The organism is Kitasatospora paranensis (assembly GCF_039544005.1).
In the GTDB taxonomy this organism is placed as follows: domain Bacteria; phylum Actinomycetota; class Actinomycetes; order Streptomycetales; family Streptomycetaceae; genus Kitasatospora; species Kitasatospora paranensis.
Genome location: NZ_BAABKV010000001.1, coordinates 5,919,685 through 5,977,355, shown reverse-complemented (window position 1 = coordinate 5,977,355; position 57,671 = coordinate 5,919,685). Strand labels below are relative to the sequence as shown.

The 57,671-nt window shown below is 73.1% G+C and carries 46 protein-coding genes and 5 pseudogenes (1 of these 51 running past the window's edge); 25 read left to right on the top strand and 26 right to left on the bottom strand.

Annotation, left to right across the window (positions count from 1 at the left end):
* Nucleotides 1-42: 42 nt before the first annotated feature.
* Complete coding sequence (gene sufB, locus ABEB13_RS28405; protein WP_100888153.1) at nt 43-1,455, bottom strand: Fe-S cluster assembly protein SufB; 1,413 nt, start codon at nt 1,453-1,455, stop codon at nt 43-45.
* Nucleotides 1,448-2,305 carry a helix-turn-helix transcriptional regulator gene (locus ABEB13_RS28400; protein ID WP_345707714.1) on the bottom strand — a complete coding sequence of 286 codons (858 nt, stop codon included), beginning with the start codon at nt 2,303-2,305 and terminating at the stop codon, nt 1,448-1,450. The genes sufB and ABEB13_RS28400 overlap by 8 nt, the downstream gene beginning before the upstream one ends.
* Before the next feature lie 165 nt (nt 2,306-2,470).
* Here ABEB13_RS28400 and ABEB13_RS28395 point away from each other — a divergent pair, with 165 nt between their 5' ends.
* Together ABEB13_RS28395 and ABEB13_RS28390 are read left to right on the top strand one after the other, a co-directional pair.
* Complete coding sequence (locus ABEB13_RS28395; RefSeq protein WP_345707713.1) at nt 2,471-3,391, top strand: ABC transporter ATP-binding protein; 921 nt, start codon at nt 2,471-2,473, stop codon at nt 3,389-3,391.
* Between the two features lie 40 nt (nt 3,392-3,431).
* Nucleotides 3,432-4,150 (top strand): annotated as a pseudogene (locus ABEB13_RS28390) (ABC transporter permease).
* A gap of 81 nt (nt 4,151-4,231) precedes the next feature.
* Here ABEB13_RS28390 and ABEB13_RS28385 read toward each other — a convergent pair.
* The gene (locus ABEB13_RS28385) at nt 4,232-5,275 is read right to left on the bottom strand and encodes a glycoside hydrolase family 26 protein (protein ID WP_345707712.1); all 1,044 of its coding nucleotides are present in this window, start codon (nt 5,273-5,275) and stop codon (nt 4,232-4,234) included.
* A gap of 264 nt (nt 5,276-5,539) precedes the next feature.
* Here ABEB13_RS28385 and ABEB13_RS28380 point away from each other — a divergent pair, with 264 nt between their 5' ends.
* The 4 genes from ABEB13_RS28380 (at nt 5,540) to ABEB13_RS28365 (ending at nt 10,954) form a co-directional block, all read left to right on the top strand.
* A complete protein-coding gene (locus tag ABEB13_RS28380; protein ID WP_345707711.1) occupies nt 5,540-6,139 on the top strand; it encodes a hypothetical protein in 600 nt (199 codons plus the stop codon).
* A gap of 72 nt (nt 6,140-6,211) precedes the next feature.
* Complete coding sequence (locus ABEB13_RS28375; protein WP_345707710.1) at nt 6,212-8,368, top strand: bifunctional polysaccharide deacetylase/glycosyltransferase family 2 protein; 2,157 nt, start codon at nt 6,212-6,214, stop codon at nt 8,366-8,368.
* 2 nt (nt 8,369-8,370) lie between these two features.
* Entirely contained in the window at nt 8,371-9,927 is a 1,557-nt protein-coding gene (locus ABEB13_RS28370; protein ID WP_345707709.1) for an acyltransferase family protein, read from the top strand.
* 64 nt (nt 9,928-9,991) lie between these two features.
* Nucleotides 9,992-10,954: a COX15/CtaA family protein gene (locus tag ABEB13_RS28365; protein WP_345707708.1), complete on the top strand. Its 963-nt coding sequence runs from the start codon at nt 9,992-9,994 to the stop codon at nt 10,952-10,954.
* A gap of 78 nt (nt 10,955-11,032) precedes the next feature.
* Here ABEB13_RS28365 and ABEB13_RS28360 read toward each other — a convergent pair whose 3' ends face one another.
* Entirely contained in the window at nt 11,033-11,365 is a 333-nt protein-coding gene (locus tag ABEB13_RS28360) for a hypothetical protein (protein ID WP_100892554.1), read from the bottom strand.
* 75 nt (nt 11,366-11,440) lie between these two features.
* Between ABEB13_RS28360 and ABEB13_RS28355 the strand changes: the two genes are divergently transcribed.
* Both ABEB13_RS28355 and ABEB13_RS28350 read left to right on the top strand, forming a co-directional pair.
* Nucleotides 11,441-12,148: a DUF2461 domain-containing protein gene (locus ABEB13_RS28355; RefSeq protein ID WP_345707707.1), complete on the top strand. Its 708-nt coding sequence runs from the start codon at nt 11,441-11,443 to the stop codon at nt 12,146-12,148.
* Nucleotides 12,149-12,159: 11 nt separating this feature from the next.
* A complete protein-coding gene (locus ABEB13_RS28350) occupies nt 12,160-13,749 on the top strand; it encodes a phytoene desaturase family protein (protein WP_345707706.1) in 1,590 nt (529 codons plus the stop codon).
* Nucleotides 13,750-13,816: 67 nt separating this feature from the next.
* Here ABEB13_RS28350 and ABEB13_RS28345 read toward each other — a convergent pair whose 3' ends face one another.
* The 3 genes from ABEB13_RS28345 to ABEB13_RS28335 all read right to left on the bottom strand — a co-directional run bounded on the left by ABEB13_RS28345 (nt 13,817) and on the right by ABEB13_RS28335 (nt 16,398).
* Nucleotides 13,817-14,116, bottom strand: a complete 300-nt coding sequence (locus ABEB13_RS28345; RefSeq protein WP_345707705.1) for an MFS transporter — start codon at nt 14,114-14,116, stop codon at nt 13,817-13,819.
* Nucleotides 14,050-15,192, bottom strand: coding sequence for an MFS transporter (locus tag ABEB13_RS28340; RefSeq protein WP_345707704.1), 1,143 nt, complete (start codon nt 15,190-15,192; stop codon nt 14,050-14,052). Before ABEB13_RS28340 ends, ABEB13_RS28345 begins: the two co-directional genes overlap by 67 nt.
* A gap of 264 nt (nt 15,193-15,456) precedes the next feature.
* Complete coding sequence (locus tag ABEB13_RS28335; RefSeq protein ID WP_345709856.1) at nt 15,457-16,398, bottom strand: heme o synthase; 942 nt, start codon at nt 16,396-16,398, stop codon at nt 15,457-15,459.
* Between the two features lie 462 nt (nt 16,399-16,860).
* Here ABEB13_RS28335 and tkt point away from each other — a divergent pair, with 462 nt between their 5' ends.
* The 6 genes from tkt to ABEB13_RS28305 all read left to right on the top strand — a co-directional run bounded on the left by tkt (nt 16,861) and on the right by ABEB13_RS28305 (nt 24,695).
* A complete protein-coding gene (gene tkt / locus ABEB13_RS28330; RefSeq protein WP_345707703.1) occupies nt 16,861-18,960 on the top strand; it encodes a transketolase in 2,100 nt (699 codons plus the stop codon).
* A 94-nt stretch (nt 18,961-19,054) separates the two neighbouring features.
* Nucleotides 19,055-20,167: a transaldolase gene (gene tal, locus ABEB13_RS28325; RefSeq protein WP_345707702.1), complete on the top strand. Its 1,113-nt coding sequence runs from the start codon at nt 19,055-19,057 to the stop codon at nt 20,165-20,167.
* A gap of 105 nt (nt 20,168-20,272) precedes the next feature.
* Nucleotides 20,273-21,796: a glucose-6-phosphate dehydrogenase gene (zwf, locus tag ABEB13_RS28320; RefSeq protein ID WP_100892556.1), complete on the top strand. Its 1,524-nt coding sequence runs from the start codon at nt 20,273-20,275 to the stop codon at nt 21,794-21,796.
* Nucleotides 21,793-22,884, top strand: coding sequence for a glucose-6-phosphate dehydrogenase assembly protein OpcA (opcA, locus tag ABEB13_RS28315; RefSeq protein WP_345707701.1), 1,092 nt, complete (start codon nt 21,793-21,795; stop codon nt 22,882-22,884). The genes zwf and opcA overlap by 4 nt, the downstream gene beginning before the upstream one ends.
* Complete coding sequence (gene pgl, locus ABEB13_RS28310; RefSeq protein ID WP_345707700.1) at nt 22,881-23,666, top strand: 6-phosphogluconolactonase; 786 nt, start codon at nt 22,881-22,883, stop codon at nt 23,664-23,666. The genes opcA and pgl overlap by 4 nt, the downstream gene beginning before the upstream one ends.
* A gap of 123 nt (nt 23,667-23,789) precedes the next feature.
* Nucleotides 23,790-24,695, top strand: coding sequence for a sigma-70 family RNA polymerase sigma factor (locus tag ABEB13_RS28305; RefSeq protein WP_345707699.1), 906 nt, complete (start codon nt 23,790-23,792; stop codon nt 24,693-24,695).
* Nucleotides 24,696-24,776: 81 nt separating this feature from the next.
* Here ABEB13_RS28305 and ABEB13_RS28300 read toward each other — a convergent pair whose 3' ends face one another.
* The 11 genes and pseudogenes from ABEB13_RS28300 to uvrA all read right to left on the bottom strand — a co-directional run.
* Nucleotides 24,777-25,064, bottom strand: coding sequence for an RNA polymerase-binding protein RbpA (locus tag ABEB13_RS28300; RefSeq protein ID WP_345707698.1), 288 nt, complete (start codon nt 25,062-25,064; stop codon nt 24,777-24,779).
* A gap of 173 nt (nt 25,065-25,237) precedes the next feature.
* A complete protein-coding gene (secG, locus tag ABEB13_RS28295; RefSeq protein ID WP_345707697.1) occupies nt 25,238-25,471 on the bottom strand; it encodes a preprotein translocase subunit SecG in 234 nt (77 codons plus the stop codon).
* 88 nt (nt 25,472-25,559) lie between these two features.
* A complete protein-coding gene (gene tpiA, locus ABEB13_RS28290) occupies nt 25,560-26,345 on the bottom strand; it encodes a triose-phosphate isomerase (protein WP_345707696.1) in 786 nt (261 codons plus the stop codon).
* 5 nt (nt 26,346-26,350) lie between these two features.
* Nucleotides 26,351-27,556: a phosphoglycerate kinase gene (locus tag ABEB13_RS28285; protein ID WP_345707695.1), complete on the bottom strand. Its 1,206-nt coding sequence runs from the start codon at nt 27,554-27,556 to the stop codon at nt 26,351-26,353.
* Between the two features lie 159 nt (nt 27,557-27,715).
* Nucleotides 27,716-28,720 carry a type I glyceraldehyde-3-phosphate dehydrogenase gene (gene gap, locus ABEB13_RS28280; RefSeq protein ID WP_100888169.1) on the bottom strand — a complete coding sequence of 335 codons (1,005 nt, stop codon included), beginning with the start codon at nt 28,718-28,720 and terminating at the stop codon, nt 27,716-27,718.
* A gap of 189 nt (nt 28,721-28,909) precedes the next feature.
* Nucleotides 28,910-29,890, bottom strand: coding sequence for a DNA-binding protein WhiA (gene whiA, locus ABEB13_RS28275; RefSeq protein WP_100888170.1), 981 nt, complete (start codon nt 29,888-29,890; stop codon nt 28,910-28,912).
* Nucleotides 29,881-30,914 (bottom strand): annotated as a pseudogene (locus tag ABEB13_RS28270) (gluconeogenesis factor YvcK family protein). The gene whiA and the pseudogene ABEB13_RS28270 overlap by 10 nt, the downstream one beginning before the upstream one ends.
* A gap of 118 nt (nt 30,915-31,032) precedes the next feature.
* Nucleotides 31,033-31,941: an RNase adapter RapZ gene (gene rapZ, locus ABEB13_RS28265; protein ID WP_345707694.1), complete on the bottom strand. Its 909-nt coding sequence runs from the start codon at nt 31,939-31,941 to the stop codon at nt 31,033-31,035.
* Nucleotides 31,942-32,059: 118 nt separating this feature from the next.
* Nucleotides 32,060-34,174 (bottom strand): excinuclease ABC subunit UvrC, encoded by a 2,115-nt coding sequence (gene uvrC / locus ABEB13_RS28260; protein WP_345707693.1) that lies wholly within the window; start codon nt 34,172-34,174, stop codon nt 32,060-32,062.
* A gap of 65 nt (nt 34,175-34,239) precedes the next feature.
* Nucleotides 34,240-34,752 (bottom strand): Rieske (2Fe-2S) protein, encoded by a 513-nt coding sequence (locus ABEB13_RS28255; protein WP_345709855.1) that lies wholly within the window; start codon nt 34,750-34,752, stop codon nt 34,240-34,242.
* A gap of 146 nt (nt 34,753-34,898) precedes the next feature.
* A pseudogene (gene uvrA, locus ABEB13_RS28250) lies at nt 34,899-37,830 on the bottom strand (excinuclease ABC subunit UvrA); the annotation flags it as partial.
* A 361-nt stretch (nt 37,831-38,191) separates the two neighbouring features.
* On the opposite strand from uvrA, the gene ABEB13_RS28245 reads away from it, so the two are divergent.
* Nucleotides 38,192-38,971, top strand: a complete 780-nt coding sequence (locus tag ABEB13_RS28245; RefSeq protein ID WP_345707692.1) for a maleylpyruvate isomerase family mycothiol-dependent enzyme — start codon at nt 38,192-38,194, stop codon at nt 38,969-38,971.
* Nucleotides 38,972-39,037: 66 nt separating this feature from the next.
* Complete coding sequence (locus ABEB13_RS28240; protein ID WP_100888176.1) at nt 39,038-39,691, top strand: MBL fold metallo-hydrolase; 654 nt, start codon at nt 39,038-39,040, stop codon at nt 39,689-39,691.
* 86 nt (nt 39,692-39,777) lie between these two features.
* On the opposite strand, the gene ABEB13_RS28235 is transcribed toward ABEB13_RS28240, so the two are convergent.
* From ABEB13_RS28235 to zapE, 5 genes are all read right to left on the bottom strand, one after another.
* Entirely contained in the window at nt 39,778-39,981 is a 204-nt protein-coding gene (locus tag ABEB13_RS28235; RefSeq protein WP_100888177.1) for a cold-shock protein, read from the bottom strand.
* Between the two features lie 265 nt (nt 39,982-40,246).
* The gene (locus ABEB13_RS28230) at nt 40,247-41,227 is read right to left on the bottom strand and encodes a TerC family protein (RefSeq protein WP_345707691.1); all 981 of its coding nucleotides are present in this window, start codon (nt 41,225-41,227) and stop codon (nt 40,247-40,249) included.
* A gap of 220 nt (nt 41,228-41,447) precedes the next feature.
* A complete protein-coding gene (locus ABEB13_RS28225; protein WP_345707690.1) occupies nt 41,448-42,035 on the bottom strand; it encodes a TerD family protein in 588 nt (195 codons plus the stop codon).
* Between the two features lie 203 nt (nt 42,036-42,238).
* Entirely contained in the window at nt 42,239-44,332 is a 2,094-nt protein-coding gene (gene uvrB, locus ABEB13_RS28220) for an excinuclease ABC subunit UvrB (RefSeq protein WP_345707689.1), read from the bottom strand.
* 89 nt (nt 44,333-44,421) lie between these two features.
* A complete protein-coding gene (gene zapE / locus ABEB13_RS28215; RefSeq protein ID WP_380230753.1) occupies nt 44,422-45,519 on the bottom strand; it encodes a cell division protein ZapE in 1,098 nt (365 codons plus the stop codon).
* On the opposite strand from zapE, the gene ABEB13_RS28210 reads away from it, so the two are divergent.
* The 6 genes and pseudogenes from ABEB13_RS28210 to ABEB13_RS28185 all read left to right on the top strand — a co-directional run bounded on the left by ABEB13_RS28210 (nt 45,518) and on the right by ABEB13_RS28185 (nt 51,027).
* Nucleotides 45,518-46,276 (top strand): dihydrofolate reductase family protein, encoded by a 759-nt coding sequence (locus ABEB13_RS28210; RefSeq protein WP_345707687.1) that lies wholly within the window; start codon nt 45,518-45,520, stop codon nt 46,274-46,276. The genes zapE and ABEB13_RS28210 overlap by 2 nt on opposite strands.
* Before the next feature lie 106 nt (nt 46,277-46,382).
* Entirely contained in the window at nt 46,383-46,841 is a 459-nt protein-coding gene (locus ABEB13_RS28205) for an indole-3-glycerol phosphate synthase (protein ID WP_345707686.1), read from the top strand.
* A 90-nt stretch (nt 46,842-46,931) separates the two neighbouring features.
* Entirely contained in the window at nt 46,932-48,338 is a 1,407-nt protein-coding gene (murC, locus tag ABEB13_RS28200) for a UDP-N-acetylmuramate--L-alanine ligase (protein ID WP_345707685.1), read from the top strand.
* Nucleotides 48,339-48,393: 55 nt separating this feature from the next.
* A pseudogene (gene msrB, locus ABEB13_RS28195) lies at nt 48,394-48,788 on the top strand (peptide-methionine (R)-S-oxide reductase MsrB).
* Nucleotides 48,789-48,898: 110 nt separating this feature from the next.
* A complete protein-coding gene (locus ABEB13_RS28190; RefSeq protein WP_345707684.1) occupies nt 48,899-50,542 on the top strand; it encodes a restriction endonuclease in 1,644 nt (547 codons plus the stop codon).
* Nucleotides 50,539-51,027 carry a TerD family protein gene (locus ABEB13_RS28185; RefSeq protein WP_345709854.1) on the top strand — a complete coding sequence of 163 codons (489 nt, stop codon included), beginning with the start codon at nt 50,539-50,541 and terminating at the stop codon, nt 51,025-51,027. The genes ABEB13_RS28190 and ABEB13_RS28185 overlap by 4 nt, the downstream gene beginning before the upstream one ends.
* A 48-nt stretch (nt 51,028-51,075) precedes the next feature.
* On the opposite strand, the gene ABEB13_RS28180 is transcribed toward ABEB13_RS28185, so the two are convergent.
* The gene (locus ABEB13_RS28180; RefSeq protein WP_345707683.1) at nt 51,076-51,993 is read right to left on the bottom strand and encodes a GNAT family N-acetyltransferase; all 918 of its coding nucleotides are present in this window, start codon (nt 51,991-51,993) and stop codon (nt 51,076-51,078) included.
* A gap of 177 nt (nt 51,994-52,170) precedes the next feature.
* Between ABEB13_RS28180 and ABEB13_RS28175 the strand changes: the two are divergent.
* The 3 genes and pseudogenes from ABEB13_RS28175 (at nt 52,171) to ABEB13_RS28165 (ending at nt 55,536) form a co-directional block, all read left to right on the top strand.
* A pseudogene (locus ABEB13_RS28175) lies at nt 52,171-53,503 on the top strand (MbnB/TglH/ChrH family RiPP precursor modification enzyme).
* A 39-nt stretch (nt 53,504-53,542) separates the two neighbouring features.
* A complete protein-coding gene (locus ABEB13_RS28170) occupies nt 53,543-54,670 on the top strand; it encodes a TIGR04222 domain-containing membrane protein (protein ID WP_345707682.1) in 1,128 nt (375 codons plus the stop codon).
* An 89-nt stretch (nt 54,671-54,759) separates the two neighbouring features.
* Nucleotides 54,760-55,536 carry a TIGR04222 domain-containing membrane protein gene (locus tag ABEB13_RS28165; RefSeq protein ID WP_345707681.1) on the top strand — a complete coding sequence of 259 codons (777 nt, stop codon included), beginning with the start codon at nt 54,760-54,762 and terminating at the stop codon, nt 55,534-55,536.
* Nucleotides 55,537-55,608: 72 nt separating this feature from the next.
* Here the strand turns inward: ABEB13_RS28165 and hemQ are convergent, their stop codons facing one another.
* On the bottom strand, nt 55,609-56,322 hold the full coding sequence (hemQ, locus tag ABEB13_RS28160) for a hydrogen peroxide-dependent heme synthase (RefSeq protein WP_345707680.1): 714 nt from the start codon (nt 56,320-56,322) through the stop codon (nt 55,609-55,611).
* A protein-coding gene (gene hemG / locus ABEB13_RS28155) for a protoporphyrinogen oxidase (protein WP_345707679.1) crosses the window boundary here: on the bottom strand, nt 56,319-57,671 show its 3' portion. It continues 54 nt past the right edge of the window; the window shows 1,353 of its 1,407 coding nt (coding positions 55-1,407); the start codon falls outside the window, past its right edge; the stop codon is at nt 56,319-56,321. Before hemG ends, hemQ begins: the two co-directional genes overlap by 4 nt.

The following is a 57,671-nucleotide window of genomic DNA, read 5'->3' as shown; positions in this document are numbered from 1 at the left end:
TCTCTTCCTCAGGGTCTGGACGGTGGGTGCGGTGGCCGGGTGTCAGCCGACCGCGCCCTCCATCTGCAGCTCGATCAGCCGGTTCAGCTCCAGCGCGTACTCCATCGGCAGCTCGCGCGCGATCGGCTCGACGAAGCCGCGGACGATCATCGCCATGGCCTCCTGCTCGGTCATGCCGCGGCTCATCAGGTAGAAGAGCTGGTCCTCGCTGACCTTGGAGACGGTCGCCTCGTGGCCCATCGAGACGTCGTCCTCGCGGACGTCGACGTACGGGTAGGTGTCCGAGCGGGAGACGGTGTCCACCAGCAGCGCGTCGCAGAGCACGTTCGACTTGGCGCCGTGCGAGCCCTCGCCGATCTCGATCAGGCCGCGGTAGGAGGTGCGGCCGCCGCCGCGCGCCACCGACTTGGAGACGATGGACGAGGAGGTGTTCGGCGCCATGTGGACCATCTTCGCGCCGGCGTCCTGGTGCTGGCCCTCGCCGGCGAAGGCGATGGACAGGGTCTCGCCCTTGGCGTGCTCGCCCATCAGGTAGACGGCCGGGTACTTCATGGTGACCTTGGAGCCGATGTTGCCGTCGACCCACTCCATGGTCGCGCCCTCGTACGCCACGGCGCGCTTGGTCACCAGGTTGTAGACGTTGTTCGACCAGTTCTGGATGGTCGTGTAGCGGCAGCGGCCGCCCTTCTTGACGATGATCTCCACCACGGCGCTGTGCAGCGAGTCCGAGGAGTAGATCGGGGCGGTGCAGCCCTCGACGTAGTGGACGTAGGCGTCCTCGTCGACGATGATCAGCGTCCGCTCGAACTGGCCCATGTTCTCGGTGTTGATCCGGAAGTAGGCCTGCAGCGGGATGTCGACCCGCACGCCCTTCGGCACGTAGATGAACGAGCCGCCGGACCACACCGCGGTGTTCAGCGAGGCGAACTTGTTGTCACCGACCGGGATGACGGTGCCGAAGTACTCCTGGAAGAGCTCCGGGTGCTCCTTGAGCGCGGTGTCGGTGTCCAGGAAGATGACGCCCTGCTCCTCCAGGTCCTCGCGGATCTGGTGGTAGACGACCTCCGACTCGTACTGGGCGGCGACACCGGCGACCAGGCGCTGCTTCTCCGCCTCCGGGATGCCCAGCTTGTCGTACGTCGCCTTGATGTCGGCGGGCAGGTCCTCCCAGGACTCGGCCTGCTTCTCGGTGGAGCGGACGAAGTACTTGATGTTGTCGAAGTCGATGCCGGTGAGGTCCGAGCCCCAGGTCGGCATGGGCTTCTTGCCGAACAGCTTCAGGCCCTTGAGACGCAGGTTGAGCATCCACTCGGGTTCGCTCTTCTTCGCCGAGATGTCGCGCACGACCGCCTCGCTGAGGCCGCGCTTGGCAGCGCTGCCGGCCTCGTCGGAGTCGGCCCAGCCGTACTCGTAGGTGCCCAGGCCCTCGAGCTCCGGGTGTGCGATGTCAGTCATGCGAATTTCCTCCGCGCGGACGAGCCGTTTCGGTTGGGGACGTACCGGCAGTCGGCACGGCACCGGGCGTCCGCTGTGCTGCGGACGACGGTGCGGCACCGGATGCCGGCACATACGTGGTGCAGACCCCGTCGCCGTGGGCGATGGTGGCCAGCCTTTGCACATGGGTGCCGAGAAGCTGCGAGAAGACCTCGGTCTCCGCCTCGCAGAGCTGCGGGAACTGCTCGGCGATGTGCGCGACCGGGCAGTGGTGCTGGCAGAGCTGCGCTCCGGCCGGGGCCTTCGAACCGCCGGCGGACGGAACCCGCCGCACCGTCGCAGCGTACCCGTCGGCGCTGAGCGCCTCGGCGAGCGCCTCCGTCCGACCGTCGGCCTCGGCGAGCTCCAGGGTGTCGAGGTAGCGCTGCCCCTGCTTGGCGAAGCGGGCCCGGGCGAAGGCGGCGACCGCCTCCTCGCCCGCGGCGCCGCCGCCGACCGCCTCGGAGATCCAGCGCAGCGCGTCGGCGGCCAGCTGGTCGTACGCCTGGTAGAAGGCGTCGCGGCCGGACTCGGTGAGGGCGAAGACCTTGGCCGGGCGGCCGCGGCCGCGGCTGCCGTAGACCCGCTGCTCGCGCGACTCGACCAGGCCCGCGAGGGCCAGCGAGTCGAGGTGGCGGCGGACGGCGGCGGCGGTGAGGCCGAGCCGGCCGGACAGGTCGGCGGCTGAGGACGGCCCGTGGTCCAGGATCGACCGGGCGACCCGGTCCCTGGTGGCCCGGTGGCCGTCCAGCAGGACCTCGGCCGCCGTCGCGGGCACGGCACAGCCGGGGGCCGACTCGGCCACCCTGTCCTGTACGGAGTGCTCGCGCATGTTTTTCACAACACCATTGTTGCGTAATTCGTTCCGGAGGAACAAGCCGTGACCCAGGCCTCATCGATGACGTCAGTCACGCAGGTAAGCCTTACCTGACCTGCGGAAAGCGGGCAGCGGAGCCCGTGCGCGGCCCCCGGGCCGCCGCCTCTTACACTCGCCGGTATGCAGACTCCACCCGCCGTCGAGGTGACCGGGCTGGTCAAACGGTACGGCGACAAGACGGCCGTGGACGGCCTCGACCTGGCCATCAGCCCCGGCACCGTCACCGCCGTGCTCGGCCCCAACGGCGCCGGCAAGACCACCACCATCGAGACCTGCGAGGGCTACCGCCGCCCCGACGCCGGCACCGTCCGGGTGCTGGGCCTCGACCCGGTGGCCGACGCCGCCCGGCTGCGGCCGCGGATCGGCGTGATGCTCCAGTCGGGCGGCGTGTACCCGGGCTCCCGCGCCGTCGAGATCCTCCGCCACACCGCGAAGCTCTACGCCGACCCGCTGGACGTGCCCGCCCTCGTCGAGCGGCTCGGCCTGGACTCCTGCGGCCGCACCCCCTACCGCCGGCTCTCCGGCGGCCAGCAGCAGCGCCTCGCGCTGGCGATGGCCGTGGTCGGCCGCCCCGAGCTGGTCTTCCTCGACGAGCCCACCGCCGGCCTCGACCCGCAGGCCCGCCGCGCCACCTGGGAACTCGTCCGGGAGCTGCGGCAGGGCGGCGTGACCGTGGTCGTCACCACCCACCACATGGACGAGGCCGAACAGCTCGCCGACGAGGTCGCCATCGTCGACCGCGGCCGCGTCGTCGCCACCGGCACCCCCGCCGACCTCTGCCGCGCCGACGGCAGCCTGCGCTTCGACGGACCGCCCGGCCTCGACCTCGCCGCCCTGGCCGCCGTGCTGCCGGACGGCGCCACCGTCGCCGAGGCCGCCCCCGGCGCCTACCGGGTGGACGCCGCCGTCGACCCCCGGCTGCTCGCCTCCGTCACCGCCTGGTGCGCCGACGCCGGCGTGCTGCCCGAGAAGCTCGGGGTGCAGCGGCGCAGCCTGGAGGACGTCTTCCTGGAACTCACCGGACGGGAACTGCGCTCGTGACCGACTACACCCCCGGCCGGGCGCCGCCCCGGTCGGCCGGATGCTGCTGGCGCAGACCGCGCTGGAGACCCGGATGCTGCTGCGCAACGGCGAGCAGCTACTGCTCACCGTGATCATCCCCAGCGTGCTGCTGGTGCTGTTCAGCACGGTCGACGTGGTCGCCGTGGACGGCCCGGGCAAGCGGGTCGACTTCCTCGCCCCGGCCTGCTGGCGCTGGCGGTGATGTCGACCGCGTTCACCGGCCAGGCCATCGCCACCGGCTTCGAGCGCCGCTACGGCGTGCTCAAGCGGCTGGGCGCCACACCGCTGCCCCGCTGGGCGCTGCTGACCGCCAAGACCGGCTGCGTGCTGGTCACCGAGGCGCTGCAGGTGGCGCTGCTGTCGGTGATCGCCCTGGCGCTCGGCTGGTCGCCGCAGGGCAACCCGGCGGCCGTGGTGGGGCTGCTGGTGCTCGGCACCGCCGCGTTCTCCGGGCTGGGGCTGCTGATGGCCGGCACGCTGAAGGCGGAGGCCACGCTGGCCGCCGCCAACCTGGTGTTCATCCTGCTGCTGCTGGCCGGCGGGGTGGTCGTGCCGCTCGCGAAGTTCCCGTCGGCCGTCCGATCGGTGCTGGAGCTGCTGCCGATCAGCGCGCTCTCGGACGGGCTGCGCTCGGTGCTCCAGCACGGCGCCGGGGTGCCGTGGTCGGACCTTGGGGTGCTCGCCGTGTGGGCGGTGCTGGGCCTGGCGGCCGCCGCCCGCTGGTTCCGCTGGGAGTGACGGTGCGACACGTGCGCCCCGGGCCCTGCGGGTCCGGGGCGCGCGTGTCCGGCCGCCCTGCGGCGGGCCGGTGAGGCCGGGTCAGCCGGCCGGGGTGACCGGGTGTCCGAAGCCCTTGGCGCCGACGGCCTTGACGACGGCGGCGGCCGCGGCGGCGGAGCTGTCCACCCGCCAGTCCGTCAGCTGCGTGCTGCCGGGCCACTTCTTGCGCAGGTCGTACCAGACCAGGCCGATCAGTCCGTTGGTGCCGGCCGCGTTGGAGAACAGGTCGTTGATCTGGGCGACCTTCTGCGGGCTCTCCGCGACGCCGGTCTCGGCGATCAGCAGCGGCTTGGCGGTGAAGCCGCGCAGCGTCTTCAGGGTCGGCGCGAAGAGCGTCCGGAAGGCGGTGCCGTCCTGCGGGCCGTAGTAGCCGATCAGCCCGAGCCAGTCGACGTAGTCGTCGCCCGGGTAGTAGGGCTTGACCGGGGCGCCGGTGCCGCTGTCGGCGACGTGCGGGGTCCACATCCAGATCACGTTGGTGGCCTGCTGGTCGCGGAAGGCGTCGTGCAGGCGCTGCCAGGCCTTCACGTACTCGTCCGGGGTGGCCTTGCCGGGCCCCCAGGGCGCCCAGGCACCGTTCATCTCGGGGGCGAAGGCGATCACCACCGGGCCCTGGAAGCCGCGGACCTGCTGGGCGAACCGGGTCAGGTAGGCGTCCTCGCCGCCGGAGGCGATCCGCGACAGCGGCGTCTGGTCGGGCACCAGCGACAGCAGCGGCAGCACGCCCGACTTCCACAGGGCGGTGTTGCCCGCGGTGTCGAAGTCCTCGCCCCACTCCTGGTAGTACTCCCGCACGTCCGGGCGGTGGCCGGCCTTGGCCGCGAAGGCGTCGACCGGGCCGAGGTCGGCCGGGCCGCCCTCGGAGGCGACGCCGAGCATCCGGCCGGTGGGCGTGCGCAGCGCCGAGGCGTCGTACGGCGGCAGGACCGGCGCCGACGAGGAGGCCGCAGGGCCGGGGGCGCCCGCACCGTCGCCGGCGGACCCGCCGTCGGCGGTGGAGCAGGCGGTGGCGAGCAGCGGGACGGCGATGGCCAGCGCGGCCAGCCGACGGGCGGCGGGGCGGGCGAGGGGTCGTCTGATCACGGTGGAGCCGTTCTGGGAGTCTCTCAGCCGGCGGGGGCGAGGGGGCTGCGGGCATCCTATGGGGTGAACGTCGGCCGTCCGCCAGGCATGGATCGTAGGCAGGGAATCTCGATACGGTCACAAGGGAGCCCCATAACCGCCCAAACCGAACATTGACGCGGAATCAGGCACGTCGGGTGAACTAGCGTCCGTGTAACGCACCCCGCGCGGGTGCGGCTCACTTCGGGAAAGGCGCATGCGGTGGCCCCAGCGATACCGGCATCCGTGCCCACTCCGGTCGGGCCGGCCGGGCAGGTCACCGCCCCGCTCGAACAGGTCGTCGCCCCGATCGAGGGCGCCCCGGTCTTCGTCGACCAGTCGGGCACCCGCGGCCGCCGGCTGCGCGGCCTCGGCTGGCTGGTGGGCCTCGCCTCCACGATGCTGGCCGCGGCCATGACCGGCAGCCTCGTCGGACTCCAGTCGCACGCCCCGGCCATCAGCGTCCCGCCGCAGCCGTCCTCCACCATCCCGGTGCCGAGCGCCCACGCGAGCGTGCTCGGCACGGCCCCCTCGCTCTCCCCGTCGCCCAGCCCCGGCGGGTCCGCGAGCGGCTCCGCCCGCCCGTCCGGCAGCGCGCGCCCCAGCGGCTCGGCCCGGACGAGCACCAGCGCCCGCCCGGGCACCAGCCACAGCCCGACCGGCCACGTCAGCCCGCCCCCCACCCACAAGGCGACGACGGGCATCAAGACCACGCCGGCGACCGGTTCCTCCGTCCGGGCCACCCGCGCCGGCTACGACGACGAGAACGGCGGCGACAACCGCGAAGGCCAGGACGACCGGGCCGAGGGCAGCCGGGCGCCGGCGGCCGCCGTCCCCGCGAGCTGAGCCGCCGGCCGGCACCGGCCCGCCCACCGCCCCACCTCCCGCGCCCACCCGCCAGGCCCCCAGGAACAGCCCATGTCCCGCCACCAGCGCCCCCGAGAGTCGATCCGCCGACCCCGCAGGCTCGCCGCGCCACCGCTGCGCTTCTTCCTGCCGGTCACCCTGCTGGTCTGCCTGCTCGCCCTCATGGTGCTGCGCGGCATGGCCACCAACGAGGTCTTCCACGACGAGCGCACCGCCGTCTCGGTGGACAAGGGGACGGTGCCGCCGAACCTGCTAACCGGCGGGCCGATCATCGATGCGCGCGGGGCGAAGAACGACCACCCGGTCAGCTACTCCGTGCCCGACCACACGGTGGTGCTGAGCTTCGACGACGGCCCGGATCCGAAGTGGACCCCGCAGATCCTGGACCTGCTGAAGGCCCGCCACATCCACGCCAGCTTCTTCATCACCGGGTCGATGGCGGCCCGGAACCCCGCCCTGATCCGCCGGATCGTCGCCGACGGCCACGAGATCGGGCTGCACACCTTCACCCACCCCGACCTGGCCCTGCAGACCCAGACCCGGCTGGCCTGGGAGCTGGGGCAGACCCAGCTGGCGCTGGCCGGCGTCGCCGGCGTGCACAGCTCGCTGTTCCGGCCGCCGTACTCCTCGACCGCCGACGCCCTGGACGACTGGAACTGGCCGGTCACCAAGCAGATCGGCAAGCTCGGCTACCTCACCGCGTTCATCGACTCCGACACCGACGACTGGAAGCGGCCGGGCGTCGACGAGATCGTCAAGACCGCGATGCCGAAGGTGCCCGGCAAGGGCGAACTGGTGCTGCTGCACGACGCCGGTGGCGACCGTTCGCAGACCGTGGCGGCGCTCGGGAGGATCATCGACGAGCTCCAGGCGCAGAACTACCGCTTCACCAGCATCTCCGAGGCGCTGGGGGCGAGCAACGCGATGACCCCGGTGCACGGGTACCAGCTGTGGGCCGGCAAGGCGTTCATCTTCGGCACCCAGATCGCGGTCAACCTGCTGCCCTGGCTGGTCGACCTGCTGGCGTTCGTCGGTGTGCTGGTCTTCGCCCGCTTCGCGCTGATGCTGGTGCTGGCGTCCCGGCACGTCTGGCGGACGCGCCGCCCGGACTTCACCTGGGGGCCGGAGGTGACCCGGCCGGTCACGGTGCTGGTGCCGGCCTACAACGAGCAGGAGTGCATCGCCAACACCCTGAACTCGCTGGCCGCCAGTGAGCATCCGATCGAGGTCATCGTCATCGACGACGGGTCGAGCGACGACACGTCGAAGATCGTCGAGGAGATGGACCTGCCGTTCGTCCGGCTGATCCGGCAACCCAACGGCGGCAAGCCCTCGGCCCTCAACAACGGCATCCGCAACGCCTCGTACGACATCGTCGTGATGATGGACGGCGACACCGTCTTCGAGCCGTCCACGGTGCGCGAGCTCATCCAGCCCTTCGCCGACCCGGCGGTCGGCGCGGTGGCCGGCAACGCCAAGGTCGGCAACCGGGACACCCTGATCGGGGCCTGGCAGCACATCGAGTACGTGATGGGCTTCAACCTCGACCGCCGGATGTACGACACCCTCAACATCATGCCGACCATCCCCGGCGCGATCGGCGCCTTCCGGCGCGAGGCGCTGCTGCAGGTCGGCGGGATGAGCGAGGACACCCTCGCCGAGGACACCGACATCACCATGGCCATGCTCTGCGAGGGCTGGCGCGTGGTGTACGCGGAGAAGGCGCGCGCCTGGACGGAGGCGCCGGCCAGCATGCAGCAGCTGTGGTCGCAGCGCTACCGCTGGAGCTACGGCACCATGCAGGCGATGTGGAAGCACCGCCGCGCGGTGATCGCCCGCGGCCCGGCCGGCCGCTTCGGTCGGGTCGGCCTGCCGCTGGTCGTGCTGTTCGGCGTGGTGGCGCCGCTGCTCGCCCCACTGATCGACCTGTTCCTGCTGTACGGCATCTTCTTCGTCGACGCCCCGAAGACGATCACCGCCTGGGCGGCGGTGCTGCTCGTCCAGGGCGGCCTGGCCTGGTTCGCCTTCCGGCTGGACAAGGAGAAGCCGTGGCACCTCGTCACGCTCCCCATCCAGCAGGTCGTGTACCGGCAGTTGATGTACCTCGTCCTGCTCCAGTCGTCGATCACCGCCCTGACGGGCGGCCGGCTGCGCTGGCAGAAGCTCCGGCGCACCGGTGAGGTCGCCGTGCCGATCGTGGAGGCCTGACCGTGTCCGCTCCAGCCGACCGGGGCGACCGCCGCCCGATCCCCGACCGCCGGGGGCCGGGCCCGGACGAGACGCTCAAACTGCGGGTGCCCGCCGACCTGAAGGAGCTCGCCGACGCGGCGGACCGCGCCGCCGCGGACCGGGCGGCCGGTGCCCGGCGTGCGCCCGCGTCCGCCGCCGCGGCACCCGCACCCGCACCCGCACCCACCGCGGCACCTGCCACGGGCCGGGCGCCGGCGGCCGGCCGGACCCCGGCCGCGGGCCGGACGTCGACGCCGCGCCACGACGAGACGCTCAAGCTGCGGATGCCGTCCGACCTCGCCGAGCTCGCGAAGGCCTTCGACGCCCAGTACGCCTCGGGGTCGGTCGGCCCGGAGGCGGTCGTCGACGCGCCGGTGGTGGAGGAGCCCAAGCCCGTCCGCAAGGGCGGCCGCGACCGCTACCTGGACATGCTGCGCGCCCTCGCGCTCGGCCGCGTGGTGCTCTACCACAACTTCGGCTGGACCTGGCTGCCGCTGGTGTTCCCGTCGATGGGCGTGATGTTCGCGCTGGCCGGCTCGCTGATGGTCCGCTCGCTCAGCCGGCCGGCGATGAGCGTGATCCGCGGCCGGCTGCGGCGCCTGCTGCCGCCGATGTGGCTGTTCGGCGTGATCCTGATGTCCTTCGAGCTGCTGGACGGCTGGGGCCCGAACTCCGAGGGGCACCCGGGCTGGTGGTGGGGCAAGCTGGCGCTCTGGATCCTGCCGCTGTCCACCCCGCCCTTCGGCTCGAACCTGCACGGCTTCCACGGCCTGCTGGACACCAGCTGGGCCGAGCAGCTCGGCGTCCCGCTCTGGTACCTGCGCGCCTACCTCTGGTACGTGCTGCTGTCCCCGCTGATGCTGAAGGGCCTGCGCAAGCTGCCCTGGGTGACGCTGTTCACCCCGCTGGCGCTCTCGTTCGTCTTCAACTGCGGCCTCTTCGACCAGGAGGGGCGCATCTGGGAGACCGCGACGGACTTCACCACCTTCGGCTCCTGCTGGATCCTGGGCATGGCGCACTCGGAGGGCGTGCTGCGCCGGCTGCCGCAGTACCTGGCGCCCTCGCTGGCCCCGCTGATCATGGTGGGCGGCCTGTGGTACCTGATGAGCCGTCCGAACGACGATCCGACGGTCGCGAGCGACCTGGAGAGCATCCCGTTCGCGAACGCGGTCTGGTCGTTCGGCTTCGTCCTGCTGCTGCTCCACCTCAGCCCGTCCTGGGAGACCTGGCCGCGGCCGCTGGAACGCTGGAACGGCTTGATCAGCCTGCTCAACGCCCGGGCGGTCAGCGTCTACCTCTGGCACAACACCGCGCTGGTGCTGTCGATCCCGATCATCGACCAGCTGTGGAACGTGGACTTCCTCTTCAACCACGCCCAGTGGCTGCTGCGCAGCCACTGGTTCCCGCTGATGGTCGCGCTGCCGCTGATCGGCCTGCTGGTGCTGTCGTTCGGGTGGATGGAGGACGTCGCGGCCAAGCGCTCGCCTCGGCTGTTCCCCTATCCGCGCCGGGCGCGCGGCAGACGCCGGGCCGCCTGAGCGGCGCGGGGGCGTGCCCGGACCCTCCGCGAAGATCCGGATCCGGGCAACCTAGGATGAAGCGGTGCGTACCCCCTTCGCCTTGCTCGCCGACCGCTGGCACCCGACGGCCGCGACCGTCCGCCGGGCCGCGCTGGCCGCGCTCGTGATGAGCGTGGTCATCGTGGTCACCGGCGGCGCCGTCCGGCTCACCGCCTCCGGCCTCGGCTGCACCACCTGGCCGCGCTGCACCGGCGAGAGCCTGACCCCGACCCCGCAGATGGGCGTCCACGGTGTCATCGAGTTCACCAACCGGATGCTGACCTACGTGCTCTGCGCGGCGATCGGCTGGGCGATCCTGGCCGCGCGCTGCGCGCGGCCGTGGCGCCGCAGCCTGACCCGGCTCGGCTGGGCGCAGTTCTGGCTGGTGATGAGCAACGCCGTGATCGGCGGCATCACCGTGCTGACCGGCCTCAATCCGTACGTGGTGGCCGTGCACATGGTCGCCGCGATGGCCCTGGTCTGGGTCGCGGTGCTGAGCTGGGAGCGGTCCGCGGAGGGCGACGGGGCCCCCGAGCTCGCGGTGCCCGGGCCCCTGCACCGGCTCTCCTACCTGCTGGTGACGGTGATCGGCCTGCTGGTGCTGGCCGGCACCCTGGTCACCGGCGCCGGACACCACCCGGGCGCGCCCGGCGCCGACGGCAAACCGGTGTGGCGGATCCCGCTGGACTACGACCGGCTGGCGCAGGCCCACGCCGACCTGGCGTTCCTGTCGGTCGGCCTGGCGGTGGCGGCGGTCTTCGTGCTCGCCGCGGTCAAGGCCCCGCCGGCCGCCCGGGCCCGGGTCCGGGACCTGCTGGTGGTCCTGCTGCTGCAGGGCGTGCTGGGTTTCGTCCAGTACTTCACCGACGCCCCGGAGCTCATGGTCGGCCTGCACATGCTGGGCGCCACGCTCACCTGGGCGGCCGCGCTGCGGGTGCCGCTGGCGCTGCGGACCAGGGCGGACGCCCCGGCCGACCTGCCCTCCCCCGCGCTCGCCAACGCCTGAGGGCCGGCACCCGAGGCCCCGCGCTCGCCAACGCCTGAGGGCCGGCCCTCGCGGACCGGCCCTGCGGGTGCGGCGGCGTCAGATCTGGATGCCGGCCATCCGCTTCCACTCATACGGGCCCGTCCTGACCTTGAGGCCGAGCTCGCCCTCGAAGGAGTCGTGCAGCTTCAGGCCGGCCAGTTCGGCGGCCCGCTGCCCGACGGCGTACGTCGGGGCGACCTGGTCGCCCCAGGCGCCGTCCGCGCCGACCAGCACGATCCGGGTGGCGGTGCGGCCGACGTACTCGACGACGCCCTCCGCACTGCCGCCGTGCTGCGCGGCGAAGGCGTTGATGTGCTTGGCGATGCGCTTGGCCCGGCGCTCGACGCGGGCGTCCGGCGTGGCGGGGGTGGCGGTGTCTGCGCTGCTCATGCCCCGCATGCTACCGACCGGTACACGCGGTGGCGACGGGAGCGCCGTGTGCGGCGGGCCACATACCCTGGAGCGGTGACTTTCGAAGGCTGGTCCGCCGAGGCGCTCGAGTTCTACGAGCAGCTGGAGGCCGACAACTCCAAGACGTTCTGGGCGGCGCACAAGGAGCGGTACGAGGAGGTGGTGCGCCACCCGATGGCCGATCTGCTCGACGCCCTGGAGGACGAGTTCGGCCCGGGCAAGATCTTCCGCCCCTTCCGCGACGTCCGGTTCAGCGCCGACAAGACCCCGTACAAGACGCACATCGGCGCCTACCTGGAGGCCGGCGGCTACATCCAGCTCTCCGCCGACGGCCTGGCCTGCGGCAACGGCATGTACCAGCTCGCGTCCGACCAGCTGGCGCGCTACCGGGCGGCGGTCGCCGAGGACGTCACCGGCGCCGAACTGGAGCGGGTGATCGCCGCCGTCGAGAAGGCCGGCCCGTCCGTGGTCGGCCGCGACCCGCTGAAGTCCGCCCCGCGCGGCTACCCCCGGGACCACCCGAGGATCGGCCTGCTCCGCAACAAGGGCCTGATCGCCTGGCAGGAGTGGGAGCCCGCGGCCTGGCTGGGCACCCGGACGGCCCGGCAGCGGATCACCGCCTTCCTGCGCGACTCCCGGCCGCTCAAGGACTGGCTGGACGGACACGTCGGCCCGAGCGACCTCCTCGGCGCTGACCCCCGTCGGCGTCCGAGCGCCGTACCGGCCGTCGGCACCCTGGCCGGGCGGTACCGGCTCTGGTAGGACTGCCTGTCATGGGACCTGCCAGGCAGCAGCACGAGGACGCCCCGGACCGCGCCCGCTACGACGTGGTCGTGGTCGGCGGCGGACACAACGGCCTGGTCGCGGCCGCCTACCTGGCCGCGGCCGGGCGCAGCGTCCTGGTGCTGGAGCGGCTGGACCGCACCGGCGGCGCGGCGGTCTCCGCCGAGGCCTTCCCCGGCACGGGCGCGCGGCTCTCCCGGTACTCGTACCTGGTCAGCCTGCTGCCGCAGAAGATCGTCGCCGAGCTCGGGCTCCGGTTCGCCGTCCGGAGCCGCCGCATCTCCTCCTGGACGCCGGCCGAACGCGACGGCCGGGCGACCGGGCTGCTGGTGGACCGGGCGGACGCGGGCCGCACCGCCGCCTCCTTCCGGGCGCTCACCGGCTCCGACCGGGACCACGCCGCCTGGCAGGACTTCTACGCGATGACCGGGCGGGTCGCGACCCGGGTCTTCCCGTCGCTGACCGAACCGCTGCCGAGCCGGGCCGAGCTGCGCCGGCGGGTGGACGACCCGGCCGCCTGGGACGCCCTGTTCGAACGCCCGCTCGGCGAGACGGTGGAGCGCACCTTCACCGACGACCTCGTCCGCGGGGTGGTCCTCACCGACGCGCTGATCGGCACCTTCAGCCACGCCCACGACCCGTCGCTGCGGCAGAACCGCTGCTTCCTCTACCACGTGGTCGGCGGCGGCACCGGGGACTGGAACGTCCCCGTGGGCGGCATGGGCGCGCTGACCGACGCACTGGCCGACGCGGCCCGGGCGGGCGGCGCGACGATCCGCACCGGCTGCGAGGTCACCGCGATCGATCCCGGCGGCCCGCTCGCCGAGGTGGCGTACCGCACCGCGGACGGCTCCGAGCACCGGGTCGGTGCCGGGACGGTGCTGTGCAACGCCGCACCGCGGACGCTGGACCGGCTGCTCGGCCGAGCCGGGACCGGGCCGGCCCCGGTCGGCTCGCAGCTCAAGGTCAACATGCTGCTGCGGCGGCTGCCCCGACTGCGGGACACCGCGGTGGACCCCCGGGAGGCCTTCGCCGGGACGCTCCACCTCGCGGAGGGCTACCGGGAGCTGGAGACCGCCTACCGGCAGGCCGCCGCCGGACGGCTGCCGGAGCCGGCACCCTCGGAGATCTACTGCCACTCCCTGGCCGACCCGTCGATCCTGGGGCCGGAGCTGGCCGCGCGGGGCGCGCACACCCTGACCCTCTTCGGGCTGCACCAGCCCGCCGACCTGTTCGCCGCCGGCCTCGACCGCCGGGCCGCGCTGGACGCCGTACTGGCCCCGCTGCAGGACTGCCTGGCCGAGCCGCTCGCGGACTGCCTGGCCGTGGACGGCGAGGGCCGGCCCTGCGTCGAGGTGAAGACCCCGCTGGACCTGGAGCGGGACCTCGGGCTGCCGGGCGGCAACATCTTCCACCGCGACCTGGCGTTCCCGTACGCCGACGAGGAGGGCACGGCCGGCCGCTGGGGTGTCGCCACCGGCCATCCGCGGGTGCTGCTCTGCGGCGCCGGTGCGGTGCGCGGCGGCGGGGTGAGCGGCATCCCGGGCCACAACGCGGCGATGGCCGTCCTCGGGCGGTAGACGAGCCCCCGGCCCGGCGACGCGCCCGGGCGGCCGGGCCTGGGGCGGGGCCCGCCCCCGGCCGCGGTCAGCGCACCGGCACCGCCTGCGGGCCGGCCTGCGACGCCCGGCCGGCGGGTGCCCCGTTCGCGGCACCCAGCGCGGTGCCCCGGGTCTCCTCGGCCCAGAGCACGCAGACCAGCAGTCCGACGGCGGTGACGCCGGCCGCGACGAGCATGGTCGGGCCGGTGCCGAGCCCGGTCAGCGAGAGCGGCAGCAGGTAGGTGCCCACGGCCGCGCCGACCCGGCTGACCGAGGTGGCTACGCCCACGGCGGTGGCCCGGACCTCGGTCGGGAAAAGCTCGTTCGGATACGTCCAGTCCAGCACGTTGGGGCCGCCGCACAGGAAGGCGTACGCGGACAGCGCGGCCACCGCCACGAGCGCGGGCGCCGACGGCCAGAGGCCGAGCAGCACCAGGGGGCGATCATCAGCGCGAAGGACCAGACGATGGTGGGACGGCGTCCGACGGTGTCGATCAGCCGCAGCGCCGGGTAGCAGCCGATCAGGAAGACCAGGCTGACCAGCCCCGTGCCGAGGGTGTCCAGGACGGTGCCGCCGGGCATGCCGAACGACCCGAGGATCTGCGGGCCGAAGGTCAGCATCGCGAACAGCGGGCCCACCTGGCAGAAGAAGAACAGGCCGCAGAAGAGCGTGCGGCGGCGGTACGGCGGCGTCCACAGCAGCCGGAGACCGCCGGGCCCGCCGGCCCCGGCCGGGTCGGGCATCAGCTCGCGGCCGTCCACCCGCACCCCGAGGTGCTTCTCCACCACGGCGACGGCCTCGCCGACCCGGCCGTGCGCGGCGAGCCAGCGCGGCGACTCCGGCGAGCCCCGCCGGATCACCAGGAAGACGGCGCACAGCAGGGTCGAGCTCGCCAGCATCCAGCGCCAGCTGCCCGGCCCGACGAACTGCAGGAAGGCGAAGCCCACCAGGTAGGCCAGCACCGAGCCGGCGTACCAGGCGACGATCTGCTTGCCCAGCAGGCGGCCGCGGTCGCGGGCCGGCAGCCACTCGGCCAGCAGCGAGGTCGCGATCGGGTAGTCGGCGGCGACGGCCAGGCCGAGCACGAAGCGCAGCAGGGCGATCGCCCACACGCCGTCGACCCAGAAGGACAGCACCGAGCAGACCATCATCACGAGGAGGTCGGCGGTGTACATCACCTCCCGGCCGATCCGGTCGGTCAGCACGCCGAAGAGCGCGCCGCCGACGAACATGCCGAGCAGTGCGGCGGCGCCGATCAGGCTGACGTCGGCGGTGTCGAGGCCCAGGTCGGGGCGCATCCCGATCAGGGCGACGCCGACGATGCTGAGGATGTAGCCGTCCAGCAGCGGCCCGCCCGAGCAGGCCAGGGCGAGCCTTCGGTGGAAGGCGGTGTACGGGGCGTTGTCGATGGTGCGGGACATGGTGTCGGGTCCTCCGGAGCGCGCGGCGGGTACTCCCGTACGGCCGTGCGCCGGGGTTGACGGCGGGGTCCGGGCCGCTCCGCGGGGGCGGGCGGCCCGGCCGCCCGGCGGCACCGGGCGACCGTCCGCGGCTGCCCCGCCCCGCGCGGAACCTGCGGGGGCAAAGGTCCCCGCGTCGCGGGACCAACGTCCCGTTCCGGACATGCCGGACACGACGAGGCCCCGGGGCGGATGCCCCGGGGCCTCGGATGTCGAAGGGTCGTCCTACTTCACGAACGGGTCCACCGCGATGACCACGAACAGCAGCGTCAGATAGGTGATCGACCAGTGGAAGAGCCGCATCTCCTTCAGCTTGGCACCGACCAGCCCGGCCTTGGCGCGGGCGTGCAGGCCGTGCGCCTCCTTCAGCCAGAACCCGCCGAGCAGCACGGCGGAGACCGGGTACAGCCAGCTGGTGTGCGCCAGCGGCCACAGGGCCAGCGAGACGGCGACCATCACCCAGGAGTAGGCGACGATCTGCCGGGCGACGGCGAGGTTGCCCCGGATGACCGGCAGCATCGGCACGCCCGCCTTGGCGTAGTCGTCGCGGACCTTCATCGACAGCGGCCAGTAGTGCGGCGGCGTCCAGAAGAAGATCACCAGGAAGAGCACCAGCGCCGACCAGGACAGCGAGTTCGTCACCGCGGCCCAGCCGACGAAGACCGGCATGCAGCCCGCGATGCCGCCCCAGACGATGTTCTGGGCGGTGCGGCGCTTGAGGCCCAGGGTGTAGACGAACACGTAGAACAGGAGGGCGGTCAGCGCGAGCCCCGCGGCGAGCGCGTTGACCAGCAGGCCGAGCCAGAGGGTCGAGCCGATCGCCAGCGCGATGCCGAAGACCAGCGCCTCGCGCGGCGAGACCATGCCGGTGACGAGCGGGCGGCGCTCGGTGCGCGACATCACCGCGTCGATGTCGCGGTCGATGTACATGTTGAGCGCGTTGGCGCCGCCGGCCGACAGGTAGCCGCCGATGACCACCCACAGCACCAGGAGCGGGTCCGGGACCCCGCGCTGCGCCAGGAACATCACCGGGACGGTGGTGATCAGCAGCAGCTCGATGATCCGCGGCTTGGTCAGTGCGACGAATGCCCCGACACGGGCCCCGAACGGCCGGTGCGCAGGCGTCGCCCCGACCGCCCCTGCGGGGCGGGATTCGACGGCGGTCACGAACACCCCAACTCACGATGAACTTCCACAGGCGTCCCCTGGGCCCATGGGCTCCGGTGCGTCCGCTCTGCGCGTACCACGCCACCTTAGACGCTCCATATGTCCCGCCCGGCCTCGGGGTGCCACGGCGAGCCGGAGCCGCACACCGGCGGGTGAATCGCCGCAGATCGGGCCGGATCGGGCCGGTGCTCCCCCGTCTTGCCCTTCGGACGGGCGAACGCCTGCCGAACGCGTGAGGGTAGGACAGGGGACCGGGCCCCTCCTTCGGGAATGCCGATACCGCCACCCCGGTTGTCCCGGCACGCAGGGTGAGGGTCCCGGCGAGCGGTAGGCTCGCACAGAGAAGCGGGATCAACCCTCCGTGACCGGCACCAACGAGACGTCAGGCCCACAGCGACGTGGCCGACCCGGTCCCCTTCACGGGGTCACTCTTCACCACCATGGAAGGAGCCCTGAGACAGGGTGAGCACCACGCCGACGAACGCATTCGAATGGACCGAACTGGACCAGCGGACCGTCGACACGGCCCGGGTCCTGGCGATGGACGCAGTGCAGAAGGTGGGCAACGGCCACCCCGGCACCGCGATGTCGCTGGCCCCCGCTGCGTACGTGATCTTCCAGCGCTTCCTGCGCCACGACCCCACCGACCCGGCCTGGGTCGGCCGTGACCGCTTCGTGCTGTCCCCCGGACACACCTCGCTGACGCTCTACACCCAGCTGTACCTGTCCGGCTACGGGCTGTCGCTGGACGACCTGAAGGCCTTCCGGGTCGCCGGCAGCCGCACCCCCGGGCACCCCGAGCACGGGCACACGGCCGGTGTGGAGACCACCACCGGCCCGCTGGGCCAGGGCATCGGCAACGCGGTGGGCATGGCGATGGCCGCCCGGTACGAGCGCGGCCTGTTCGACCCGGAGGCCCCGGCCGGCGAGTCGCCGTTCGACCACACCGTCTGGGCGATCGTCTCCGACGGCGACCTGGAGGAGGGCATCTCCGCCGAGGCGTCCTCGCTGGCCGGCCACCAGAAGCTGGGCAACCTGGTCGCGCTGTACGACGACAACCACATCTCCATCGAGGGCGACACCGAGACGGCCTTCTCCGAGGACGTCCTGGCCCGCTACGAGGCGTACGGCTGGCACGTCCAGCGGATCACGCCCAAGGCCGACGGCGACATCGACGTGCACGCGCTGGCCACCGCGCTGGAGGCGGCCAAGGCCGAGACCTCGCGCCCGTCGATGATCGCGATGCGGACGATCATCGCCTGGCCGGCCCCGAACGCCCAGGACACCGCCAAGGCGCACGGCTCCGCGCTGGGCGACGCCGAGATCGCCGCCACCAAGAAGGTGCTCGGCTTCTCCCCGGAGAAGACCTTCGAGGTCTCCGAGGCCGTCGTCGACCACGCCCGCGAGGTCGTGCACCGCGGCAAGGCCGCCCGCTCCGAGTGGGAGAAGGGCTACCACGCCTGGCGCGCCGCCAACCCGGAGCGCGCCGCCGAGTTCGACCGGATCCAGATCGGCGAACTCCCCGACGGCTGGGAGAAGGCCCTCCCGGTCTTCCCCGCCGGCAAGGACGTCGCCACCCGCAAGGCCTCCGGCGACACGCTCAAGGCGATCGGCAAGCTGATCCCGGAACTGTGGGGCGGCTCGGCGGACCTCGCCGAGTCCAACCTCACCACCATCGACGAGGAGTCGTCCTTCCTCCCCGAGGGCAACGCGCTGAAGACCGCGTCGCCCTACGGCCGGACGATCCACTTCGGCATCCGCGAGCACGCCATGGGCTCGATCATGAACGGCATCGCGCTGCACGGCCGCACCCGCATCTACGGCGGCACCTTCCTGGTGTTCTCCGACTACATGCGCCCGGCCGTCCGCCTCGCCGCGCTGATGAAGCTCCCGGTCACCTACGTGTGGACGCACGACTCCATCGGTCTCGGCGAGGACGGCCCGACCCACCAGCCGGTCGAGCACCTGGCCGCGCTGCGCGCCATCCCCGGCCTCTCGGTCGTCCGCCCCGGCGACGCCAACGAGACCGCCGTCGTCTGGCGCACCATCATGGAGCGCCAGACCAGCCACCCCGGCCCGGTCGGCCTCGCGCTGACCCGCCAGGGCGTGCCCACCTTCGACCGCGAGGTGTTCCACTCCGCCGAGGGCGCCGCCAAGGGCGGCTACGTCCTCGCCGAGGCGGCCGGCGCCTCGCCGAAGGTCATCCTCATCGGCACCGGCTCCGAGGTGCAGCTCGCCGTCCAGGCCCGCGAGGCCCTGGAGGCCGACGGCATCCCGACCCGGGTCGTGTCGATGCCCTCGATCGAGTGGTTCAACGAGCAGGACCAGGCGTACCGCGACAGCGTGCTGCCGCCGAACGTCCGGGCCCGGGTCTCCGTGGAGGCCGGCATCGCCCAGGGCTGGCGCGAACTGGTCGGCGACGCCGGCCGGATCATCAGCCTGGACCACTTCGGCGCCTCCGCCGACTACAAGGTGCTCTACCAGGAGTTCGGCATCACCGCCGACGCCGTGGCCAACGCCGCCCGCGCCTCGCTGCGCACCGTCGAAGCCGTCTCCCGCTAGACCCCACGGGGCCGGGTATCCGACCGCACATCGGGTACCCGGCCCGTCTGACGACCCCACAGCAGACGTACGAAGAACAGAGGGATGAAGCACCATGACTGACGCTCTGAAGCGCCTCAGCGACGAAGGCGTGGCGATCTGGCTGGACGACCTCAGCCGTGACCGGCTCAACACCGGCAACCTGGCCGAGCTGGTGCAGGAGAAGCACGTCGTCGGTGTCACCACCAACCCGACCATCTTCCAGAAGGCCATCGGCGGCGGCAGCGCCGCCTACGACGGCCAGCTCACCGACCTCGCCGTCCGCAAGGTCACCGTGGACGAGGCCGTGCGCATGATCACCACCTCGGACGTGCGCGACGCCGCCGACGTGCTGCGCCCCGTCTACGACGCCTCCAACGGCCGCGACGGCCGGGTCTCCATCGAGGTCGACCCCCGCCTGGCCCACGAGACCGCCGCCACGATCGCCGAGGCCAAGCAGCTGTGGTGGCTGGTCGACCGCCCGAACGTGCTCATCAAGATCCCCGCCACCAAGGCCGGCCTGCCCGCCATCACCGAGGTCATCGCCAAGGGCATCAGCGTCAACGTCACGCTGATCTTCTCCCTGGAGCGCTACCGGGGCGTCATGGACGCCTTCCTGACCGGCCTGGAGAAGGCCAAGGCCGCCGGCCTCGACCTCTCCCAGATCGAGTCCGTCGCCTCGTTCTTCGTCTCCCGCGTGGACACCGAGATCGACAAGCGCCTCGACAAGATCGGCGGCGACGCCAAGGAGCTGCGCTCCAAGTCCGGCGTGGCCAACGCCCGCCTCGCCTACCAGGCCTACGAGGACGTCTTCTCCTCCGACCGCTGGAAGGCCCTGGAGGCCGCCGGCGCCAAGGCGCAGCGCCCGCTCTGGGCGTCCACCGGCGTCAAGGACCCGAACCTCCCCGACACCCTCTACGTGACCGAGCTGGTCGCCCCCGGCACGGTCAACACCATGCCCGAGGGCACCCTCGACGCCACCGACGACCACGGCGTCATCACCGGCGACTCGATCACCGGCAACTACGCCGACGCCCAGGCCGTCATGGACGCCGTCGCCGCGGCGGGCGTCGACTACGACGACGTCGTCCAGGTCCTGGAGGACGAGGGCGTCGAGAAGTTCGCGGTCTCCTGGAAGGAACTCCTGGACACCGTCTCGGCCTCGCTCGCCTCCCACGGCGCCAACTGACACCCCTGCTCACTACCCAGCGCACGGAGAGCGGAGCCAACACCAGTGAGCAACACCCCTGCTTTTCCCGATGACGAGGGTGCCGAGGTCGGGCAGGGCGATCCCCTGACGATCTCGAACCCGCTGCGCGATCCGGCCGACCGCCGGCTGCCGAGGATCGCCGGGCCGTCCGGCCTGGTGATCTTCGGCGTGACCGGCGACCTGTCGCGCAAGAAGCTGATGCCGGCCATCTACGACCTCGCCAACCGCGGACTGCTGCCGCCGGGCTTCTCGCTCGTCGGCTTCGCCCGCCGCGAGTGGGAGGACGAGGACTTCGCCCGCGAGGTGCACGACGCGGTCAAGGAGCACGCGCGGACGCCGTTCCGCGAGGAGGTCTGGCAGCAGCTGGCCAAGGGCATGCGGTTCGTCCAGGGCGACTTCGGCGACGACGAGGCCTTCGACACCCTGCGCAAGACCATCGAGGAGCTCGACCAGGCCCAGGGCACCGGCGGCAACTTCGCCTTCTACCTGTCGGTGCCGCCGAAGTTCTTCCCCACCGTCGTCCAGCAGCTCAAGAAGCACGGGCTGACCGACCCGCCCAAGGGTTCCTGGCGCCGCGCGGTGATCGAGAAGCCCTTCGGCCACGACCTGGAGAGCGCCCAGGAGCTGAACCGGATCGTCCACGAGGTCTTCCCCCGGGACGAGGTCTTCCGGATCGACCACTACCTGGGCAAGGAGACCGTCCAGAACATCCTGGCGCTCCGCTTCGCCAACCAGATGTTCGAGCCGATCTGGAACCGGTCGTACGTCGACCACGTGCAGATCACGATGGCCGAGGACATCGGCATCGGCGGCCGGGCCGGCTACTACGACGGCATCGGCTCGGCCCGCGACGTCATCCAGAACCACCTGCTCCAGCTGATGGCGCTCACCGCCATCGAGGAGCCCGCGTCCTTCCACCCCAAGGCCTTGGTCGCCGAGAAGCTCAAGGTGCTCAGCGCCGTCAAGCTCCCCGGCGACCTCGGCAAGCACACCGTCCGCGGCCAGTACGCGGGCGGCTGGCAGGGCGGCGAGGAGGTGCCCGGCTACCTGGACGAGGACGGCATCGACCCCTCCTCCAAGACCGACACCTACGCGGCGATCAAGCTGGAGATCAACAACCGGCGCTGGGCCGGGGTGCCGTTCTACCTGCGCACCGGCAAGCGCCTCGGCCGCCGGGTCACCGAGATCGCGGTGGTCTTCCAGCGCGCCCCGTACCTGCCGTTCGACTCCTACGCCACCGAGGAGCTGGGGCAGAACGCCCTGGTCATCCGGGTGCAGCCGGACGAGGGCGTCACGGTGCGGTTCGGCTCCAAGGTGCCCGGCACCGCGCTGGAGGTCCGGGACGTCACGATGGACTTCGCCTACGGCGAGTCCTTCACCGAGTCCAGCCCGGAGGCGTACGAGCGGCTCATCCTCGACGTGCTGCTCGGCGACGCCAACCTCTTCCCGCGCCACCAGGAGGTCGAGCAGTCCTGGCGGATCCTCGACCCGATCGAGAAGTACTGGGACAGCCACGGCAAGCCCGCCCAGTACCCGGCGGGCACCTGGGGGCCCGACGAGGCGGACGAGATGCTCGCACGAGACGGCAGGAGCTGGCGCCGGCCATGAAGATCGACCTCACGGACACCACGTCCGGCAAGATCAACGCCGCCCTGATGGACGCCCGCCGGGCCTCCGGCGCCGGCGCCGCGGGCATGGTGCTCACCCTCGTCATCGTGACGGACGAGGGCAGCGCCTACGACGCGCTGCGGGCGGCCAACGACGCCTCCCGCGAGCACCCGTCCCGCACCCTGGCCGTCATCAAGCGGGCCGGACGCTCGCCCCGCGCCCGCGCCGAGGCCCGCCTCGACGCCGAGCTGCTGGTCGGGTCCGACGCCGGCTCCGGCGAGACCGTCGTGCTGCGCATGCACGGCGAGCTCGCCGCGCACGCCCAGTCGGTCGTCCTGCCGCTGCTGCTGCCGGACGCCCCGGTCGTGGTCTGGTGGCCGGAGAACGCCCCGAAGGACCCGGCCAAGGACCCGCTCGGTGCGCTCGCCCAGCGCCGCATCACCGACGCGGTCACCGCCGAGTCCCCGGTGGACCAGCTCGCCCAGCGGGCCGCCACCTACACCCCGGGCGACACCGACCTCGCCTGGACCAGGATCACCGGCTGGCGCTCCATGCTGGCCGCCGCCCTGGACCAGCGGCCCACCGACATCGCCGGCGCGGTGGTCGAGGGCGAGTCGTACAACCCCAGCGTCGAGCTGCTCGGCCTGTGGCTGCACAACCGGCTCGGCGTGCCGGTCGAGCGGGTCGTCACCGGCGGCCCCGGCATCACCGCCGTCCGGATGCGCACCAGCGACGGCGAGATCGTGCTGTTCCGCCCGGACGGCCTGATGGGCACGCTCTGCATGCCCGGCGCGCCGGACCGGATCGTGGCGCTCAAGCGCCGCGAGACCGCGGAGCTGATCGCCGAGGAACTGCGCCGGCTCGACCCGGACGACATCTACGCCACCGCCGTCCGCACGCCGATCGACCGGCTCAAGCAGCGGACGGCCGGGGACGCCGACGAGCAGGCCCCGGCGGCCTCCTCCGAGGCCGTCCCCGCCGAGGTCGCGCCGCCGGCCCGGGTCACCGCCGCCGTGCCCGCCGACGACGGTGCCCCCGCCGGGGCGACCGCCAAGAAGGCCGCCCCGCGCAAGCGGAGCGGCTCGTGACGGCAGCCTCCCCGCAGCTGGTGGTCCACCGGGACAAGGAGCTGATGGCCCGGGCCACCGCGGCCCGGCTGATCACCCGGATCGTGGACGCCCAGTCCGCCCGCGGCACCGCCTCGGTGGTGCTCACCGGCGGCCGCAACGGCAACGCCCTGCTCGCCGCGATCGCCGCCTCCCCGGCGCGCGACGCGGTGGACTGGGCCCGCCTGGACCTGTGGTGGGGCGACGAGCGCTTCGTCGCCGCGGACGACCCGGACCGCAACGCCGTGCAGGCCCGCGAGGAACTGCTCGGCCGCGTCCCGCTGGACCCCGCCCGGGTGCACGAGATGCCGGCCTCCGACGGCGTCGACGGCTCCGACGTGGAGGCCGCCGCGGCCCGGTACGCCGAGGAGCTGGCCAAGGCCGCCGCGCCGGGCTCCGGCATCGGCGTCCCGGCCTTCGACGTGCTGCTGCTCGGCGTCGGCCCGGACACCCATGTCGCCTCGCTCTTCCCCGAGCACCCGGGGGTGCGCGAGGACGAGCTGACCGTGGTCGGCGTGCGCGGCGCACCCAAGCCGCCGCCCACCCGGGTCTCGCTGACCCTCCCGGCGATCCGGGCGGCCCGCGAGGTCTGGCTGCTCGCCGCCGGCGAGGACAAGGCCGGCGCCGTGGCGCTGGCCCTCAGCGGCCCCGGCGAGATCCAGGCGCCCGCCTCCGGCGCGTACGGCACCGACCGGACGCTCTGGCTGCTCGACGAGTCGGCGGCCGCCGAGCTGCCGGCGCGGAGCCGGCCCGGCACACGCTGAGCCGACCGGCCCCGACGGCCCCGTCCCGCACCGCGGGGCGGGGCCGTCGTCCGTCCGCCGTCACATCCCGGCTGTGCGGAACGTCAGAACGGATGAGGACTGCCGAACGGGAGAGAGCGGGCGATGGACGGACATGCGTGGCTGGCGGACCGCTTCGAGGAGCACCGGCCGCACCTGCGGTCGGTGGCGTACCGGATGCTCGGCTCGCTGAGCGAGTCCGAGGACGCCGTCCAGGAGGCCTGGCTGCGGCTCAGCCGCTCGGACGCCGCCGGGATCGACAACCTGGGCGGCTGGCTGACCACGGTGGTCTCCCGGGTCTGTCTGGACACCCTGCGCTCGCGGGCCGCCCGCCGCGAGGATCCCTGGGACGTGCACGTGCCGGACCCGGTGGTCACCGGCGCGGACACCGCCGACCCGGAGCAGCAGGCCCTGCTCGCCGACTCGGTCGGGCTGGCCCTGCTGGTGGTGCTGGAGACGCTGGCCCCGGCCGAGCGGCTGGCCTTCGTGCTGCACGACATGTTCGCGGTGCCCTACGAGGAGATCGCCCCGATCGTGGACCGCTCCCCCGCCGCGGCCCGCCAGCTGGCCAGCCGGGCCCGGCGCCGGGTGCAGGGCGGCGCGCCCGTCCCGGACGGCGACCCCGTCCGCCAGCGGGAGATCGTGGACGCCTTCCTGGCCGCGGCCCGCGGCGGCGACTTCGAGGGTCTGCTCGCGCTCCTCGACCCCGACGTGGTGCTCCGGGTCGACCTCGGCACACCGTCCGGCGGCGGGTTCCCCCTCCCGGCCGGCGCGTCCCGCGCGGTGCACGGCGCCGCCGCGGTGGCCGGCCGGGCGCTCACCTTCTCCCGGCTCGCGCCCTTCGCCCGCCCGGCCATGGTGAACGGCGCCCCCGGCGCGGTCACCGCCCCCGAGGGGCGCCCGGTGGCGGTCATGGGCTTCACCGTCAGCGGCGGCCGCATCGTCCGGCTCGACCTGCTGGCCGATCCCGAGCGGCTCGCCCGGCTCGACCTGGCCTTCCTGGACGACTGACGGCCGACAACCCAGAGCGCCCCGAACGCGCGAAGGGCGCCGCGGAGGTGGTCCTCCGCGGCGCCCTTCGGCGCACCGTGCTCAGATCTCGCCGCGCAGCTTGGCCAGCGCCTCGGCCAGGATCGCCTCGCCGTCGGCGTCGGTACGGCGCTCGCGGACGTAGGCGAGGTGGGTCTTGTAGGGCTCGTTGCGGGCGGGGGCAGGCGGGTTGAGCTCGTCCTGCCCGGCGGGGAACCCGCAGCGCGGGCAGTCCCAGGTCTCCGGGACGGCCGCCTCGGCCGCGAAGCTGGGACGCGTCTCGTGCTTGTTCGCGCACCAGAAGGAGATGCGGGTCCGGGGAGCGGACTCGCCGCGCTCCGCCTCGCCCATCGGGCCTGCGCCGACTCTGCTTCCTCGGATGGCATTGCCACTTGCCACGGTCTGACTCCCTGCGTGCTGGTGCCGACCGGCCGCGACTGTGCGGACGGTGGCGAAGTCGTCCTAGTGTAAGCGGCGGTTAAGCATCTGCCACCACCGCCTCCGCAAGGGCTGGGGACGGAGGGTTACTTGTACTTGAGCAGCAGGCTGAGCACCACGATGCAGGCGAACCAGGCGAGACCGACCACGATGGTGATCCGGTCCAGGTTGCGCTCGGCCACCGCCGAACCGCCGCCGGTCGACATCGCGCCACCGCCGAACATGTCGGACAGGCCGCCGCCCTTCCCCTTGTGCAGCAGCACCAGGAGGATCATCAGCAGGCTGAAGATGATCAGGGCAATCGAGAACCCGATAACCACGGCGGGACCAACTCTCTCGTATCTTCGACGAAGGGGCCGGGCCGCATGGAAGCGGTCCGGCCCCAAAGCCTACGTTGCTGCAGTGGCGTTAGCCTACTGCCTGCTCGCGGTAGCGCACGATCTTGACGAACTCGTCGGCGTCCAGGGAGGCTCCGCCGATCAGGCCGCCGTCCACGTCCGGCTTGGCCATCAGGCCGGCCGCGCTGGAGGACTTCACCGAACCGCCGTACAGGATGCGGACCTTGCCGGCCAGCTCGCCGTCGTACAGCTCCGCCAGGCGGGCGCGGATGGCACCGCAGACCTCCTGGGCGTCCTCGGGGGTCGCCACCTCGCCGGTGCCGATCGCCCACACCGGCTCGTACGCGACGACGACCGTCTCCGCATCCGAGGCCGGGACGCCGTCGAGGGCGCCGTCCAGCTGCGCGAGGGTGTACTCGACGTGGGTGCCGGCCTTGCGGATGTCCAGCGGCTCGCCGATGCACAGGATCGGGGTGATCCCGCTCCGGTAGGCGGCCTTGACCTTGGCGTTGACGATCTCCTCGTTCTCGCCGTGGTACTGGCGGCGCTCCGAGTGACCGATCACCGCGAAGGTGCACTTCAGCTTCGACAGCATCGGGCCGGAGACCTCGCCGGTGTAGGCACCGGAGTCGTGCTGCGAGATGTCCTGCGAGCCGTACTTGATCTTCAGCTTGTCGCCGTCGACCAGGGTCTGCACCGAGCGGAGGTCGGTGAAGGGGACGAGGACGGCGACCTCGACGGCCTCGTAGTCCTTGTCGGCCAGCGTGAAGGCCAGCTTCTGGGTGTGCTGGATGGCCTCGAGGTGGTTGAGGTTCATCTTCCAGTTGCCCGCCATCAGCGGGAGGCGCTCAGTCATCTTCCTCAGCCTTCCAGGGCGGCGAGACCGGGAAGGGTCTTGCCCTCCAGGTATTCGAGGCTCGCGCCTCCGCCGGTCGAGATGTGCCCGAACTCCGTCTCGTCGAAGCCCAGGATGCGGACGGCCGCGGCGGAGTCGCCGCCGCCGACCACGGTGAACGCGTCGCTCGCCAGCAGCGCCGCGGCGACCGCCTTGGTGCCCTCGGCGAACGCCGGGTGCTCGAAGACGCCGACCGGGCCGTTCCAGAAGACCGTCGCCGCGTCGGCGATCTTCGACGCGAAGAGCGCCTGGGTCTTCGGGCCGATGTCCAGGCCCTCCTTGTCGGCGGGGATGCTGTCCGCGTCGACGATCTCGAAGTCCTCGACCGGGGCCTTGGTCTTCAGGTCGGGGAAGGAGCCGGAGATCGCGACGTCGACCGGGATGACGAACTCGACGCCGTTCTCCTCGCCGCGCTTGAGGTACTCCAGCACGGTGGGGATCTGGTCCTTCTGCAGCAGCGAGATGCCCACCTCGTGGCCCTGGGCCGCGAGGAAGGTGTACGCCATGCCGCCGCCGATGAGGATGCGGTCGGCCTTGCCGAGCAGGTTGTCGATCACGCCGACCTTGTCGGAGACCTTCGAACCGCCGAGGACCACCACGTACGGGCGGGCCACCTCGTCGGTCAGGCGCTTGAGCACGCCCACCTCGGCGGCGATCAGGTCGCCGACCGCGTGCGGCAGGCGGGCCGGCAGGTCGTACACCGAGGCGTGCTTGCGGTGCACCGCACCGAAGCCGTCGCCCACGTACAGGTCCGCGAGGGCTGCGAGCTCGTCGGCGAAGGCACCGCGCTCGGCGTCGTCCTTGGCGGTCTCACCCGCGTTGAAGCGCAGGTTCTCGAGCAGCGTGACCTCGCCGTCGGCCAGGGCGGCGACGGTGGCCTTCGCGCTCTCGCCCACGGTGTCGGTGGCGAAGGCCACCGGGACGCCGAGGATCTCACCGAGGCGGACGGCCACCGGCGCGAGGGAGAACTGCGGGTCGGGCTCGCCCTTCGGGCGGCCCAGGTGCGAGGCGACGACCACCTTGGCGCCGGCCTGCACCAGCTTGGCGATGGTCGGGGCGACGGCGCGGATCCGGCCGTCGTCGGTGATGGTGCCGCCGGACAGCGGAACGTTCAGGTCGGCGCGGACGAACACCCGCTGGCCCGCGACCTGGAGGTCTTCGATCGTCTTCACGGTCTTCGGTCTCCCGGAGAGAAGAGGTGGTGCACGGCGGCGGCACTGCGGCGGGCCACCGGAACACGGAGAGTGAGGGTGTGGTACGCGAAGCGAGGGCCCGGACGGCCTGTGGCCTTCCGGGCCCTGCTCCTCACATCACGTCAGCTCCCGCTGAGGTCAGAGCTGGCCACCGACGAGCGTGGTCAGGTTGACGAGGCGGTTCGAGTAGCCCCACTCGTTGTCGTACCAGCCGAAGACCTTGACCTGGTTGCCCTGGGCCATCGTCATCAGCGAGTCGAAGATCGTGGAGAACGGCGAGTTCACGATGTCGGAGGAGACGATCGGGTCCTCGGTGTACTCCAGGATGCCCTTGAGGTCGCCCTCGGACGCCTTCTGGAAGGCCGCGTTGACCTCCTCGACGGTGACCTCGCGCTCCAGGGTCACGACCAGGTCGGTGATCGAGCCGGTCGGGACGGGGACGCGCAGCGAGGTGCCGTCCAGCTTGCCCTTGAGCTCGGGCAGGACCAGGGCGGTCGCCTTGGCGGCACCGGTCGAGGTCGGGATGATGTTCAGCGACGCGGCACGGGCGCGGCGCAGGTCCTTGTGCGGGAAGTCCAGGGTGACCTGGTCGTTGGTGAACGCGTGGACCGTGGTCATCAGGCCCTTGACGATGCCGAAGTTCTCGTTCAGCACCTTCGCCAGCGGCGCCACGCAGTTGGTGGTGCAGGAGGCGTTGGAGATGACCGTGTGCTTCGCGGCGTCGTACTTGTCGTCGTTGACGCCCATCACGATGGTGACGTCCTCGTCGGTGGCGGGCGCCGAGATGATGACCTTCTTGGCACCGGCCGTGACGTGCTTCTTGGCCTGGTCGGCCTTGGTGAAGATACCGGTGGACTCGATCACGATGTCCACGCCCAGCTCGCCCCAGGGGAGGTTGGCCGGGTCGCGCTCGGCGATGACCTTGAAGGTCTTGCCGTCCACGGTGATGCTGTCGGCGGTGTGCGACACCTCGGCCTGGAGGGTGCCCAGGATCGAGTCGTACTTGAGCAGGTGCGCCAGGGTCTTGGTGTCGGTCAGGTCGTTGACACCGACGATCTCGATGTCCGCGCCCTGGGCCCGAACCGCACGGAAGAAGTTGCGGCCGATGCGGCCGAATCCGTTGATGCCTACCCGGATCGTCACGAACCGATCTCCTTGTTAGGTACGCCGGACTTATGCCGACGGGGTGGAAATGGGATGTCCCCGACCACCCATGACCCTACCTCCCTGGGGCGGGCGGGGGCACATCGCCTCTCCGCGAGCCCTCCGCACCGGCAGCACGAAGGGCGCCCGGCACCGTGCGGTGCCGGACGCCCTCCGGTGCGGCGCCCGCTAGTTCATCGCCATCTCGTCGGTGAGGTTGGCCTCCGTGCTGGGCAGGCCCAGCTCGGCGGCGCGCTTGTCGGCCATCGCCAGCAGCCGGCGGATCCGGCCGGCCACCGCGTCCTTGGTGAGCGGCGGGTCGGCGAGCGCCCCGAGCTCCTCCAGCGAGGCCTGCTTGTGCTGCATCCGCAGCTGGCCGGCGGCGGCCAGGTGCTCGGGCACCTCGTCGCCGAGGATCTCCAGCGCGCGCTGCACCCGCGCGCCCGCCGCGACCGCCGCGCGCGCCGAGCGGCGCAGGTTGGCGTCGTCGAAGTTGGCCAGCCGGTTGGCGGTGGCCCGGACCTCGCGCCGCATCCGGCGCTCCTCCCAGGCGAGCACCGACTCGTGCGCGCCGAGCCGGGTGAGCAGGGCACCGATCGCGTCGCCGTCCCGGATCACCACCCGGTCCACCCCGCGGACCTCGCGGGCCTTCGCCGGGATGCCGAGCCGGCGGGCCGCGCCGACCAGCGCGAGTGCGGCCTCCGAACCGGGGCAGGTGATCTCCAGCGAGGAGGACCGGCCGGGCTCGGTCAGCGAGCCGTGCGCCAGGAAGGCGCCGCGCCAGGCCGCCTCGGCGTCGCAGGTCGCGCCCGAGACGACCGCCGGGGGCAGCCCGCGGATCGGGCGTCCGCGGCCGTCCACCAGGCCGGTCTGCCGGGCCAGCAGGTCGCCGTCCTTCACCACCCGGACCACGTACCGGCTGCCGCGGCGCAGTCCGCCGGGGGCCATCACGACCAGGTCCGAGGAGTGCCCGAAGATTTCCAGCAGGTCCTTGCGCAGGCGCCGGGCCGCGATACCGGTGTCCAGCTCCGCCTCGATCACGATGCGGCCGCTCACGATGTGCAGGCCGCCCGCGAACCGCAGGATCGCGGAGACCTCCGCCTTGCGGCAGCAGGCACGGGTGACCGGGAGCCGGGAGATTTCGTCCTTCACCGCTGGGGTCATCGCCATGCGCCGATCCTTCCATGCGTCCGGAAAATCCGGTCGTACGCCGCCGCCAAGAGCTCCGGGTCGTGTCGCGGAGTCCCGTCCGAACGGGCCACCGAACCGAGCACCAGGGCGGCGCCCATCCGCTCGGCCGCCTTCTCCAGGCCGGTGAGGTCGGCGACGCCGAAGGCGCCGCCGGTCACGGCCCGTTCATCCACCAGGATCGCATCCACGGCCAGGTCGGGGGCGTGGTCGGCGAGGACGTCCAGGTGGCGCTGCGGGGTGAAGCCCTCGGTCTCGCCGGGCTGCGGGGCAAGATTGAGGGTGAGCAGCCGGCGCGCGCGGGTCGCGGTGAGCGCCTTGGCGAGCTCGGGCACCAGCAGGTGCGGCAGCACACTGGTGAACCAGGAGCCCGGGCCCAGCACCACCCAGTCCGCCTCCAGGACGGCCTCGACGGCCTCGGGGACGGCCGGGGCTCCTCGGGCAGCAGCCGGATCGACTGCACGGTGCCGGGCGTGACCGCGACGCTGGCCTGGCCGCGGACGGCGGTCAGCTCGTGCGGGCGGGCCGGGTCGTGGCCGCGGACCTCGGCCTCGATGTCCAGCGGGACGGCCGACATGGGCAGCACCCGGCCCTGGACGTTGAGCAGCCGGCCGACCCAGTTCAGGGCCTCCACCGGGTCGCCGAGCTTCTCCCAGAGGGCGACGATCAGCAGGTTGCCGACGGCGTGCCCGCCGAGTTCGCCGTCGCCGGTGAACCGCTGCTGAAGCACCTCGGACCACGTCCGGCCCCACTCGTCGTCGCCGCACAGCGCGGCCAGCGCCTTGCGCAGGTCCCCCGGTGGCAGCACGCCCAGCTCGGTGCGGAGCCGGCCGCTGGAGCCGCCGTCGTCGGCCACGGTGACGACGGCGGTCAGCTCGTTGGTGAGCCGGCGCAGGGCGGAGAGCGAGGCCGACAGGCCCTGCCCGCCGCCCAGCGCGGTGATCCGGGGGCGCCGGGCCGCGGTTTGCTGCCGGCCGACCCGCCGGACGGGGCTCGCTCGCCAGATCTCTGCTGCAACTGCCGTGCTGGCGAGTATCCCGTCACACCGACCCCACGTTCCTGTCTCGTGCTGGTATGCGCGGCGGACGGGGTTTGGCACTGTCGGCCCGGTCAGGCCCGGCGGGTCACTCCCTGCCCATGTCGCGGTGGACCAGCACCGTTTCGACGCCGTCCGCGATCAGACGTCTTGTCAGCCGCTCCGACATGGCCACGCTCCGGTGCTTGCCACCGGTGCAGCCTACGGCAAGAGTCATGTAGCGCTTGCCCTCCCGGCGATACCCTTCGGTCACGATCCGCAGTAGCTCGGCGTAACCGTCCAGGAACTCCTGGGCACCGGGCTGCTTGAAGACGTAGCCCGCCACGTCCGGATCCGTCCCGGTACGGGCCCGCAGCTCCGGGACCCAGTGCGGGTTGGGCAGGAAGCGGCAGTCCACCACGAGGTCGGCGTCGACCGGCAGGCCGTACTTGAAGCCGAACGACATTACGGTGGCCCGCAGCTCGGGCTCGTCGTGGTCGGCGAACTGGGCGTCGAGCTTGGCCCGCAGCTGGTGGACGTTGAGGTTCGAGGTGTCGATCACCAGGTCGGCCTCGCCGCGCAGGTCGCGCAGCAGCTCGCGCTCCTGGACGATGCCGTCCACGATCCGGCCGTCGCCCTGCAGCGGGTGCGGGCGGCGGACGGACTCGAACCGGCGGACCAGCGCCTCGTCGGAGGACTCCAGGAAGACCACCCGGAGCCGGACGCCGCGCTTCTCCAGCTCCTCCAGCGAGGTCAGCAGGTCGTCGAAGAAGCTGCGGCCGCGCACGTCGACCACCGCGCCGATCCGGGGCACCGAGCCCTGGGACCGGGCGCCGAGGTCCACCATGGTCAGGATGAGGGCGGGCGGCAGGTTGTCCACCACGAACCAGCCCAGGTCCTCCAGGCACTTGGCGGCGGTACTCCGCCCGGCGCCGGACATGCCGGAGATGATCACCAACTCGGGGGTGTTCTCTCCAGCCTCCGGCCGGGTGGTACCCCCAGGGTCGGACACGGTCACTTGGCTTCCCCGCTCTCGGTGGTTCGCTTCAGAAGGACGCGCCAGGGGCCACCGGACTTCCCGGGGCCGCCCGGCCGGGCGGCACAGGGGCGCCGGCGCGGACGGGCGCCGTCGACCGTCATGGCGTCTCCTGGGGTACGTCGGGCCCGGCCGGCCCGGCACTGTCGTCAATGATCTCGCCGGTCGCGGTGTTCACCGCTGGTGCGGCAGGTGTCCGGGAGGCCAACGCCGCGGCAACAGTCTCCGCGGTCCGGCGGCCGATCCCCGGGACCTCGCACAGTTCGTCCACGGTCGCGGCGCGGAGCCGCTTGAGCGAGCCGAAGTGCTTGAGCAGCGCCTGGCGGCGAGTCTCGCCGAGTCCGGGCACCGAGTCCAGCTCTCCCGTGGTGAGTCGCCTGGAGCGCTTGGTGCGCTGGTAGGTGATGGCGAAGCGGTGCGCCTCGTCGCGGACCCGCTGCAGCAGGTACAGGCCCTCGCTGGAGCGCGGCAGGACCACCGGGTCGTCCTCGCCGGGCAGCCAGACCTCCTCCAGGCGCTTGGCGAGGCCGCAGAGCGCGACGTCGTCGATGCCGAGTTCGTCGAGTGCCCGGCGCGCGGCGGCGACCTGGGGCTGCCCGCCGTCGACCACCAGCAGCTGCGGCGGGTAGGCGAAGCGGCGCGGGCGGCCGGTCTCGGGATCGATCGGGCCGGCGGCCTCCGGGGAGTCCGCGGTGTCCGGGCCTGCCGGGGCGTCCGCGGTGTCCCGGGCGTCCGGGGCGGCGTCCGGGGCGGCGTCCGGTCCGGCGGCGCCGTCGGCCGGGCCGCCGTCCTCCGGGACGGCCCACTCGCCGGTCTGCTCGCGCTCCTGGAGGTAGCGGCGGAACCGGCGGCTGATCACCTCGTGCATGGAGCGGACGTCGTCCTGGCCCGCGAATCCCTTGATGGCGAACCGCCGGTACTCGCTCTTGCGGGCGAGGCCGTCCTCGAAGACCACCATCGAGGCCACCACGTCCTCGCCCTGGAGGTGCGAGATGTCGAAGCACTCGATGCGCAGCGGCACGGAGTCGAGGTCGAGGGCGTCGGCGATCTCCTGGAGGGCGCGGCTGCGGGTGGTGAGGTCGGCGGCCCGCTTGGTCTTGTGCAGCGCCAGCGCCTGCTGGGCGTTGCGCTGCACGGTGGCCATCAGGTCCTTCTTGTCGCCGCGCTGCGGCACCCGGAGGTCGACCTGGGCGCCGCGCAGGCCGGTCAGCCACTCCCGCAGCGGCCCGGGCGGCTGGGGCAGCTCGGGGACGAGCACCTCGCGCGGGACGGACTCGTTGCCCGAGCCGTACAGCTGCTGGAGGGCGTGCTCGACCAGGCCGGAGGTGTCGACGTCCTCGACCCGGTCGGTCACCCAGCCGCGCTGGCCTCGGACCCGGCCGCCACGGACGTGGAAGATCTGGACGGCGGCTTCCAACTCGTCCTCGGCGAGGGCGAGCAGGTCGGCGTCGGTGCCGTCGGCGAGGACGACCGCGTTCTTCTCCATGGCGCGCTTGAGGGCGCCGATGTCGTCGCGCAGCCGGGCGGCCTTCTCGTACTCCATGTCGGCGGCGGCCTGCTGCATCTGCTGCTCCAGCCGGCGCAGGTGGCCGCCCGTCCGGCCGGCCATGAAGTCGCAGAACTCCTCGGCGAGTTCGCGGTGCTCCTCGGCGGAGACCTTCTCGACGCAGGGGGCCGCGCACTTGCCGATGTAGCCGAGCAGGCAGGGCCGGCCGACCTGGCGGGCGCGCTTGAAGACGCCGTTGGAGCATGTCCGCACCGGGAACACCCGCAGCAGCAGGTCGACCGTCTCGCGGATCGCCCAGGCGTGGCCGTAGGGGCCGAAGTAGCGCACGCCCTTCTTGTGCGAGCCGCGCATCACCTGGACGCGCGGGTACTCCTCGTTGAGGGTGACCGCGAGCTCCGGGTAGCTCTTGTCGTCGCGGTACTTGACGTTGAACCGCGGGTCGTACTCCTTGATCCAGGAGTACTCCAGCTGGAGCGCCTCGACCTCGGTGGAGACCACCGTCCACTCCACCGAGGCGGCGGTGGTCACCATCGTGGCCGTCCGCGGGTGGAGGCCGGCGATGTCCTGGAAGTACGAGGAGAGCCGTGGGCGCAGGCTCTTGGCCTTGCCGACGTAGATGACCCGCCCGTGCGCGTCGCGGAACCGGTAGACCCCGGGTGAGAGCGGGATCGCACCGGGCGCCGGACGGTAGGTGGACGGGTCTGCCATGCCCCTACCGTACCGACTGCCGGTGACCGTCCGTGGCCGGTTTCAGCTGCTGGGCGGCAGGTGGTTCAGACCGGGGTGACCTGGACCTTGCCGTCGGCGACGACCACCTTGTACTCGGGCAGCGGGGTGGGTGCCGGTCCGCCCTCGACGGCGCCGTCGGTGATCGAGAAGCGGCTGCCGTGGCAGGGGCAGTCGATCTGCTTGTCCTTGACCTGGTCGACGATGCAGCCGGCGTGCGTGCAGCGGGCGCTGAACGCCTTGTACTGGCCGGCGGTGGGCTGGGTGACGACGATCTTCTGGTCGCGGTAGACCTTGCCGCCGCCCACCGGGACGTCGGCGGCCGCGCCGAGGTCGACGGGGCCGGCCGCGGTGGCGCCGCCCTGGGCCGTACCGGTCGAGCCGGTGCCCGAGCCGGAGGAGGACGAGGAGCAGCCGGCGACCGCGACGGTGCCCCCTGCGGCGAGCACCGCGGCGGCCCCGCAGAGCAGCGTGCGGCGGGAGGCGACGGCGGTCTGCGGGCTGTCGGGCGCTGCCGGGGAGCCCGCCTCGGTGACGGGCGCGGACACGGTCTCGGACATGGGCGACGGCTCCTCGGGCGCGGTGGACGGGCGAACCGGCCGCAGTCTACGCCCCGTTGATGAGCCGCCCGCCCCGGCCGGGGCCGGGGCGGGCGGGCGCCCGCAGGTCGCCCGCGGGGGTCGCTACTTCTTGGCCGCGGCCCGCTTGCGGGGGTGGCGGTGCTGCCGGCCGCCTTGGCGGTGCCGCTCCGGGCCCCGCCCTTGCGGGCCGCGGGCACCGCGGCGTCGGCCGCGTCCGAGACGCCGCCGAGGATGTCGCGCAGGAACTTGCCGGTGTGGCTGGACGTCTCCTGGGCGATCTCCTCCGGGGTGCCCTCGGCGACGACCATGCCGCCGCCGCTGCCGCCCTCCGGGCCCATGTCGACGATCCAGTCGGCGGTCTTGATGACGTCGAGGTTGTGCTCGATGACGATCACGGTGTTGCCCTTGTCGACCAGGCCCTCCAGCACCCGGATCAGCTTCGAGATGTCCTCGAAGTGCAGGCCGGTGGTGGGCTCGTCGAGCACGTAGACGGTGCGGCCGGTGGAGCGCTTCTGGAGCTCGGAGGAGAGCTTGACGCGCTGGGCCTCGCCGCCGGAGAGCGTGGTGGCGGGCTGGCCGAGCCGGACGTAGCCGAGGCCGACCTCCTTGAGGGTGCGCAGGTGGCGGGCGATCGCCGGGACGGCCTCGAAGAAGTCCAGGCCCTCCTCGATCGGCATGTCCAGCACCTCGGCGATGGACTTGCCCTTGTAGTGGACCTCCAGCGTCTCCCGGTTGTAGCGGGCGCCGTGGCAGACCTCGCACGGGACGTAGACGTCCGGCAGGAAGTTCATCTCGATCTTGATGGTGCCGTCGCCGGAGCAGTTCTCGCAGCGGCCGCCCTTGACATTGAAGGAGAAGCGGCCCGGCAGGTAGCCGCGGACCTTCGCCTCCTGGGTCTCCGCGAAGAGCTTGCGCACGTGGTCGAAGACGCCGGTGTAGGTGGCCGGGTTGGAGCGCGGGGTGCGGCCGATCGGCGACTGGTCGACGTGCACCACCTTGTCCACCAGGTCGGTGCCGGTGATCCGGGTGTGCCGGCCGGGGACGCTGCGGGCGCCGTTCAGCTCGCGGGCCAGGTGGGTGTAGAGGATGTCGTTGACCAGCGTCGACTTGCCGGAGCCGGAGACGCCGGTGACGGCGGTGAAGGTGCCGAGCGGGAAGCCGACCGTGACGTCCTGCAGGTTGTGCTCGCGGGCGCCGTGCACTGTCAGCTGGCGCTTCTTGTCACGCGGCCGGCGGACGGCCGGGGTGGGGATGGCGCGCTTGCCGGAGAGGTACTGGCCGGTCAGCGACTCGTCGTTGGCCAGCAGCTCCTTGAGCGAGCCGGAGTGGACGACCTTGCCGCCGTGCTCGCCGGCCCCGGGGCCGATGTCGACGATCCAGTCGGCAGTCTTGATGGTGTCCTCGTCGTGCTCGACGACGATCAGGGTGTTGCCGATGTCGCGCAGCCGCACCAGGGTCTCGATCAGCCGGTGGTTGTCGCGCTGGTGCAGGCCGATGGAGGGCTCGTCGAGGACGTACAGCACGCCGACCAGGCCGGAGCCGATCTGGGTGGCGAGGCGGATGCGCTGGGCCTCGCCACCGGAGAGGGTGCCGGCCGCCCGGTTGAGCGAGAGGTAGTCGAGGCCGACGTCGACCAGGAACCGCAGCCGCTCGTTGACCTCCTTGAGGACCCGCTCGGCGATCTTCTTGTCGCGGGCGGTGAGCTTCATCGCGCCGAGGAACTCGGCGCAGTCGCTGATCGACATCCCGGAGACGTCGGCGATCGACTTGTCCTGGATGGTGACGGCGAGCACCACCGGCTTGAGCCGGGTGCCGTGGCAGGCCGGGCAGGGCACCTCGCGCATGTACCCCTCGAAGCGCTCGCGGCTGGAGTCGCTCTCGGACTCCGAGTGCCGGCGCTGCACGAACGGGACGGCGCCCTCGAAGGAGGTGGTGTACGAGCGCTCGCGGCCGTACCGGTTGCGGTACTTCACCTCGACCTGGGTCTTGTGGCCGTACAGCAGCGCCTTGCGGGCCCGGGCCGGCAGGCCGGCCCACGGCAGGTCGGTGCGGAAGCCGAGCTCGCCGGCCAGCGCGTCGATCAGGCGCTGGAAGTACTCCTTGGTGTGGCCCTGGGACCACGGGTGGATGGCGCCCTCCTCCAGCGACTTCTCCTCGTCGGGGATGACCAGCTCCGGGTCCACCTCCATCCGGTTGCCGAGGCCGGAGCAGTCCGGGCAGGCGCCGAACGGCGAGTTGAAGGAGAAGGAGCGGGGCTCCAGCTCCTCGAAGGAGACGTCGTCGTACGGGCAGTACAGGTGCTCGGAGAACATCCGCTCGCGCTCGGGGTCGTCCGCCGGCAGGTCGACGAACTCCAGCACGACCATGCCGCCGGACAGCTTGAGCGCCGTCTCCACCGAGTCGGTGAGGCGGCGCTTGGCGCTCCTTGACGGTGAGGCGGTCGATGACCACCTCGATGGTGTGCTTCTCCTGCTTCTTGAGCGTGGGCGGCTCGGTCAGCTGGACGGTCGCGCCGTCCACCCGGGCGCGCGCGTAGCCCTTGGACTGGAGGTCGGCGAAGAGGTCGACGAACTCGCCCTTGCGCTCCCGGACCACCGGGCTCAGCACCTGGAAGCGGGTGCCCTCGGCGAGCTCCAGCACGCGGTCCACGATGGCCTGCGGGGACTGCCGGGCGATCGGGCGGGCGCAGTGCGGACAGTGCGGCTTGCCGATCCGGGCGAAGAGCAGCCGGAGGTAGTCGTAGACCTCGGTGATGGTGCCGACCGTGGAGCGCGGGTTGCGGCTGGTGGACTTCTGGTCGATCGAGACGGCCGGGGAGAGGCCCTCGATGAAGTCCACGTCGGGCTTGTCCATCTGCCCGAGGAACTGCCGGGCGTACGAGGACAGCGACTCGACGTACCGCCGCTGACCCTCGGCGAAGATCGTGTCGAAGGCCAGCGAGGACTTGCCGGACCCGGAGAGGCCGGTGAAGACGATGAGGGAGTCACGGGGCAGGTCGAGCGAGACGTTCTTGAGGTTGTGCTCGCGAGCACCGCGGACGATCAGGCGGTCGGCCACTGCTTCTGGCGCCTTTCTCCGGGGAGGTGGGGCTTCGTGTGGCCCCAAGGGGACCAACGAGCGAGATGGGCGTTTTCTTCCGGCTTCGGACCGCCAGCCTATAGCTCAGGCGTTCGAATATCGAGCTTGTCCACCGGAGACCACCCGAACGAGTGATGGGCGCCCGGCGGCTTGATCATCCGTGCGATGAAACCGCAGTTCGGCGCCGTTCCGCGGGGGTAGCGTCCTCCTGACAACGACCGGCGGCCCCCGCGGGCAACGCCGCTCGCCGCCGGCACCGGACGGGCAGCGGCACCCGCCGTCCGCCGCGTCCCTCGCACCGACCGCACCGACCGCACCGACCGCACCACCGGAGGCCGCCATGACCGACCCCCAGGCCCTCGCCCACCGGGCTGCCGAGACCGCCGCCGGCGACCTGAAGGCCGTCGCCGACTCCACCGCCCACCTGCTGCGCACGGTCGCCGGGCTCGACCCCGCGGACGTCACCGGGCCGTCCGCACTGCCCGGCTGGAGCCGCGGCCACGTCCTCGCCCACCTGGCCCGCAACGCCGACTCCCTGGTCAACCTGATGGAGACCGCGCGGACGGGCGTCGACATCCCCCAGTACCCGAGCCCGGAGGCCCGCGAGCACGGCATCCGCGAGGGCGCCGGGCGGCCCCTCGACGTCCAGCTCGCCGACCTGCGGGCGACCGCCGAGCGGTTCGCCGCCTGCGCCGCGACGCTGCCGGACGAGGCCTGGACGGCCACCCTGCACCACCGCACCGGCTACACCTTCCCGGCCCACCAGGTGCCGTGGAAGCGGCTGATGGAGGTCGAGTACCACCACGTCGACCTGGACTCCGGCTACACCCCCGCGCACTGGCCCGAGCCGTTCGCCTCCGCCGAGGTGGCCCGGATCGCCGGGCTGCTGTCCGGCTCCGAGGGGCTGCCGCCGCTGCTCCTGGTCGCCGAGGACACCGGCGCCCGCACCGCGACCGGCCGGGCCGGCGGCCCACCGGAGCTGACCGTCGAGGGCCCCGTCCGGGCGCTGGCCGCCTGGCTGGCGGGCCGCTCGGACGGCGACGGCCTGCAGGTCCACCGGGACGGCGGGCTCGTCCCGGACGCCCGCCGGGCCCTGCCGGAGCTTCCTCCCCTGCACTGAACAGGCGATGATGCCGGTGACGGCCTTTCAGCCGCCGACGCGCCATGACGAGCGAGGAGCTGTGCGATGACGTACCACGGAGCGGTCAAGGTCGGCGGACCACCGGACACCCGCGAACTCGCCCACCTGATCGTCACCAAGGTGGCGGTCGGCCCGTACGACAACAACGCGTACCTGCTGCGCTGCCGGGCCACCGACGAGCAGCTGCTGATCGACGCGGCGGCCGACGGCCCCACCCTGCTGGAGACGGTCGGCGACCGGCTGGCCACGGTGGTCACCACCCACCGGCACCACGACCACTGGGCGGCGCTGGCCGACGTGGTGGCGGCCACCGGTGCCCGGACGGCGGCCGGCCGGATCGACGCCGAAGGCATCGACGTCCCGACCGAGCTGCTGCTGGACGACGGCGACGTGCTGCGGGTCGGCCAGGTCGAGCTCACCGTGCGCCACCTGGTCGGGCACACCCCCGGGGCGATCGTGCTGACCTACGACGACCCGCAGGGCCACCCCCACGTGTTCACCGGCGACTGCCTCTTCCCCGGCGGCATCGGCAACACCTGGAAGGACCCGGAGGCCTTCGCGAGCCTGTTCCGCGACGTCAACGAGAAGATCTTCGACGTGCTGCCGGACGAGTCCTGGGTCTACCCCGGCCACGGCAACGACACCACCCTCGGCGCGGAGCGCCCGCACCTCGCCGAATGGCGCGAGCGCGGCTGGTAGCCCGGAGCGGCGCGGCCCCGGAAACGGCGGGGCCCCCGGGCCGGACGGGCAGCGTCCGTGCTCGGGGGCCCCTGGAGCCGGGGTGGTCAGATCACGCGGATCCGCTCGGCCTGCGGGCCCTTCTGGCCCTGCGTGACGTCGAACTCGACACGCTGGCCCTCCTGGAGCTCACGGAAGCCCTGGCCGTCGATGTTGGAGTAGTGGGCGAAGACGTCGGGGCCGCCGCCCTCCTGCTCGATGAAGCCGAACCCCTTCTCGGCGTTGAACCACTTCACGGTGCCCTGAGTCATGCTTTTTCCCTGTCGCACTAGGTGCCGGACTCGCTCTGTGCGGGCCCGTGCGGAGGTGATCGCCATGGTGCGGAGACAGCGAAAAGCCCGCGGCACATCACCGCGGGCGAAGACTCGGAACCACGACTGCTGATCACCACGCTACTCCGCCTCCGGGTCAACCGCAGGAGGACGCGCGGCACGCGGCACGTCGTGGGGCCCGTTCGCGCCGAACCGGACCGGCCCCGGCCCGCTCGCGGAGCGGGCCGGGGCCGGGACCGGCCGGTCAGGCGTCGATCTTCGCGGGCTCCTCGCCCTCGGCCGCCTGCCGGCGGGACGCGATCAGGCTGGTCGCGGTGGTCACGGCCAGCACCGCGACGATGAAGCCCAGCGAGAGCGGGATGCCGATCTCCGGCACGTGCACGCCGCTCTCGTGCAGCGCGTGCAGCACCAGCTTCACGCCGATGAACCCGAGGATCACGGAGAGGCCGTACGAGAGGTGGACCAGCTTCTTCAGCAGGCCGCCGATCAGGAAGTACAGCTGGCGCAGGCCCATCAGGGCGAAGGCGTTGGCGGTGAAGACGATGTAGGCGTCCTGGGTGAGGCCGAAGATCGCCGGGATCGAGTCCAGCGCGAACAGCACGTCGGTGGTGCCGATGGCGATCATCACGATCAGCATCGGGGTCATCAGCCGGCGGCCGTTCTCCCGGACGAAGAGCTTGGTCCCGTGGTAGACGTCGGTCGACGGAACGCGCCGCTCGACCGCCTTGAGCAGACGGTTCTCCTCGAACTCCTCGTCCTCCTCACCGGCGAGGGCGTCCTTCACCAGCTTCCACGCCGTCCAGATCAGGAAGGCGCCGAAGAAGTAGAAGACCCAGGAGAAGTTGTTGATCAGGGCGGCGCCGCCGGCGATGAAGACCGCGCGCAGCACCAGCGCGATGATCACGCCGACCATCAGCACGCGCTGCTGGTAGATCCGCGGCACCGCGAACTTGCCCATGATCAGGATGAAGACGAAGAGGTTGTCGACGCTCAGCGACTTCTCGGTGATGTAGCCGGCGAAGAACTCACCGGCCGGCCGGGAGCCCGAGTGCCACCAGACGAAGGCGCCGAAGAGGGCCGCCAGCGCGACCCAGACGGCCGTCCAGATCCCGGCCTCCTTGAGCGAGACCTCGTGCGGCTTGCGGCCGCCGATGAAGAAGTCGGCCACGATCAGGGCGACCAGCACCCCGACGGTGCCGATCCACAATCCAAGGGAGACGTCCACTGCTGCTCCTCCGGCAGGTAGGCGATCATCGTCACTGCCGGAGGTCTCCTCCACCCAGCGGCTCGCCGGGCGAGCACGCGGGCGGGCACCCCGGGACGCCCGATGGGCGGGCGTCCGTGTTGACGGGGTCACCGCTTGGGGAGTACTCCCCTCCGCTCCTGCGAGGCTAACAGAATCCCCAAGAGAAGGTAAAAAAGGTAAAGAGCCGCCCTGGTGGACCTCAGAGGAAGGGCTCGATCGCGGGCAGCATGTCCTGGAAGGTGCGGGCCCGGGCCGGGGCGCCGATGGCCTGCATGGCCCAGCCGCCGGACTCCTCGCGGAACACCTTGGCCATGATCTGCCCGGTGTGCCGGCCGCCCGCCGCGAGGCGGTAGCGGGCCAGCTCCTGCCCGCTGGCCTCGTCGACCAGCCGGCAGTGCGCGTCCTCCACCTCGGCGAAGGTCTGGCCGGTGTAGGAGCTGACCGTGAAGACGATCTGGGTGATGTGCACCGGCACGTGCAGCAGGTCGACCAGGATCGACTCGTCGTCGCCCGCGGCGACGGCCCCCGTGCCGCCGGTCAGGTTGTCGCCGGTGTGCCGCACCGAGCCGTCGTTGCTCTCCAGGTGCCGGAAGAAGACCACGTCGGACGGGGTCTTCTCGGCGTACAGCAGGGCCGAGGCGTCCAGGTCCACCTGGCGGGCCCGGGTGCCGAACAGGCCGCGTCGGGGCGCCGCCTTCCAGCCGAGCCCCATCCGGACGACCGTCAGCGACTCCCCCGTGCTCTTCTGCAGGCTGACCTGCTGTCCCTTGGCCAGACTCACCGACACGGTGCTACCTCTTCTCTCCCCCGGCGGGCGAGCGCCCACCCCGGAACGACGACGGAACACCCCGGTGCCGTCCCCCGGCTGAGGCCCCCATGCTGCGGCCGGCACCGCCGCCGCCGACATCCGTCCGGCGGCCGGTACCCGCAGGCCAGCCTAGGGCCTTCGGGTACCGGGCACCCAGGGGCGGGTGCCCGGCCCCGGCCGGCTCACGCCATGCCGGCCTCGCGCATCTGCCGGAGCTCCTTCTTGAGCTCGCCGACCTCGTCGCGCAGCCGGGCCGCGACCTCGAACTGCAGCTCCGCGGCGGCCGCGTGCATCCGGTCGGTGAGGTCCTGGATGAGCTGGGCGAGCTCGGCGGCCGGCAGGCTCTTGGCGGGCTTGGCGCCCGCCCCCAGCGCCGGGACGGGGGCCCGGCCCTTGCCCGCGGCGCCGCGGTACCCGGTGGAGAGCAGCTCGTCGGTGTCGACGTCCTCGCGGGCCATGGTGGCGAGGATGTCGCCGATCTTCTTCCGCAGCGGCTGCGGGTCGATGCCGTTGGCCTCGTTGTAGGCCTGCTGCACGGCGCGGCGGCGGTTGGTCTCGTCGATCGCGAGCTCCATCGCCGGGGTGATCCGGTCGGCGTACATGTGCACCTGGCCGGAGACGTTGCGCGCCGCGCGCCCGATGGTCTGGATCAGCGAGGTGCCGGAGCGCAGGAAGCCCTCCTTGTCGGCGTCCAGGATCGCCACCAGCGACACCTCGGGGAGGTCGAGGCCCTCGCGGAGCAGGTTGATGCCGACCAGCACGTCGTACTCGCCGGCGCGCAGCTCGCGCAGCAGCTCGACCCGGCGCAGCGTGTCGATGTCGCTGTGCAGGTACCGGACCCGGATGTCGAGACCGAGCATGTAGTCGGTGAGGTCCTCGGACATCTTCTTGGTGAGGGTGGTGACCAGGACGCGCTCGTCCTTCTCGACCCGCCGGCGGACCTCGTGCACCAGGTCGTCGATCTGGCCCTCGGTCGGCTTGACGATCACCTCGGGGTCGATCAGGCCGGTGGGGCGGATGATCTGCTCGACCGCGCCGTCGCCGCGCGACAGCTCGTACTTGCCGGGGGTCGCCGAGAGGTAGACGGTCTGGCCGATCCGCCCGAGGAACTCCTCCCACTTGAGCGGGCGGTTGTCCATCGCCGAGGGCAGCCGGAAGCCGTGGTCGACCAGGGTGCGCTTGCGGGAGGCGTCGCCCTCGTACATCGCGCCGATCTGCGGGACGGTGACGTGCGACTCGTCGATGACCAGGAGGAAGTCCTCCGGGAAGTAGTCGAGCAGGGTGTTGGGCGCGGTGCCCGGCTCGCGGCCGTCGAAGTGCATCGAGTAGTTCTCCACGCCGGAGCAGGAGCCGATCTGGCGGAGCATCTCCAGGTCGTAGGTGGTGCGCATCCGCAGCCGCTGGGCCTCCAACAGCTTGCCCTGCTTCTCCAGGACGGCGAGGCGCTCGCCGAGCTCCTTCTCGATGTCGTTGACCGCGCGGGCCATCCGCTCCGGGCCGGCGACGTAGTGGGAGGCGGGGAAGACGTAGACGGAGTCGTCCTGGCTGATGATCTCGCCGGTGAGCGGGTGCAGGGTGTAGAGCGCCTCGATCTCGTCGCCGAACATCTCGATCCGGACGGCGAGTTCCTCGTACACCGGGAAGATCTCGATGGTGTCGCCGCGGACCCGGAAGGTGCCGCGGGTGAAGGCGAGGTCGTTGCGGGTGTACTGGATGTCGACGAAGCGGCGCAGCAGGGCGTCCCGGTCGATCTCCTCGCCGACCTTGAGCGGGACCATCCGGTCCACGTACTCCTGCGGGGTGCCGAGACCGTAGATGCAGGAGACCGAGGCGACCACGACGACGTCGCGGCGGGTGAGCAGCGAGTTGGTCGCCGAGTGGCGCAGCCGCTCGACCTCCTCGTTGATCGAGGAGTCCTTCTCGATGTAGGTGTCCGTCTGCGGGACGTAGGCCTCGGGCTGGTAGTAGTCGTAGTACGAGACGAAGTACTCGACGGCGTTGTTGGGCAGCAGCTCGCGGAACTCGTTGGCGAGCTGGGCGGCGAGCGTCTTGTTGGGCGCCATCACCAGGGTGGGCCGCTGGAGCTTCTCGATCATCCAGGCGGTCGTCGCCGACTTGCCGGTGCCGGTGGCGCCGAGCAGGACGACGTCCTTCTCGCCGGCTCGGATCCGCCGTTCCAGCTCGGCGATGGCCGCCGGCTGGTCGCCGTTCGGCTGGTAGGGGCTGACGACCTCGAAGGGCGTCGTGGACCGCTCGATACTCGTGATGGGGCGCACCAGTCCACCGTACGACCCGGCACCGACAACCGGGGCCGGACGGGCGGACCGGCCCGCCCCGGCCCTTGCCGGGCCCGCTGTCGCGGGCTCTAGCGGGCGCTGTCGCGGGCCAGCGCGACCAGGCGGGATATCGCGCGCAGGTACTTCTTGCGGTAGCCGCCGCGCAGCATCTCCTCGGGGAAGACCTGGTCGAAGGGGACACCGGAGGCGGTGATCGGCAGTTCGCGGTCGTACATCCGGTCGGCGAGGACGACCAGGCGCAGCGCGGTGGACTGGTCGTCGACCGGGCGGACGCCGCGCAGGAAGACCGCGTGGACGTCGTCCAGCATCGCGCCGTAGCGGCTGGGGTGGACGGCCTTGAGGTGCTCCAGCAGGGCGTCGAAGTCGTCCAGCGAGGCGCCGGGGGCGGCCGCGGCGCGCGCCGTCACCTGCTCGTCGGTGCACGGGGCCGGGGCGGCCGGCAGACCGCGGTGGCGGTAGTCCTGGCCGTCGATCCGCACCGGGCGGAAGTGCCCGGACAGGCCCTGGATCTCGCGCAGGAAGTCGGCGGCGGCGAACCGGCCCTCGCCGAGCTTCTCGGGCAGGGTGTTGGAGGTGGCGCAGAGCTTGACGCCGTTCTCCACCAGCCGGCCGAGCAGGGTGGAGACCAGCACGGTGTCGCCCGGGTCGTCGAGTTCGAACTCGTCGATGCAGAGCAGCCGGTGCGAGGAGAGCGTCTCGACGGCGCCCTTGAAGGTCAGTGCGCCGACCAGGTTGGTCAGTTCGACGAAGGTGCCGAAGGCCTTGGGGCCCGGGGTGGCGTGCCAGAGCGAGGCCAGCAGGTGGGTCTTGCCGACGCCGTAGCCGCCGTCGAGGTAGATCCCGGCGGGTCCCGCGGGGGCGGGCGCGGAGCGGCGGAACCAGCTGCGCTTCGGGGCGGCCGCCGCGCCGTTGAGGGAGGCCGCGAACTCCTCCAGGACCTGCACGGCCTCGTACTGGCTCGGCTGGGAGCTGTCCGGGAGGTAGCTGCCGAAGCTGACGCCGGCGAACCGCGGCGGCGGGACCATCTCGGCCACCAGCCGCTCGGCGGGCACCACCGGACGGCGGTCGGTGAGGGCGGTCACGGCGGTGTCGGGGTCCGCGGTGTCGGGGCGGGAGGCAGCAGGCACGGTAGTACAGGGTACGCCCCGTGGAAGACTCGGTCCCATGCAGCTGCTGATCAACCCGCTGGACCGTCCCGTCGCCGACCCGGCGGCGCCGGAGTCGCTGGCCGCCCTGTACGCGTACCCGCCGAGCGCGGCCGGGCGGCCGTGGCTGCGGGCGAACATGGTGTCGTCGCTGGACGGCGCCGCCCGGCTGGCCGGGCTCTCGGAGGGCCTGTCCAGCGCGGCGGACAAGCGGATCTTCGGGGTGCTGCGGGCGCTGGCGGACGTGGTGCTGGTGGGCGCGGAGACCGTCCGGGCCGAGGGCTACCGGCCGGCCCGGGCGCGGGAGGCCTTCGCGGCGGCCCGCGCGTCGGCCGGCCAGGCGCCCGCGGCGGCGATCGCGGTCGTCTCGCGCAGCCTGAGGCTGGACCTGTCCGCGCCGCTGTTCACCGAGCCGCTGGTGCGGACGGTGGTGGTCACCACCGAGGACGCCCCGGCGGACGCCCGGCGGGCGGTCGCCGCGGTGGCGGACGTGGTGGTGGCCGGCGAGCGCGCGGTGGACCCGTCGGTGGCGGTGGCCGAGCTGGCCGCGCGGGGCTGGACGCGGCAGCTGACCGAGGGCGGGCCGCGGCTGCTCGGCTCCCTGGCCGGGGCCGGGCTGCTGGACGAGCTGTGCCTGTCGGTGGCGCCGCTGGTGACCGGCGGCGACGCGCCGCGGATCACGGCCGGTCCGCAGCCGGCCGACGTGCGGGCGATGGACCTGGTGTCGCTGATCGAGGCGGACGGCTTCCTGTTCACCCGGTACGCGCGGCGGGGCTGACCCGGCCGGTGTGGCCCATGTGGTGCGTGTGCAGCGTGAGGAAAGCTTCCTCCGGGCAGTATGGAGGTGGCAGCGGACCCGGGGCTGCGGCGTCGAAGGGACACACGTGTTCAAGACCGTACTGATGATCGAGAAGGCCCTCTCCGACGCGGACGTGGAGCTGGTCACCACCCTGCACGGCGAGGAGAAGGTGTCCTTCGTCGTGCTCATGCAGCCGCGCGGCCGGCAGGACGAGCTGCTGCGCGCCCTCGACGACGTGGCGCTCGGCCATCTCGACAGAGCCGTGCACGAACGCGAGGAGGAGGCCGTGCCGACCGTGGCCGGCGAGTCGCTGGAGCACAGCCTGCGCCACCTGCGCACGGCTGGGGCCGAGGCCACCGGCCGGGTCGTCGAGGACAACCCGCTCGACAACCTGCGCAGCGTCGTCGAGGAACACGCCGCGGACGAGGTGCTGGTGCTGACCTCGCCGCACTTCGTCGAGGAGTTCTTCCACCGCGACTGGGCCTCCCGGGCCCGGCACAAGGTGGGGGTCCCGGTGCTCAAGCTGTTCGCCAGCGACTCCTGAGCCTCCCCTCTGGTAGGGCAGAATCGTCCTTGCGGAACCACCGCGAGGACGATTCTCGTCATTCCAGTCCCCGGCTGTACGGAGCATCCCTTGAACGACGCCGCGCACGACCTGCACGCCCCGCACTTCATCGGCATCGGCGGCGCCGGGATGTCCGGCCTGGCGAAGATCCTCGCGGTGCGCGGCGCCAAGGTCTCGGGCAGCGACTCCAAGGAGTCCGAGACCGTCCTGGCCCTGCGCGCGCTCGGCGCCGCGGTCGCGGTCGGCCACGCCGCCGAGAACCTGCCGGCGGGCACCAGCAGCGTGGTCGTCTCCAGCGCGATCCGCGCCGACAACCCCGAGCTGGTGGCCGCCCGCGAGCGCGGCGTCCCGGTGGTGCACCGCTCCGACGCGCTGGCCGCCCTGATGGGCGGGCGCCGCGCGCTCGCGGTGGCCGGCACCCACGGCAAGACCACCACCACCAGCATGCTCGCGGTGAGCCTCGCCGAGCTGGGCCTGGACCCGTCCTACGCGATCGGCGGCGACCTCGACGCGCCCGGCTCCAACGCGCACCACGGCGCCGGCGAGGTGTTCGTCGCCGAGGCCGACGAGAGCGACCGGAGCTTCCACAAGTACGCCCCCGAGGTCGCGATCGTCCTCAACGTGGAGCTGGACCACCACGCGAACTACGCCTCGATCGAGGAGATCTACGAGTCGTTCGAGACCTTCGTGGGCCGGATCGTGCCCGGCGGGACGCTGGTCGTCTCCGCCGACCACGCGGGGGCCCGCGAGCTGACCTCGCGGGTGGCCGGCCGCGAGGGCCTGAACGTGGTCACCGTCGGTGCCGCCGAGGACGCCGACGTGCGGGTGCTGTCGGTGGCCGCCCGCGGGATGACCAGCGAGGTCACCGTGGAGATCGGTGGCGCCGAGCTGGCGTTCACGGTCTCCGTCCCGGGCCGGCACTACGCGCACAACGCCGTCGCCGCACTGGCCGCCGGTGTCGCGCTGGGCGTGCCCGCCGCCGACCTGGCCAAGGCGCTCGGCAGCTACACCGGGGTGCGCCGCCGCCTCCAGCTCAAGGGCGAGGCCGCGGGCGTCCAGGTGATCGACTCCTACGCCCACCACCCGACCGAGATGAGCGCCGACCTGGAGGCCATCCGGGAGGCGGCCGGCGGCGGCCGGGTGCTGGTGGTCTTCCAGCCGCACCTGTTCAGCCGCACCCAGCAGCTCGCCGAGGAGATGGGGCAGGCGCTGGCGCTGGCCGACGCCTCCGTGGTGCTCGACATCTACCCGGCCCGCGAGGACCCGATCCCCGGCGTGACCAGCGAACTCATCATTGACGCGGCCCGCCGGGCCGGTGCCGACGTCGCCGAGGAGCACGCCTTCGCGGCCGCGCCCGCGCGGCTGGCCGGCATGGCCAAGCCCGGCGACCTGGTGCTCACCATGGGCGCCGGCGACGTCACCAACCTCGGTCCGGAAATTCTGGCGCAGCTCGCGGACGTTGCACCGGGTGCCTGATGGGAGGCCTGCCGTGAGCCATGATTCGCCGAAGCACGAGACCCGCACGCACGAGATCCAGAAGACCGACGCCGAATGGCGTGCCGAGCTGACCCCGGCCGAGTACCACGTGCTCCGCGAGGCCGGGACGGAGCGGGCGTTCGTCGGCGAGTACACCGACACCAAGACGGTCGGGGTGTACGGCTGCCGGCCTGCGGCGCGGAGCTGTTCAGCAGCGAGACCAAGTTCGACAGCCACTGCGGCTGGCCGTCCTACTTCGCCCCGCTCGCCGAGGACCGGGTCGAGTACATCGAGGACACCACGTTCGGCATGCGCCGGGTCGAGGTGCGCTGCGCCCGCTGCGGCAGCCACCTGGGCCACGTCTTCGAGGGCGAGGGCTACGGCACCCCGACCGACCAGCGGTACTGCATCAACAGCATCTCGCTGAAGCTCCGCCCCGCGGAGGACTGAGACCGCGCACGCCCTGTCACCGGTGGTCCACACCGTGCCAGACTGATCATCGGATCGGACGGCACGAGAGGACCACGGTGGCAGGGCGTCGCAGTTCCGGAGTTCTGGCGATGCTGGCGGAGGCCCAGCGGCAGCAGCACCGCCGGGAGGAGGCCCGGCGCCGGGCCGACGCCGCCGCCCAGCGGCAGTACGAGCGGGCCCGGCGGGACGCCGAACGCGCCGCCGCCCAGGGCCAGAAGGAGGCCCTGCGCAGCTACCGGCTCGGCCGCGAGGCGGACGCCGCCCGGCGCACCGCCGAGGTCGAGCAGCGGGTCGCCGAACTGCGCGGGACCCTCACGGCCGGGCTGCGCGGACCGGCCTTCCGGCCGGCCGAACTCGCCGCCCCCGCCCCCGCCTTCGATCCCGGGGCACTCGGGCTGCCGGTGCCGATGCCGGATCAGGGCCGGTACACGGCGCCGCCGCTCACCGGCCCGCAGGCCCGCGACCCGCACGCGCGGCGGCAGTGGGACGAGCAGGCCGCGCACGCCCGCGCCGCCTTCGAACGGGACTGGTACGCCGCGCAGGCCGCCGAGCAGCAGCGGCTCGCCCGACTCGCCGACCACCGGGCCGAGTTCGAGCACTGGCTGGGCGAGCGTCGGCAGGCCGCGGAGCACGGCCGGCAGCTGGCCGAGCGGCTCGCCACCGGGCACGCCGACGCCGTCGCCGGCTACTTCGAGACCGCACTGGGCTGGCGCCGGGACTGGCCGGAGGGCTTCCCGCACGCCGCGGAGGCCCACTGGGACGCCGGGGCGGGACACCTGACGATCGAATGGGCGCTGCCGGACTTCTCGGTCGTCCCGGCCGTGGCCCGCCACCGGTACGTGAAGACCGACGACCGGGACGCCGAGGTGGCCCGCCCGCTCACGGAACGCCGCGCGCTGCACCGCGAGATCCTCGCCCAGTGCGTCCTGCGGGTGCTGACCGAGGCGTTCCGGGCGGACGAGCGGGGGCTGCTCCGGTCGGTCGCGGTGAACGGCGTCGTCCAGGCCGTCGACCCGGCCACCGGGCGGGAGGAGAGCCGCTGCCTGGCTACGGTCGCGGCCGAGCGGGACGCCTTCCTCGCGCTGGACCTGGAGCGGGTCTCGGCGGTGGACTGCCTGGTGGAGGCCCTGCACGGCCGGCTGTCCGCGCGGCCGGACCGGCCCGAGGCCGTCCCCGCGCACCGCCCGTCCGGCCGGGCGCCCGCCGCCGCGCCCGGCGGCCCGGCGCGGGCCGGCGAGGGCCCCGACCTGTTCACCATGGACCCGATCGCATTCGAGGAGCTGATCGCCGAACTCTTCCGGCGCCGCGGGCTGCACACCCGGACGACCGCCCGCAGCGGCGACGAGGGGGTGGACGTGCTCGCCGAGGACCCGGATCCGATCACCGGCGGGCAGATCGTCATCCAGGCCAAGCGCTACCGGCACACCGTGCCGCCCACCGCCGTCCGGGACCTGGACGCCACGATGCAGCGGCAGGGCGCCAACCGGGGCATCCTGGTCACCACCTCCGGCTTCGGCCCCGGCTCCCGCCGCTGGGTGGAGGGCCGGCCGCTGACCCTGGTGGACGGCCCGATGCTGGTGGCCCTGCTGCACGAGCAGGGCCTGCCCGGGCGGCTCGGTGGTCCGCCGGAGCGGGACACCGCCGCCGCACCGGCCGCGGCGCCGGCAGCGGCCGCCACCGGCCTCACCCCCGGGCAGAACGCCGTGCTCCCCCGGCCGCGGCCGCCGCGCTGACCGCCCGGTTCTCGCACACCGGGGCCGCCGCCGACCTGACCCTGCTGCTGCTCGGCGAGGACGGCCTCGTCCGCGGCGACGACGACTTCGTCTTCTACCACCAGCCCGGCGCCGCCGACGGTGCCGTCGCCCTCTCCCCCGCCGAGGAGACGGCGGACGGGCGGCGGGGCGAGAGCGCGGTGCTGCGGCTGGCCGACCTGCCCGCCAGGGTCCGGCGGATCGCCCTGTCGGTCACCATGGACGTCGACCAGCAGCTCAGCTGCGCCCATCTCCGGGACGCCGAACTGCTGCTGACCGGCGCCGACGGCACGGCCTGGGCGTTCCGGCCGCCCGCCGACCCGGCGGTCTCGGCGATGCTGGTCGCCGAGGTCTACCGGCACCGCCCCGGCAACGGCGCCGAGGTCTGGAAGATCCGCGCGGTCGGCCAGGGCTGGGCGGACGGTCTGGCGGGCCTGGCCCGGGCGCACGGCGTCGACGTGGCCTGAACGGACGCCGCCGGCCCGGCCGGGCGGGTGGCGCCGGCCGGCCGGGCGTCAGCCGGTCAGGTCGCGCGTCCAGGTCCGCTCGGCGGCGCAACGGCGGTAGCCGAGCCACGCGTTGACGGCCAGCATCGGCGCGTTGGCGGCGTCGTTGTGGGTGTAGGCCGCGCCGAGGCCGGCCGCGCGGGCGCGGTGCAGCGAGTCGGCCTTGGCGAGCTTCGCGATGCCGCGGCCGCGGTAGGCGCCGCGGGTGGTGGTGAACGACGACCAGTAGCGGCCCTCGCCGTCGGTCTGCGCGGCCGCGAACGCCACCGGCCGGCCGTCGGCGGCGTCGACCGCGACGGTGGTGAGCCGGTGGTCCAGGTCGGGCCGGTGCCAGATCTCGGCCAGCCAGGACTCGTAGCCCTGGTCGCCGAGTTGGAGGTCGCCGGGCTCGTCCCGGGTGCCCTCGACGTCGACCTGGTGGATCGGGCGCGGGTCGTCGAGGAAGTCGGCCGCGGTGCGCAGCTCGATGCCCGGCGGGGCGGCGGGCACCGGTGGCAGCGGGCCGGTCAGGTCGCAGCGGGAGACGTGGGCGATCCGGCCCGCCCGGTAGCCGCGGGCGGTGGCGAAGGCGTGCGCGGCCGCCGTGTGGTCGGCGCGGACATGCAGGTGGCGGACGCCCTCGGCGGCGAGGGCCCGCTCGGTGGCGTCCAGCAGCGCGCCGCCGGTGCCGCGGCGGCGCCGGTCGGGCACCACGTGCAGGGTCGCGAAGCCGTACCCGGGGCTCGCGCTGTCCGGGTAGGGGCCGTAGCGGGCGACGGCGGCCACCGCGCCGTCCCGGACGGCGAGCAGCATCCGCAGGTGCGGATGGGTGGCGAGCTGCCAGGCGACGGCGGCGGGGGTGGTGACGAGGTACGGGCGGCCGGCGCGGAGGGCTGCGCAGGCCGCCTCGGCATCGGAGGTCCGGAAGGCGCGGATCGTGAGCGTCATAGACACGTCACGTTAACCAGTGGGCCGCCGCCGCGCCGCTGAATATCCGGCCACTCGGCCCCGGCCCGGACCCGGACCCGGGGAAAGCTCAAGTTCCGCTCTGAGTTCAGGGGTTGGAGGTTGGCAGCGGAGCCCCCGCGGATACACCCTCAGCAGCAGGAAGACGGGGGGACGGGCATGGGCGATTCGACCGGGGTACCGCCGGCGCGGCTCGGGGTGGGGGTGGGCTGGCGCGCGGAGATCGACACCGCGGTGGAGCGGCTGCCCGGCGTGGACTGGGTGGAGGTGGTGGCGGAGAACGTCTGCGCCGGACACCTGCCGCGCTCGCTGGAGGTGCTGCGCGCCCGCGGTGTCACGGTGGTGCCGCACGGGGTGTCGCTGGGCATCGGGGGCGCCGAGCCGCCCGCCTCCCACCGGCTGGCCCGGCTCGCCGGGGTGGCCGAGGCGCTGGGGGCGCCGCTGGTCACCGAGCACCTGGCGTTCGTCCGGGCCGGCGGGCTGGAGGCCGGGCACCTGCTGCCGGTGCCCCGCACCCGGGACGCCCTGCGGGTGGTCGCACAGAACGTCAGGATCGCCCAGGACCAGCTGCCGGTACCGCTCGCGCTGGAGAACATCGCGGCCCACCTGGCCTGGCCGGACGACGAGTTGACCGAGGGCGAGTTCCTCGCGGAACTGGTGGGGCGGACAGGCGTGCAGCTGCTGGTCGATGTCGCCAACCTGCACACCAACCGGGTGAACCTGGGCCTGGACGTCGCCGCCGAACTCGACCGGCTGCCGCTGGAGGCGATCGCCTACGTGCACGTGGCCGGCGGGGTCGAGATCGACGGCGTGTGGCACGACACGCACGCCCACCCGGTCACCGCCCCGGTGCTGGAGGTGCTGGCCGAGCTGTGCGCCCGCGCCGTACCGCCGGGCGTGCTGCTGGAGCGCGACGACGCCTTCCCGCCGCCGGCCGAGCTGGCCGGCGAACTGCGGGCCGTCCGGGCGGTCCTGGAGGGGGTGGCGGCCGGTGTCTGAGCGCGACGAGTACCTGCTGCGCGGCGACGACGCCGAACTGGCGGTCGCCCGGGCGCGGCTGGCCCGGCAGCAGGCCGACCTGCTGGCCGCCCTGGTCGCGGGCGGCGAGGTGCCCGCGGGCTTCGACCCCGGGCAGGTGGCCGCCCAGGCCGCGGCACTGGCCGCCAAACGGCGGGACACCGCGGCCCGGGTGGCCCCGGACCTCGCCCGGCTGCTGGGCGCCGCGTGGCGGCCGCTGTTCGACCGCTACGCCCGGCTCGGCCCGCAGCGCGGCGGATACCGGGAGGACGCCCGGGCGTTCGCCGCCTGGGCGCTGGCGGCGGAGCCGTCCGCACCGTGGCGGGCGGACCTCGTGGCCCTGCTGTCGCCCGCACCCGTGCAGCCGGTCCGACGGGCGCTGCGGGCCGTCCGGGCGGCCGCCGGCCGGGCGGAGCGGGTGCGGGCGGAGCGGGTGGAGCAGGCGGAGCGGGCGCGCACCGGCAGCAGCCGGTAGCGGTAGGCGGACGACCGAGCGGATCGGGGGAGACGAGAGATGTGGACCGTTGAGTACGTGATCCTGGCGGTGCTGGTGGCGCTGACCGCGCTGCGGGCCCTGCGCGCGCACAACCGGCTGATCCGGGTGCCGAACCCGCAGGGGCTCCCCGGACGGGGGCTGCCGCTGCTCGACACCGCGTTCCTGGCCGGCGGCCCGGGGCGCGCGGTCGACACCGCGCTGGTGCGGATGGAGCAGGAGGGCCGGCTGATCGTCGCCCGGGACCGCACGGTCACGGTGACCGACATCCGGCCGCAGGGCGAGGTGGAGGCTGCGGTGGTCGAGGCCGCGGGCGGCAGCCGCCGCTGCCACCTGGACGAACTGCGCCGGTCGGTGGCGCGCAGCCCCGCCGTGCAGCAGATCGGCGACCGGCTGGCCGACCGCGGCCTGATGCGCCGCCCCGACCTGCACCGGCGGACGGTCCGCGCCCGCCGCTGGCTCGGGCTGGTCCTGCTGGCCACCCTGGTGACCGGGATCGTGATGACGGCCGTGTGGGCCGCGCGGCCGCTGGACGAGCGGGACTCGGTCGTCCCGCCGATGTTCCCGTACCTGATCCTGTTGACGGTCGGCCTGGTGCTCCTGCTGGCCAGCCGGCCCGCCAGGGGCCGGATCACGCCCGCGGGCCGGCGCCAGCTCGCCCTGATGCGGCACGGCGGCCCGTGGCAGCCCCCGTACATCGCCGGCGGTGCGGCCGGGCTGCTGCTGCTCGGCGCGATGGCGCTGGGCGGCGCGGACACCCTGGAGGACGAGGACCTGCGGGAGACCCTGTCGGCGCGGGCCGCCCTCGCGGCCGGTTCGAGCGGGTACTCGGCGACCTTCGGCTCCGCCTACCTCCCCTCCGCCGGCTCGGACCCGGGCCCGGTGGCCTGGTGCGGGTCCGGCGGGTCCGGCGGGTCGGACGGCGGCGGGTCGAGCAGCTGCGGCTCCTCCTCGCACTCCTGCGGCTCCTCGCACTCCTGCGGCTCGTCGCACTCCTGCGGCTCGTCGAGCAGCTGCGGGTCGTCGAGCAGCTGCGGGTCGTCGAGCAGTTGCGGTTCCTCGTCCGGCTCGTGCGGGTCCTCGTCGAGCTCCTGCGGCTCGTCGAGCAGCTGCGGGTCCAGTTGCGGCTCCAGCTGCGGGTCGAGTTGAGGGGCGCGGGCGGCCCGGCCGGTCACAGTTCGGTATCGCGCGCCGGGCAGCGGTTCCCCGGCCGCCTCCGGCAAGGCTAGAACAAGCCCATGTGGGTGCTCCTCCTGATCCCTGCCTGCGCGGCCGCGGCCCTGTCCTGCCTGCGGCTGGTCCGGCTGACCACCAGGGCCGACGTGCTCGACGCACTCGGCCCGGCCCGCCCGTCCGAGGCGGTGGGGATCGGGTTGTACGAGACGGCGTACCTGGCCGGCGGGCCGGACCGGGTGGTCGAACTCGCCCTGGTGCTGATGGCCGGACGCGGGCGGCTGCACCTGGCGCACACCGGCTGGACGACGGTGGTCGACCCGCGCGGCCGCACCCGGCTGGAACGGGCCCTGATCGAGGCGATCGGCCCCGAGGGCCAGTGCCGCACCGCGGGCCTGCGCGGCGACGTGGCCGCGCACCCGGTCGTCCGGGAGATCGGCGACCGGCTGGCGACCGCCGGGCTGGCCACCCCGGAGGCGGTGCGGCGGAGCACCGCGCACGCCGTGCAGCAGGTGCGGCGGTCCCTGCTGCTGTGCCTCGCCCTGCTGGGCGCCGCGCTGGCGGTCAGCGCCCCGGGGACGGCGGACGCGGGCTCGGCGGTGGCGTGGTTCGCGCTGCCGCTGATCCTGACCGGCGGCACCCTGCTGATGGCCCGGGTCGACGTGCACGTCTACACCCGGTTCGCGGCCCCGGCCGGGCTGGAGGTGCTGCGGGCCGCCCGGGTGCCGCGGCAGGCGGTGGGCGCGCACGGGGACGCCGAGCAGGCGCTGCTCACCGCAGTGGCGATGGCCGGGCCGGCGGCGCTGTCGGACGCGCGGCTGCGGGCGGCCCTGCGGACCTGACGCACGGTCCCGCGGACGTGAGGGGTGCGGCCCGCGGCGCCCGCCGGCCGCACCCCGGTGCCCTGCGGGTGCTCAGGCCAGGCCGGCGAGCAGGTCGGCGACCGGCTTGCGGCGGCCGGTGAAGAACGGCACCTCCTCGCGGACGTGCAGCCGGGCCCGGGACGGGCGCAGGTCGCGCATCAGGTCCACGATCCGGTGCAGCTCGTCCGCCTCGAAGGCCAGCAGCCACTCGTAGTCGCCGAGCGCGAACGAGGCCACCGTGTTGGCCCGGACGTCGGGGTAGCCGCGGGCCATTTTGCCGTGCTCGGCGAGCATCGCCCGGCGCTCCTCGTCGGGCAGCAGGTACCACTCGTAGGAACGGACGAACGGGTACACGCAGACGTAGTCGCGCGGGTGCTCGTCGGCCAGGAACGCCGGGATGTGCGACTTGTTGAACTCGGCGGGGCGGTGCAGCGCCATGTTCGACCAGACCGGCTCCAGGGCCCGCCCGGCCGCGGTGCGGCGGAAGCGGTTGTAGGCCTCCTGGAGGTCGTCCGAGTTCTCGGCGTGCCACCAGACCATGACGTCCGCGTCGGCGCGCAGCCCGGAGACGTCGTAGGTGCCGCGCACCGTGACGTCCTTGGCGGCGAGCTGGGCGAACAGCTCGTCCACCTCGGCCGCGAGGGCGGCGCGGTCCTCCGGCAGCTCGCCCTTGAGCTTGAACACCGACCACATGGTGTAGCGGATGACCTGGTTGAGGTCGCGGGCCTTCTTCTTCGCGGGCTGCTGTTCAGTGGACTCAGTCATGCGCCCATTGTCCCTTCCGTCGGGGCGGCACCGGCCGCCGGGGTCAACACCTCGTTGACGGCGCGGCGGGCCCCGGCGATGCACGCGGGGATGCCGACGCCGTCGTACGCCGCGCCGCACACGGCGAGGGCACCGACCGCCGCGACCGACCGCCGGATCCGGGCCACCCGGTCGAGGTGCCCCACCGGGTACTGCGGCAGGCCGCCCGTCCAGCGGGTCACCGCGGTGGCGTACGGCCGTGCGCTCAGCCCCACGGCGCGGCCGAGGTCGGCGAGCGAGCGGGCGACCAGCTCCTCGTCCGGCAGGCCGAGCACCGCCTCCTCACGGTGCCGGCCGAGCGAGGTGCGCAGCACGAAGGCGTCGGGGGCGGCGGCACCCAGCCAGCCCCACTTGTTGGAGGAGAACGTCGAGGCCTTGATCGACCGGCCGTCCACCGGCGGCACCAGGAAGCCGGAGCCCTGCGGCGGCTCGCCCAGGTCCGCGCGGTGGAACGCCATGGTGACCAGCGCCATCCCGGCGTACTCGACGGTCGCCAGTTCGGCGGCGGCGGCCGGGGCGTCGGCCCGCAGCAGGGCGGCGGCCTGCGGGGCCGGGACGGCCAGCACCACGGCGTCGGCGTGCAGCGCCCGGCCGCCGGCGACCACCCGCCAGCCGTCCGGGGTGCGGCGGAGTTCCTCGACGGGGCTGTCGGTGCGCAGGTCGGCGCCGGCCCGGCGCAGGTGCGCCGCGGCCGCCTCCGGGAGGGTGCCGATGCCGCCGCGGATGCCCTGGAAGACGGGGCCGGCCGCCTGCGCGCGTCCGGTCAGCCGCCGTACCCCGTCGACCAGCGGGCCGCCGTCCAGGGCGATCGGCAGCAGCTGCGGGACGGCCGCGCGCAGCGAGATCTCCGAGGTCTGCCCGGCGTAGACGCCGCCGAGGAGGGGTTCGACGAGCCGGTCGACGACCTCCTGGCCGAGCCGGGAGCCGACGTACGCGCCGATGGTGGTGTCGGCGTCCACGGGCGGGCCGGACCGCTCGTGCCGGGCCCGGTCGAGGCCCTCCGGGGTGAGGACGCCGGAGGCGGCGAGCGCGTCGAGGTCGCCGGGGACGCCCATGACCTGGCCGCCGGGGATCGGGCGCAGCGCGTCCCTCGTCCAGATCGCGGCCTTGGCGGTGCTCGGCGGCTCCAGTGCGTCGGCCAGTCCGACGGCGCGGGCCAGGTCGACCGCCTCCGGGCGGCGGGCGAGGACGGACTCGGCGCCGAGGTCCACCCGGACACCGCCCACCTCGCCGGCCATCAGCTTCCCGCCGACCCGCCCGGACGCCTCCAGCACCGTCACCCGGTGCGGGCCGTCGGCGAGGAACACCGC

Excerpts from the sequence above, each read along its gene's own strand:
- sufB (WP_100888153.1), bottom strand. The coding sequence starts at position 1,455 with ATGACTGACATCGCACACCCGGAGCTCGAGGGCCTGGGCACCTACGAG.
- ABEB13_RS28400 (WP_345707714.1), bottom strand. The coding sequence starts at position 2,305 with ATGCGCGAGCACTCCGTACAGGACAGGGTGGCCGAGTCGGCCCCCGGC.
- ABEB13_RS28395 (WP_345707713.1), top strand. The coding sequence starts at position 2,471 with ATGCAGACTCCACCCGCCGTCGAGGTGACCGGGCTGGTCAAACGGTAC.
- ABEB13_RS28375 (WP_345707710.1), top strand. The coding sequence starts at position 6,212 with ATGTCCCGCCACCAGCGCCCCCGAGAGTCGATCCGCCGACCCCGCAGG.
- ABEB13_RS28360 (WP_100892554.1), bottom strand. The coding sequence starts at position 11,365 with ATGAGCAGCGCAGACACCGCCACCCCCGCCACGCCGGACGCCCGCGTC.
- ABEB13_RS28350 (WP_345707706.1), top strand. The coding sequence starts at position 12,160 with ATGGGACCTGCCAGGCAGCAGCACGAGGACGCCCCGGACCGCGCCCGC.
- ABEB13_RS28340 (WP_345707704.1), bottom strand. The coding sequence starts at position 15,192 with ATGTCCCGCACCATCGACAACGCCCCGTACACCGCCTTCCACCGAAGG.
- tal (WP_345707702.1), top strand. The coding sequence starts at position 19,055 with ATGACTGACGCTCTGAAGCGCCTCAGCGACGAAGGCGTGGCGATCTGG.
- opcA (WP_345707701.1), top strand. The coding sequence starts at position 21,793 with ATGAAGATCGACCTCACGGACACCACGTCCGGCAAGATCAACGCCGCC.
- ABEB13_RS28305 (WP_345707699.1), top strand. The coding sequence starts at position 23,790 with ATGGACGGACATGCGTGGCTGGCGGACCGCTTCGAGGAGCACCGGCCG.
- ABEB13_RS28300 (WP_345707698.1), bottom strand. The coding sequence starts at position 25,064 with ATGGGCGAGGCGGAGCGCGGCGAGTCCGCTCCCCGGACCCGCATCTCC.
- tpiA (WP_345707696.1), bottom strand. The coding sequence starts at position 26,345 with ATGACTGAGCGCCTCCCGCTGATGGCGGGCAACTGGAAGATGAACCTC.
- whiA (WP_100888170.1), bottom strand. The coding sequence starts at position 29,890 with ATGGCGATGACCCCAGCGGTGAAGGACGAAATCTCCCGGCTCCCGGTC.
- uvrC (WP_345707693.1), bottom strand. The coding sequence starts at position 34,174 with ATGGCAGACCCGTCCACCTACCGTCCGGCGCCCGGTGCGATCCCGCTC.
- ABEB13_RS28255 (WP_345709855.1), bottom strand. The coding sequence starts at position 34,752 with ATGTCCGAGACCGTGTCCGCGCCCGTCACCGAGGCGGGCTCCCCGGCA.
- ABEB13_RS28245 (WP_345707692.1), top strand. The coding sequence starts at position 38,192 with ATGACCGACCCCCAGGCCCTCGCCCACCGGGCTGCCGAGACCGCCGCC.
- ABEB13_RS28240 (WP_100888176.1), top strand. The coding sequence starts at position 39,038 with ATGACGTACCACGGAGCGGTCAAGGTCGGCGGACCACCGGACACCCGC.
- ABEB13_RS28235 (WP_100888177.1), bottom strand. The coding sequence starts at position 39,981 with ATGACTCAGGGCACCGTGAAGTGGTTCAACGCCGAGAAGGGGTTCGGC.
- ABEB13_RS28210 (WP_345707687.1), top strand. The coding sequence starts at position 45,518 with ATGCAGCTGCTGATCAACCCGCTGGACCGTCCCGTCGCCGACCCGGCG.
- zapE (WP_380230753.1), bottom strand. The coding sequence starts at position 45,519 with ATGGGACCGAGTCTTCCACGGGGCGTACCCTGTACTACCGTGCCTGCT.
- ABEB13_RS28190 (WP_345707684.1), top strand. The coding sequence starts at position 48,899 with ATGCTGGCGGAGGCCCAGCGGCAGCAGCACCGCCGGGAGGAGGCCCGG.
- ABEB13_RS28180 (WP_345707683.1), bottom strand. The coding sequence starts at position 51,993 with ATGACGCTCACGATCCGCGCCTTCCGGACCTCCGATGCCGAGGCGGCC.
- ABEB13_RS28170 (WP_345707682.1), top strand. The coding sequence starts at position 53,543 with ATGTGGACCGTTGAGTACGTGATCCTGGCGGTGCTGGTGGCGCTGACC.
- ABEB13_RS28165 (WP_345707681.1), top strand. The coding sequence starts at position 54,760 with ATGTGGGTGCTCCTCCTGATCCCTGCCTGCGCGGCCGCGGCCCTGTCC.
- hemQ (WP_345707680.1), bottom strand. The coding sequence starts at position 56,322 with ATGACTGAGTCCACTGAACAGCAGCCCGCGAAGAAGAAGGCCCGCGAC.